General features: G+C 64.2%; 60 protein-coding genes and 1 pseudogene (2 of these 61 only partly in view). 36 read left to right on the plus strand and 25 right to left on the minus strand.

What is annotated here, in order from left to right:
- A protein-coding gene (locus AC1RUK_RS28605) for an argininosuccinate synthase (protein ID WP_481837952.1) crosses the window boundary here: on the minus strand, positions 1–709 show its 5' portion. Its footprint begins 515 nt before the window's first position; 709 of the gene's 1224 nt are visible here — the first part of the coding sequence; the start codon lies at positions 707–709; its stop codon lies beyond the left edge, outside the window.
- A gap of 165 nt (positions 710–874) precedes the next feature.
- On the opposite strand from AC1RUK_RS28605, the gene AC1RUK_RS28610 reads away from it, so the two are divergent.
- A complete protein-coding gene (locus AC1RUK_RS28610) occupies positions 875–1516 on the plus strand; it encodes a LysE family translocator (protein ID WP_481837951.1) in 642 nt (213 codons plus the stop codon).
- Here the strand turns inward: AC1RUK_RS28610 and AC1RUK_RS28615 are convergent.
- The 5 genes from AC1RUK_RS28615 to AC1RUK_RS28635 form a co-directional block, all read right to left on the minus strand.
- Positions 1488–1967: a hypothetical protein gene (locus AC1RUK_RS28615; RefSeq protein WP_481837950.1), complete on the minus strand. Its 480-nt coding sequence runs from the start codon at positions 1965–1967 to the stop codon at positions 1488–1490. The two genes, AC1RUK_RS28610 and AC1RUK_RS28615, sit on opposite strands and share 29 nt — an antisense overlap.
- Positions 1964–3199, minus strand: a complete 1236-nt coding sequence (gene rlmN / locus AC1RUK_RS28620) for a dual-specificity RNA methyltransferase RlmN (protein WP_481837949.1) — start codon at positions 3197–3199, stop codon at positions 1964–1966. Before rlmN ends, AC1RUK_RS28615 begins: the two co-directional genes overlap by 4 nt.
- Before the next feature lie 417 nt (positions 3200–3616).
- Positions 3617–4120, minus strand: a complete 504-nt coding sequence (locus tag AC1RUK_RS28625) for an invasion associated locus B family protein (protein ID WP_006202696.1) — start codon at positions 4118–4120, stop codon at positions 3617–3619.
- Positions 4121–4371: 251 nt separating this feature from the next.
- Complete coding sequence (locus AC1RUK_RS28630) at positions 4372–4734, minus strand: YkvA family protein (RefSeq protein WP_481837948.1); 363 nt, start codon at positions 4732–4734, stop codon at positions 4372–4374.
- Positions 4735–4862: 128 nt separating this feature from the next.
- A complete protein-coding gene (locus AC1RUK_RS28635; protein WP_436169884.1) occupies positions 4863–5159 on the minus strand; it encodes a 4a-hydroxytetrahydrobiopterin dehydratase in 297 nt (98 codons plus the stop codon).
- A gap of 106 nt (positions 5160–5265) precedes the next feature.
- On the opposite strand from AC1RUK_RS28635, the pseudogene AC1RUK_RS28640 reads away from it, so the two are divergent.
- Positions 5266–5782: pseudogene (locus AC1RUK_RS28640) on the plus strand (low molecular weight protein-tyrosine-phosphatase).
- On the opposite strand, the gene thpR reads toward AC1RUK_RS28640, so the two are convergent.
- Together thpR and AC1RUK_RS28650 are read right to left on the minus strand one after the other, a co-directional pair.
- Positions 5686–6282, minus strand: a complete 597-nt coding sequence (thpR, locus tag AC1RUK_RS28645) for an RNA 2',3'-cyclic phosphodiesterase (RefSeq protein WP_481837947.1) — start codon at positions 6280–6282, stop codon at positions 5686–5688. The pseudogene AC1RUK_RS28640 and the gene thpR sit on opposite strands and share 97 nt — an antisense overlap.
- A gap of 117 nt (positions 6283–6399) precedes the next feature.
- Positions 6400–7044 carry an arylesterase gene (locus AC1RUK_RS28650; protein WP_481837946.1) on the minus strand — a complete coding sequence of 215 codons (645 nt, stop codon included), beginning with the start codon at positions 7042–7044 and terminating at the stop codon, positions 6400–6402.
- A gap of 135 nt (positions 7045–7179) precedes the next feature.
- On the opposite strand from AC1RUK_RS28650, the gene AC1RUK_RS28655 reads away from it, so the two are divergent.
- The 4 genes from AC1RUK_RS28655 to AC1RUK_RS28670 all read left to right on the plus strand — a co-directional run bounded on the left by AC1RUK_RS28655 (position 7180) and on the right by AC1RUK_RS28670 (position 12162).
- On the plus strand, positions 7180–7878 hold the full coding sequence (locus AC1RUK_RS28655; RefSeq protein WP_481837945.1) for an ABC transporter ATP-binding protein: 699 nt from the start codon (positions 7180–7182) through the stop codon (positions 7876–7878).
- Positions 7878–10427 (plus strand): ABC transporter permease, encoded by a 2550-nt coding sequence (locus AC1RUK_RS28660; protein WP_481837944.1) that lies wholly within the window; start codon positions 7878–7880, stop codon positions 10425–10427. Before AC1RUK_RS28655 ends, AC1RUK_RS28660 begins: the two co-directional genes overlap by 1 nt.
- Positions 10428–10662: 235 nt before the next feature.
- Positions 10663–11436, plus strand: a complete 774-nt coding sequence (locus AC1RUK_RS28665) for a Bax inhibitor-1/YccA family protein (protein WP_436169880.1) — start codon at positions 10663–10665, stop codon at positions 11434–11436.
- A gap of 159 nt (positions 11437–11595) precedes the next feature.
- The gene (locus tag AC1RUK_RS28670) at positions 11596–12162 is read left to right on the plus strand and encodes a GNAT family N-acetyltransferase (protein ID WP_481837943.1); all 567 of its coding nucleotides are present in this window, start codon (positions 11596–11598) and stop codon (positions 12160–12162) included.
- A 102-nt stretch (positions 12163–12264) separates the two neighbouring features.
- Here the strand turns inward: AC1RUK_RS28670 and AC1RUK_RS28675 are convergent, their stop codons facing one another.
- Positions 12265–12654, minus strand: a complete 390-nt coding sequence (locus tag AC1RUK_RS28675) for a DUF2794 domain-containing protein (protein ID WP_481837942.1) — start codon at positions 12652–12654, stop codon at positions 12265–12267.
- A 600-nt stretch (positions 12655–13254) separates the two neighbouring features.
- On the minus strand, positions 13255–14004 hold the full coding sequence (locus AC1RUK_RS28680) for a DUF1223 domain-containing protein (RefSeq protein ID WP_481837941.1): 750 nt from the start codon (positions 14002–14004) through the stop codon (positions 13255–13257).
- Positions 14005–14189: 185 nt separating this feature from the next.
- On the opposite strand from AC1RUK_RS28680, the gene AC1RUK_RS28685 reads away from it, so the two are divergent.
- Positions 14190–14864: a ceramidase domain-containing protein gene (locus tag AC1RUK_RS28685; protein WP_481837940.1), complete on the plus strand. Its 675-nt coding sequence runs from the start codon at positions 14190–14192 to the stop codon at positions 14862–14864.
- Positions 14865–14973: 109 nt separating this feature from the next.
- Here AC1RUK_RS28685 and acnA read toward each other — a convergent pair whose 3' ends face one another.
- Complete coding sequence (acnA, locus tag AC1RUK_RS28690; protein WP_481837939.1) at positions 14974–17664, minus strand: aconitate hydratase AcnA; 2691 nt, start codon at positions 17662–17664, stop codon at positions 14974–14976.
- A 284-nt stretch (positions 17665–17948) separates the two neighbouring features.
- Between acnA and ccmA the strand changes: the two genes are divergently transcribed.
- The 4 genes from ccmA (at position 17949) to AC1RUK_RS28710 (ending at position 20119) form a co-directional block, all read left to right on the plus strand.
- Positions 17949–18557, plus strand: a complete 609-nt coding sequence (ccmA, locus tag AC1RUK_RS28695; RefSeq protein WP_481837938.1) for a heme ABC exporter ATP-binding protein CcmA — start codon at positions 17949–17951, stop codon at positions 18555–18557.
- Positions 18557–19222, plus strand: coding sequence for a heme exporter protein CcmB (gene ccmB / locus AC1RUK_RS28700; protein WP_436169873.1), 666 nt, complete (start codon positions 18557–18559; stop codon positions 19220–19222). The genes ccmA and ccmB overlap by 1 nt, the downstream gene beginning before the upstream one ends.
- Positions 19223–19346: 124 nt before the next feature.
- A complete protein-coding gene (ccmD, locus tag AC1RUK_RS28705) occupies positions 19347–19544 on the plus strand; it encodes a heme exporter protein CcmD (protein ID WP_481837937.1) in 198 nt (65 codons plus the stop codon).
- Positions 19541–20119, plus strand: coding sequence for a DsbE family thiol:disulfide interchange protein (locus tag AC1RUK_RS28710; RefSeq protein ID WP_481837936.1), 579 nt, complete (start codon positions 19541–19543; stop codon positions 20117–20119). The genes ccmD and AC1RUK_RS28710 overlap by 4 nt, the downstream gene beginning before the upstream one ends.
- A gap of 154 nt (positions 20120–20273) precedes the next feature.
- Here the strand turns inward: AC1RUK_RS28710 and AC1RUK_RS28715 are convergent, their stop codons facing one another.
- Complete coding sequence (locus AC1RUK_RS28715; RefSeq protein ID WP_006202677.1) at positions 20274–20441, minus strand: hypothetical protein; 168 nt, start codon at positions 20439–20441, stop codon at positions 20274–20276.
- Positions 20442–20726: 285 nt separating this feature from the next.
- Between AC1RUK_RS28715 and AC1RUK_RS28720 the strand changes: the two genes are divergently transcribed.
- Positions 20727–21647, plus strand: a complete 921-nt coding sequence (locus tag AC1RUK_RS28720; protein ID WP_481837935.1) for an SMP-30/gluconolactonase/LRE family protein — start codon at positions 20727–20729, stop codon at positions 21645–21647.
- A 12-nt stretch (positions 21648–21659) separates the two neighbouring features.
- On the opposite strand, the gene AC1RUK_RS28725 is transcribed toward AC1RUK_RS28720, so the two are convergent.
- The 8 genes from AC1RUK_RS28725 to AC1RUK_RS28760 form a co-directional block, all read right to left on the minus strand.
- Positions 21660–22193, minus strand: coding sequence for an NADPH-dependent FMN reductase (locus tag AC1RUK_RS28725; RefSeq protein WP_481837934.1), 534 nt, complete (start codon positions 22191–22193; stop codon positions 21660–21662).
- 36 nt (positions 22194–22229) lie between these two features.
- Positions 22230–22850 carry a pyridoxamine 5'-phosphate oxidase family protein gene (locus AC1RUK_RS28730; protein WP_481837933.1) on the minus strand — a complete coding sequence of 207 codons (621 nt, stop codon included), beginning with the start codon at positions 22848–22850 and terminating at the stop codon, positions 22230–22232.
- Positions 22851–22862: 12 nt separating this feature from the next.
- Positions 22863–23531: a septation protein A gene (locus AC1RUK_RS28735; protein ID WP_436246751.1), complete on the minus strand. Its 669-nt coding sequence runs from the start codon at positions 23529–23531 to the stop codon at positions 22863–22865.
- A 60-nt stretch (positions 23532–23591) separates the two neighbouring features.
- Positions 23592–25388 carry a signal recognition particle-docking protein FtsY gene (gene ftsY / locus AC1RUK_RS28740; protein WP_481837932.1) on the minus strand — a complete coding sequence of 599 codons (1797 nt, stop codon included), beginning with the start codon at positions 25386–25388 and terminating at the stop codon, positions 23592–23594.
- Positions 25389–25400: 12 nt separating this feature from the next.
- Entirely contained in the window at positions 25401–26696 is a 1296-nt protein-coding gene (gene mtaB / locus AC1RUK_RS28745) for a tRNA (N(6)-L-threonylcarbamoyladenosine(37)-C(2))-methylthiotransferase MtaB (RefSeq protein ID WP_481837931.1), read from the minus strand.
- Positions 26696–27580 carry a diaminopimelate epimerase gene (gene dapF / locus AC1RUK_RS28750; protein ID WP_481837930.1) on the minus strand — a complete coding sequence of 295 codons (885 nt, stop codon included), beginning with the start codon at positions 27578–27580 and terminating at the stop codon, positions 26696–26698. Before dapF ends, mtaB begins: the two co-directional genes overlap by 1 nt.
- A 156-nt stretch (positions 27581–27736) precedes the next feature.
- Positions 27737–27898, minus strand: coding sequence for a DUF1328 family protein (locus AC1RUK_RS28755; protein WP_120014473.1), 162 nt, complete (start codon positions 27896–27898; stop codon positions 27737–27739).
- 58 nt (positions 27899–27956) lie between these two features.
- Entirely contained in the window at positions 27957–28970 is a 1014-nt protein-coding gene (locus tag AC1RUK_RS28760; protein WP_481837929.1) for an MBL fold metallo-hydrolase, read from the minus strand.
- A gap of 140 nt (positions 28971–29110) precedes the next feature.
- On the opposite strand from AC1RUK_RS28760, the gene AC1RUK_RS28765 reads away from it, so the two are divergent.
- The 3 genes from AC1RUK_RS28765 (at position 29111) to zapE (ending at position 31643) form a co-directional block, all read left to right on the plus strand.
- Positions 29111–29554 (plus strand): VOC family protein, encoded by a 444-nt coding sequence (locus AC1RUK_RS28765; protein WP_481837928.1) that lies wholly within the window; start codon positions 29111–29113, stop codon positions 29552–29554.
- Positions 29555–29826: 272 nt separating this feature from the next.
- The gene (locus AC1RUK_RS28770) at positions 29827–30366 is read left to right on the plus strand and encodes a protease inhibitor Inh/omp19 family protein (RefSeq protein ID WP_481837927.1); all 540 of its coding nucleotides are present in this window, start codon (positions 29827–29829) and stop codon (positions 30364–30366) included.
- An 89-nt stretch (positions 30367–30455) separates the two neighbouring features.
- Complete coding sequence (gene zapE, locus AC1RUK_RS28775; RefSeq protein WP_481837926.1) at positions 30456–31643, plus strand: cell division protein ZapE; 1188 nt, start codon at positions 30456–30458, stop codon at positions 31641–31643.
- Positions 31644–31691: 48 nt separating this feature from the next.
- On the opposite strand, the gene AC1RUK_RS28780 is transcribed toward zapE, so the two are convergent.
- Together AC1RUK_RS28780 and AC1RUK_RS28785 are read right to left on the minus strand one after the other, a co-directional pair.
- Positions 31692–32411, minus strand: coding sequence for a cysteine hydrolase family protein (locus tag AC1RUK_RS28780; protein ID WP_481837925.1), 720 nt, complete (start codon positions 32409–32411; stop codon positions 31692–31694).
- A 93-nt stretch (positions 32412–32504) separates the two neighbouring features.
- Positions 32505–32933 (minus strand): GNAT family N-acetyltransferase, encoded by a 429-nt coding sequence (locus AC1RUK_RS28785; RefSeq protein WP_481837924.1) that lies wholly within the window; start codon positions 32931–32933, stop codon positions 32505–32507.
- Between the two features lie 214 nt (positions 32934–33147).
- Between AC1RUK_RS28785 and mdh the strand changes: the two genes are divergently transcribed.
- The 11 genes from mdh (at position 33148) to AC1RUK_RS28840 (ending at position 44735) form a co-directional block, all read left to right on the plus strand.
- Positions 33148–34116, plus strand: a complete 969-nt coding sequence (gene mdh / locus AC1RUK_RS28790) for a malate dehydrogenase (protein WP_436169858.1) — start codon at positions 33148–33150, stop codon at positions 34114–34116.
- Positions 34117–34148: 32 nt separating this feature from the next.
- Positions 34149–35342: an ADP-forming succinate--CoA ligase subunit beta gene (gene sucC, locus AC1RUK_RS28795; protein WP_481837923.1), complete on the plus strand. Its 1194-nt coding sequence runs from the start codon at positions 34149–34151 to the stop codon at positions 35340–35342.
- Between the two features lie 4 nt (positions 35343–35346).
- The gene (locus tag AC1RUK_RS28800) at positions 35347–35718 is read left to right on the plus strand and encodes a cupin domain-containing protein (RefSeq protein WP_481837922.1); all 372 of its coding nucleotides are present in this window, start codon (positions 35347–35349) and stop codon (positions 35716–35718) included.
- Positions 35719–35767: 49 nt separating this feature from the next.
- Positions 35768–36670, plus strand: coding sequence for a succinate--CoA ligase subunit alpha (gene sucD / locus AC1RUK_RS28805; protein WP_481837921.1), 903 nt, complete (start codon positions 35768–35770; stop codon positions 36668–36670).
- A 112-nt stretch (positions 36671–36782) separates the two neighbouring features.
- Positions 36783–39770 carry a 2-oxoglutarate dehydrogenase E1 component gene (locus tag AC1RUK_RS28810; RefSeq protein WP_481837920.1) on the plus strand — a complete coding sequence of 996 codons (2988 nt, stop codon included), beginning with the start codon at positions 36783–36785 and terminating at the stop codon, positions 39768–39770.
- 28 nt (positions 39771–39798) lie between these two features.
- Positions 39799–41073: a 2-oxoglutarate dehydrogenase complex dihydrolipoyllysine-residue succinyltransferase gene (gene odhB, locus AC1RUK_RS28815; protein WP_481837919.1), complete on the plus strand. Its 1275-nt coding sequence runs from the start codon at positions 39799–39801 to the stop codon at positions 41071–41073.
- Between the two features lie 42 nt (positions 41074–41115).
- On the plus strand, positions 41116–41634 hold the full coding sequence (locus AC1RUK_RS28820) for a hypothetical protein (protein WP_481837918.1): 519 nt from the start codon (positions 41116–41118) through the stop codon (positions 41632–41634).
- Positions 41631–42386, plus strand: a complete 756-nt coding sequence (locus tag AC1RUK_RS28825; RefSeq protein ID WP_481837917.1) for an SDR family oxidoreductase — start codon at positions 41631–41633, stop codon at positions 42384–42386. The genes AC1RUK_RS28820 and AC1RUK_RS28825 overlap by 4 nt, the downstream gene beginning before the upstream one ends.
- Positions 42387–42410: 24 nt before the next feature.
- Complete coding sequence (gene lpdA, locus AC1RUK_RS28830) at positions 42411–43814, plus strand: dihydrolipoyl dehydrogenase (protein ID WP_481837916.1); 1404 nt, start codon at positions 42411–42413, stop codon at positions 43812–43814.
- Positions 43815–43998: 184 nt separating this feature from the next.
- Positions 43999–44349, plus strand: coding sequence for a hypothetical protein (locus tag AC1RUK_RS28835; RefSeq protein WP_481837915.1), 351 nt, complete (start codon positions 43999–44001; stop codon positions 44347–44349).
- On the plus strand, positions 44349–44735 hold the full coding sequence (locus tag AC1RUK_RS28840) for a hypothetical protein (RefSeq protein WP_481837914.1): 387 nt from the start codon (positions 44349–44351) through the stop codon (positions 44733–44735). The genes AC1RUK_RS28835 and AC1RUK_RS28840 overlap by 1 nt, the downstream gene beginning before the upstream one ends.
- Here the strand turns inward: AC1RUK_RS28840 and AC1RUK_RS28845 are convergent.
- Complete coding sequence (locus AC1RUK_RS28845; RefSeq protein WP_481837913.1) at positions 44728–45795, minus strand: TraB/GumN family protein; 1068 nt, start codon at positions 45793–45795, stop codon at positions 44728–44730. The genes AC1RUK_RS28840 and AC1RUK_RS28845 overlap by 8 nt on opposite strands.
- Positions 45796–45857: 62 nt before the next feature.
- Positions 45858–46796, minus strand: a complete 939-nt coding sequence (locus AC1RUK_RS28850) for a tyrosine recombinase XerC (RefSeq protein WP_481837912.1) — start codon at positions 46794–46796, stop codon at positions 45858–45860.
- A gap of 113 nt (positions 46797–46909) precedes the next feature.
- Here AC1RUK_RS28850 and rimM point away from each other — a divergent pair, with 113 nt between their 5' ends.
- Genes rimM through AC1RUK_RS28865 form a run of 3 tightly spaced genes read left to right on the plus strand, consistent with a single transcriptional unit; the run spans position 46910 to position 48643 of the window.
- Positions 46910–47509, plus strand: coding sequence for a ribosome maturation factor RimM (gene rimM, locus AC1RUK_RS28855; RefSeq protein WP_481837911.1), 600 nt, complete (start codon positions 46910–46912; stop codon positions 47507–47509).
- Positions 47506–48207, plus strand: coding sequence for a tRNA (guanosine(37)-N1)-methyltransferase TrmD (trmD, locus tag AC1RUK_RS28860; RefSeq protein WP_481837910.1), 702 nt, complete (start codon positions 47506–47508; stop codon positions 48205–48207). Before rimM ends, trmD begins: the two co-directional genes overlap by 4 nt.
- Entirely contained in the window at positions 48200–48643 is a 444-nt protein-coding gene (locus AC1RUK_RS28865; protein ID WP_481837909.1) for a DUF4279 domain-containing protein, read from the plus strand. Before trmD ends, AC1RUK_RS28865 begins: the two co-directional genes overlap by 8 nt.
- Positions 48644–48649: 6 nt before the next feature.
- Here AC1RUK_RS28865 and AC1RUK_RS28870 read toward each other — a convergent pair whose 3' ends face one another.
- On the minus strand, positions 48650–49402 hold the full coding sequence (locus tag AC1RUK_RS28870; RefSeq protein ID WP_481837908.1) for a sulfite exporter TauE/SafE family protein: 753 nt from the start codon (positions 49400–49402) through the stop codon (positions 48650–48652).
- 320 nt (positions 49403–49722) lie between these two features.
- On the opposite strand from AC1RUK_RS28870, the gene rplS reads away from it, so the two are divergent.
- The 7 genes from rplS to leuC form a co-directional block, all read left to right on the plus strand.
- Complete coding sequence (rplS, locus tag AC1RUK_RS28875) at positions 49723–50262, plus strand: 50S ribosomal protein L19 (protein WP_481837907.1); 540 nt, start codon at positions 49723–49725, stop codon at positions 50260–50262.
- 179 nt (positions 50263–50441) lie between these two features.
- Positions 50442–50876: an organic hydroperoxide resistance protein gene (locus tag AC1RUK_RS28880; RefSeq protein ID WP_481837906.1), complete on the plus strand. Its 435-nt coding sequence runs from the start codon at positions 50442–50444 to the stop codon at positions 50874–50876.
- Positions 50873–51382, plus strand: coding sequence for a MarR family winged helix-turn-helix transcriptional regulator (locus tag AC1RUK_RS28885; RefSeq protein WP_481837905.1), 510 nt, complete (start codon positions 50873–50875; stop codon positions 51380–51382). Before AC1RUK_RS28880 ends, AC1RUK_RS28885 begins: the two co-directional genes overlap by 4 nt.
- A 176-nt stretch (positions 51383–51558) precedes the next feature.
- Positions 51559–52356, plus strand: a complete 798-nt coding sequence (locus AC1RUK_RS28890; RefSeq protein WP_481837904.1) for a transporter substrate-binding domain-containing protein — start codon at positions 51559–51561, stop codon at positions 52354–52356.
- 87 nt (positions 52357–52443) lie between these two features.
- Positions 52444–53259, plus strand: a complete 816-nt coding sequence (locus tag AC1RUK_RS28895) for an amino acid ABC transporter permease (protein WP_481837903.1) — start codon at positions 52444–52446, stop codon at positions 53257–53259.
- 56 nt (positions 53260–53315) lie between these two features.
- Positions 53316–53951, plus strand: a complete 636-nt coding sequence (locus AC1RUK_RS28900; protein ID WP_481837902.1) for a class I SAM-dependent DNA methyltransferase — start codon at positions 53316–53318, stop codon at positions 53949–53951.
- 302 nt (positions 53952–54253) lie between these two features.
- On the plus strand, positions 54254–54284 hold the beginning of the coding sequence (gene leuC, locus AC1RUK_RS28905) for a 3-isopropylmalate dehydratase large subunit (RefSeq protein WP_481837901.1). 1379 nt of this gene lie beyond the right edge of the window; only the first 31 of its 1410 coding nucleotides appear in the window; its start codon is at positions 54254–54256; its stop codon lies beyond the right edge, outside the window.

Here is a 54284-nt window from a genome sequence, read left to right on the forward strand (position 1 = left end):
GCGCAATCGGGTCGCCCTTGAGGAACTCGATCTCGATCTCGGTGACCTTATCCGGCGCGTCCATCGGCGAAACGGTGCGCTGGTGGACGAATTCCGGCGGCTCGGTCCACGGGTCTTCCAGCACCTTGCCTTCCGATGAGGAGTGCAGAAGGTTGGCGTCGACCGAGAACGGCGCGTCGCCCTTCTTGTCCTTCGGCACCGGGATCTGGTGTTGCTCGGCGAAGTTGATCAGGTCGGTGCGCGACTTGAACGACCAGTCGCGCCATGGCGCGATGACCTTGATGTCGGGGTTCAGCGCATAGGCCGACAGCTCGAAACGGACCTGGTCGTTGCCCTTGCCGGTGGCGCCGTGGGCAATCGCGTCGGCGCCGGTCTCGCTGGCGATCTCGACCAGGTGCTTGGAGATCAGCGGTCGGGCGATCGAGGTGCCGAGCAGATAGGTGCCCTCATAGACCGCATTGGCGCGGAACATCGGGAAGACGAAGTCGGAGACGAACTCCTCGCGCACGTCGACGACGCGGATGTCCTTGATGCCCATCATCTCGGCCTTGCGGCGCGCCGGCTCCAGCTCGCCGCCCTGGCCGAGGTCGGCGGTGAAGGTGACGACTTCGGCGCCGAGCTCGGTCTGCAGCCATTTCAGGATGATGGAGGTGTCGAGGCCGCCGGAATAGGCGAGCACGACCTTCTTGACGTCTTTTGCTTTTGACATTTGGCGGTTCCGCGACAGGAGTTCTCGGCGGGCGAGGTATCACGGCGTTTCCGGCCTGCGCAAGAGACGAACGGTGCTGGACCAGACGCTGCATCAGCCAGAAGCTGGCAAGGGCAGGACGCTTGCGTTATGGCTGCGCCGTCTTTTGCTGCCTTGAGACCGGCCATGTCCTTCATTCCCGACACAACGACACTGATCCAGTTCGCCATCGCCACCGTCATCCTGGCAATCACGCCGGGGCCCGACATGACGCTGTTCGTGTCGAGAACGCTGAGCCAGGGCCGGGCTACCGGCTTTGCCTCGATGGCGGGTGCGCTGTGCGGCACGCTGATCCACACCACGCTGGTGGTGGTCGGCATCTCGGCGCTGATCGTCGCTTCGCCGATGGCCTTCTTCGTGCTGAAGATTTTTGGCGCCGGCTATCTGGTGTTCCTGGCCTGGCAGGCGCTCGCCAAGGGCTCGGCGTTTTCGCCGGAGAAGAAGAACGGACCTGAGATCTCGCTGTTCCGCAGCTGGGCGGCCGGGCTGGGCGTCAATCTGCTCAACCCGAAGATCATCCTGTTCTTCATGACGTTTCTGCCGCAGTTCGTTTCCGCGCACGACCCGAATGCGCCGGGAAAACTGTTCTTCCTCGGGGGGATGTTCATCGTGCTGTCGATCCCGGTGACGGCGCCGATGGTGTTTGCGGCGGAAAAGTTCTCGGCGGCGATGAAGGCCAGCCCGCGGGTGACGCGGGTGGTCGATTATCTGTTCGCCGGCGTGTTCTCGGCCTTCGCGCTCAAGATCCTGACGGCCCAGGCGAAGTAGGCGCATCGCTCTTCCACCAGCTTCCGGCCCAGCGGCCGGCAGCGAGCCAGTAGAAGATGCCGCCGACCATGCCGCAGCCGATCACGGCAGCGATGGCACGCGGCTCGGTGACGTCGAAATTGGCATCGGCATTCTGGTGGACGAAGCCGAGGAACACTGCCGCCACGACGCCACCGGCCAGCGCGTAGAATAGCCAATCGCGCCGGCCGAGGATTTCGGCGATCAGGATGACGATGGCCGCCGGCATGAAGGCGAAATAGGCGACGAACAGCGCCACGAACGGAATAGAAAAATAGAGCGAAGCGGTCGCCGTCGGGTCGGCCTGGTCCGGTGCATAGCCGAGCGAGGCCAGGAATAGGATATTGAGGAAGGCGCTCGCCGCCAGCGCGGCGACGGCATAGCCGAACAGGATGACGGCGAAGCGGATGAGATAGGCGATGAGGCGGCTCAAGCCTCGCCGTGCCCCGCGATCATCATCGCTTCCAGCGCCAGCCGGTCGACTTTGCGCATGCGCTCCGATTCCGACTTCAGCTGACCGCAGGCCGCCAGGATGTCGCGGCCGCGCGGGGTGCGGATCGGCGAGGCGTAGCCGGCATTGTTGATGTAGTCGGCGAACTTCTCGATCGTCTCCCAGTCCGAGCACTGGTAGTTGGTGCCCGGCCACGGGTTGAACGGGATCAGATTGATCTTGGCCGGAATGCCCTTGAGCAACTTGATCAGGCCCTTGGCGTCCTCGATGGAATCGTTGACGTCCTTCAGCATCACATATTCGAAGGTGATGCGCTTGGCGTTGGACAGGCCAGGATAGGAGCGGCAGGCGGCGATCAGCTCTTTGAGCGGATACTTCTTGTTGATCGGCACCAGCAGGTCGCGCAGATCGTCATTGGTAGCGTGCAGCGAGATCGCCAGCATGACGCCGATCTCCTCGCCGGTGCGGAAGATTTCGGGCACGACGCCGGATGTCGAGAGCGTGATGCGTCTCTTCGACAGGGAAAGCCCGTCGCCGTCGGAGGCGATCAGCAGCGCCTTCTTCACCGCCTCGAAATTGTAGAGTGGCTCGCCCATGCCCATCATCACGATGTTGGACACTTTGCGACCCTCGGCCGGCACGATGGCGCCGTCCGGCGTGTCGCGGTCGGGGAAATCGCCGAGCCGGTCGCGCGCGGTGAGCAATTGCGCCAGGATTTCCTCGGCCGTCAGGTTGCGCACCAGCTTCTGCGTGCCGGTGTGGCAGAAGGAGCAGGTCAGCGTGCAGCCGACCTGCGAGGAGATGCAGAGCGTGCCGCGGCCTTCCTCGGGGATATAGACGGTCTCGATCTCGACCGGCCGGCCGGCGCCGCGCGGCGGAAAGCGGAACAGCCATTTGCGGGTGCCGTCGGCGGAAATCTGCTCCTCGACGATTTCGGGCCGCGCCACGGTGAAATGCTTGTCGAGCTCGGCGCGCAGATCCTTGGAGATGTTGAGCATGCCGGCAAAATCGGAGACGCCGCGTACATACATCCAGTGCCAGAGCTGCTGGGCGCGCATCTTGGCCTGGCGCTCGGGCACGATGCCGGCGGCGACGAGAGCCTCGCTCAGTTCGGCGCGCGTCCGGCCGATCAGCGACGGTTTTTCAGCCGACGCGGCACGGGCGCGCAACGCGTCGCGGGCGCCTTCGGCGGTAAGATCGAACGAAAGGGTCATGGTTGCGCCAATATAAGCGGTTTGCGGCCGATTTCAGCATCGTGCCCGAAATGAAGCGCGGCGCATAGCACAGGTTGCGGGCGGAGTCATGCGGGGGGGGGCCGCGAGCAAGGGCAAGGATTGGTGTCCAAATTTGCGCCGGAGACATATCTTCGATCTCGGCGCCGCCCCTCATCTGCCTGCCGGCATCTTCTCCCCGTATAGGGACGGGGAGAAGGGGGCTGGCCGCAACGCCGGTGCCATCCCGGCAACGCCGGCGATTGGCGAAAGCATCGATGCGGTTCCTTTCTCCCCGTCCCTATACGGGGAGAAATGCCCGGCAGGGCAATGAGGGGCAGCGTCAACGCCTCGAAGACTGGTTCTACCGAACCTCGCGATCCGGCCTTTCAAATTCCTGCTTAGCAGATCCCGTTCGGCCTATTTGCACTTGGCGATCGACGCCAGCGCGGCCGAAATGCCCTTCAGCGAGAAGACATAGGTGGTGGTGTTGCCGCGGCCGGACTTGGCCGACACCTTCATGTCGGTGCCGGTCTTCATGGCAGCGATCAGGACAGGCTCTTCCGCCGCGTTCTCGACCCAGGCCGATTTGCCGCGGGTGAACATCGAGAAGGACTTCTTGTCGATGGTGACGGTGGCCTTGGAGCCTTCCTGGAAATTGTAGCCTGCGATGAATTGCGGCTCGTAGGACACTTGCTGTCCGGGGCGCTGGCTGACGAAGAAGAACATGTCGCCATGGTCGAGCGTCGGCGGCTGCTTGTCAGTCGGCACGGTGAGCACGTAGCAGACCTTGCCGCCGGATGCCTGGTAGCTGTAGGTGCCCCAGGCATTGTGCTGGCCGATCTTGGTTGCCGACTGCGCCAGCGCCGGCGCGGCCAGGGCCACCAGGACCAGGCTGGAAACTGTAGCAATCAATCCGCGCATCGTTTTTCCCGTATTCCAACTGGTGCGGCGGCAGGCCGGTCTGGCGTCCTGCCCGTCGCTTCATTTTGATTTAATCTGGGTTACCAAACGGTGAATTTTCCTCAAGAAAAGGACCCACACCCCAGGAAACCGCCGCCATCACCGCACTGCTGCTCGAAAAGCAGCAGCACGACGTCCCTGTCTCGACTTGGAGGCCACGAAAGCGGCAAGAGTTTGTCGTTTCAAACCACCCCTGCGTGTGCTGTGCCGGCTCAGCTCTTGTCGGCGATCGCCTGCTTCGCGGCCTGCCGGTGCGCCGGGGTGATGTGGGCGCTGACGGCGGTGATCGCGGCCGTAAGCACGGCGATATCGTCGGTGAAGCCGAGGCCCAAGACGAAATCGGGGACGAAGTCTACCGGCAGAATGAAGTAGCCGAGCGCCGCCACCAGGATGCCCTTGGCGCGCAGCGGCGTGTTCTTGTCCATGGCACAGTAATAGGCTGCCACCACGTCCTCCATGAACGGGATGTGCCGGGCGGCCTTCTTGGCGGTGCGCCAGAATTTTTCGCGCACCTCGCGCTCGCCGGCCAGCCTGTCGCCAAAGCCGAAGAAATCAAAACCGGAATCTTGCGCCATCAATCTCTCCTTGCAGGCGGCCGCGCATCGTTCAACGCGCGGCTGCGAGCAAAAATGTGGTGAAAGCCGACCCCTGCTGCAAGATGCCGGCGCCGATTTGGCATGCTGGATCTGCCGCGGGGCGTCACTCAGCCGCCGAAATAGCGGTTCATCTTCTTCGCCAGTTCGATATCGAGTGCGGTCACGCCGCCGGCATCGTGCGTGTTCAGGGTGACGTCGACGGTCTTGTAGACATTCGACCAGTCCGGATGATGATCCATCTTCTCCGCCGCCAGCGCAACGCGTGTCATGAAGGCGAAGGCCTCGGAGAAGTTCTTGAAGGTGAAGGTGCGCCTGATCGAAGCACCGTCGGCGGCCAGCGACCAGCCGCCCAGTTCGGCCAGGGCCGCCACGATGGCGTCCTTGCCCAGTTTCTCTCTCGTCATGTCGGGTTCCTGTGCTATTCGAAAATGACCCTCACCATAATGCATGTCGCCCAAAAGTGCGTCGCGGTTTTGGGATAACGACATGCACAAAAATAGCGCCGGATCGATGAGCGCAAAGCCCATAAAATCCATTCTGTTCGTCTGCCTCGGCAATATCTGCCGGTCGCCGCTGGCCGAGGGCGTTTTTCGCGCCGTCTTGGCCGAGCGCAGGGGGCCTGGATATGGTGCTCGATTCAGCCGCAACCAGTGGCTGGGAGGTGGGCTCCGCCCCCGACCCGCGCTCGATCGCGATCGCCGCCCGCCACGCCATCGACATTTCCGGACAGACAGCGCGTAAGGTCAGGCCGGGGGATTTTCACCGCTTCGACCTGATCCTGGGGATGGACCGGCAGAATGTCCGCGACCTGAAGGCGCTGGCGCCTGCCGCCGTGCACGACCGCATCCATCTTTACCTGGAGTTTGCGAGCGGCAGCGGTCGCGATGTGCCGGACCCGTACTATGACGGGCCGGAGGCGTTCGCCACCGTCTACCGCATGATCCGCGAGGCGTCGGAAGCGCTGGCGGCGCGGCTGGAAGTGCGCGTGTCGGCGCCCGACAGCGGCCAGGCTTCCTCGACGATATAGGGGCCGCCGCCGACCGAATCGCGCGACGACATCAAGACGAAGCGGCCGACGCGGAAGGGCAGCGTCGAAAAATTGCCGCGCGCCGAAAGATACTGGGCGACGTCGAGCGGGCTCGAATTGCGCAAGCGCGCCAGCGTCACATGCGGCATGAATTTGCGTGGGTCGGCCGGCAGGCCGAGCCGCTGGCAGATGCGGTCGATTTCGGCTTGCAGGGCGGTAAGATCCGGCGAGGCGGATACGCCGGCCCATACCGCGTGCGGCTTTTTCTGGCCGAAGGCGCCGACGCCGGACAAGGCTATCGGGAAGGACGGGCGGTGGACGCGGTCGAGCGCGTTGGCGATCTCGTCGGCGACATGGCCCTCGACATCGCCGATGAAGCGCAGCGTCAGATGGTAGTTTTCGACGTCGATCCAGCGGGCCCCGGGCAGGCCGCCCCTGAGCAGGGACAGCGAAAGGGCAGCGTCACGCGGAATTTCGAGGGCGGTGAAAAGACGTGGCATGGAAAGCCTCCTGTCCTCGAATCGAACTCACGCTCCTAGCGAATCATCGATACTCGAACGGGGCAAGCGGTTTGTTGGCTCCGCGGTTTCCCCAGCGGCAACCGTGACTTTTCAGCCTCACGACGCACCGCCCGCCCCCGCGATGGCCTTTTCGGCCGTCGGCAGGATGCGCTCGACCATCACGCCGACACCCTTGGCGTTGGGATGCAGGCCGTCCTCCAGCCGCAGTCCGGGCTGGCCGGCGACGCCGTCGAGAAAGAACGGATAGAGCGGAACGCCGTATTTCGCGGCCAGCTTCGGATAGATCGCGTCGAAGGCGTTCTGGTAGTCGGCGCCGAGATTGGGGGCGGCGCGCATGCCGGCCAGAAGCACGGCGATCTTGCGCTGTTTGAGCTTGGCCAGCATCTCATCCAGGTTCTTTTCGGTGATGCCGGGCGAGACGCCGCGCAGCATGTCGTTGGCGCCGAGCTCGAGGATCACCAGCTGGGTGCCGTCGGGCACCGACCAGTCGAGCCGCGCCAGGCCGCCGCTTGTCGTATCGCCGGAAACGCCGGCATTGGCGACCGTCACGTCATGGCCCTTGGCGCGAAGTGCGGCCTGCAGCCTGTCGGTAAAGCCTTCGCCGGGGCCAAGGCCGAACCCCGCCATCAGGCTGTCGCCGAAACCGACGATGGTGAAGGTCTCGGCGCGTGCCGACGAAATCGAACTGTTGATCGCGGCGAAAAGAACGAGAGCTGCGGCAAGAGTGTGTTTGAAAGCCATGCGGCAGGCCCCATATGAGCGGAACAGTTTTTTGGCGAAGGCGGATTCCTTGTTGAGCATCGGATTTTCCCAAAACCGGTCTCCACTTTTGGGTCCGATGCTCTGCCCCCACCCTCCATATAGGACGCTTTCATTGTGACAGAAGCCGTCATCGTGCTGAAAGACGTATCGCTGACGCTCGGCGAAGGCGCGTCATCTGTCCATGTGCTGAAAGGCGTCAGCCTCGATGTTGCTGCCGCCGAGGCAACCGGCATCGTCGGCCCTTCAGGGTCCGGAAAGTCGACGCTGCTGATGGTCCTGGCCGGGCTGGAAAGGGTCGATTCGGGTACGGTTCGAATCGCCGGCGAGTTGCTCAACGGCAAAAGCGAGGACCAGATCGCATCGTTTCGTGGGCGAAACATTGGCATCGTCTTCCAATCCTTCCATCTCATCCCCAACATGACGGCACTGGAAAATGTCGCGGTGCCGCTCGAACTCGCCGGCCATGCCGATCCGTTCGGGGTGGCGGCGCGCGAACTCGCGGCAGTCGGCCTCAGCGACCGCGTCACCCACTATCCCGGCGAATTGTCTGGCGGCGAGCAGCAGCGCGTGGCGATCGCCCGGGCGCTGGCGCCTTCGCCGCGCATCCTGGTCGCCGACGAGCCGACCGGCAATCTCGACCAGGCGACGGGGCGGCAGGTCGCCGACCTTTTGTTCGCTAAGGCCGCCGAGCGCGGCATGACGCTGGTGCTGGTCACGCATGATCCGGCGCTCGCGGCGCGCTGCTCGCGCCAGGTCTCGATGCGTTCGGGACGGATCGAGGACGCACTGATGCCGCTGAAGGTGACGGCCTGATGCCGCTGTCGCAGACCATGAAGCTCGCCGTCCGCTTCTCGCTGCGCGAGATGCGCGGCGGGCTGTCCGGCTTCCTGATCTTCCTTGCCTGCATCGCGCTCGGCGTCGCGGCAATCGGCGGCGTCAATTCGGTGGCGCAGGCAATCACCGCCGGCGTTGCCAATCAGGGCCAGACGCTGCTTGGCGGCGATCTGCGCTTCCAGCTCAACCAGCGCGACGCAACGCCGGACGAACGTGATTTCCTCGATCGGCTCGGCGCCGTTTCGCACAGCGCCAGCATGCGCTCGATGGCGCGGCTCGAGGACGGCTCCGACCAGTCGCTGGTCGAGGCCAAGGCGGTCGACGACGCCTATCCGCTCTATGGCGCGCTGGAGACCGAGCCGCAGCTATCGAGGCAGGACCTGTTCGGCGAGAAATCCGGCGTCTTCGGCGCCGCGGCACCCGACCTGCTGTTCGACCGGCTGAACCTCAAGGTCGGCGACCGGCTGAAGCTCGGCAGCGCCACATTCGAGCTGCGCGCCAGGCTCACCAGCGAGCCGGATGCGGTGTCCGACGGTTTCGGTTTCGCGCCGCGGCTGCTGGTGTCAACCGAAGGGCTCACGGCATCCGGCTTGATCCAGCCGGGCAGCCTGGTCGAGCACGCCTACAAGATTCGCCTACCCGCCGGCGCCAGCGAGGCTGATATCAAGGCGATCCAGAATCAGGCCGCAGCGGACTTTCCGCAGTCCGGCTGGTCGATCCGCACGCGCTCCAACGCAGCGCCGGCGCTCTCCTCCAACATCGAGCGCTTCTCGCAATTCCTGACCCTGGTCGGGCTGACGGCGCTGGTGGTCGGGGGCGTCGGCGTGGCGAATGCGGTGCGCGCCTATCTCGACGCCAAGCGCGGCGTCATCGCCACTTTCAAGAGCCTGGGTGCCTCGGGCGGCTTCGTCTTTGCCGTCTACCTGGTGCAGATCCTGCTGATCGCCGGCCTCGGCATCGTGCTTGGTCTCATCCTCGGCGCGCTGATGCCGTTCGCGGCGAGTGCGGCCCTTCAGTCGGTGATCCCGGTGCCGGCGGAGGGCGGCTTCTATCCTGGCGCGCTTGCCATGGCGGCGCTGTTTGGCCTGCTGGTGACGCTGGCCTTCGCGCTGCTGCCGCTCGGCCGCGCCCGCGACGTGCCGGCGACGGCATTGTTTCGCGAGATGGGGTTCGAGAGCCGCGGCTTTCCGCGCCTGCCCTATGTGGTGGCAGCGGTTGGCATCGCGCTCGCTTTGGCGGCCTTGGCCATCCTGTTTTCCGGCGACCGCCGCATCGCCTCGATCTTCGTCGGCGCCACCGTCGTGTCATTCCTGGTGCTGCGCCTCGTCGGCGCGTTAGTGCAATGGATCGCCAAGAGAAGCCCGAGGGTCCGCTCCGTCGCGCTCAGGCTCGCCATCGGCAACATCCATCGGCCAGGGGCGCTCACGCCGTCGGTGGTGCTGTCGCTCGGCCTCGGGCTGACGCTGCTGGTGACGCTGGCGCTGATCGACGGCAATCTCAGGCGGCAGATTTCCGGCAGCCTGCCGGAACGGGCGCCGAACTTCTTCTTCGTCGACATCCAGAGCAGCGACGTCGACGCCTTCTCGGCGCTGGTCGGCGGGCAGGCGCCGCAGGGAATGCTGGTCAAGGTGCCGATGCTGCGCGGCCGGGTGATGGCGCTGAACGGCGTCGATGTCGAAAAAGTGAAGGTGCCGGCGGAGGGCGCCTGGGTGCTGCGCGGCGATCGCGGGCTGACCTATGACGACCGCCAGCCGTCGAACGCGACGCTGACGGAAGGTTCATGGTGGCCGCAAAACTATGCCGGCGAGCCGCTGGTGTCGTTCTCGGCCGAGGAAGGCAAGGAGATCGGGCTGAAGCTCGGCGACACCGTCACCGTCAATGTGCTGGGACGCAACGTCACCGCCAGGATCGCCAATTTTCGCCAGGTCGAGTGGGAAACCATGGGCATCAATTTCGTCATGGTGTTTTCGCCCAACACATTCGCCGGTGCGCCGCATGGCTGGCTGGCGACGCTGACCGAGAAGGACGCGTCGGCCGCAGACGATGCCCGCCTGCTCAATGCCGTCACCCGCGCCTTCCCGGCGGTGACGACGGTGCGGGTCAAGGACGCGCTCGACATCGTCAACCGGCTGGTGGCGCAGCTCGGCACGGCGATCCGGGCCGCGGCCGGCGTGGCGTTGATTGCGTCCGTGCTGGTGCTGGCCGGCGCGCTTGCCGCCGGCAACCGGGCGCGCATCCACGACGCTGTGGTGCTGAAGACACTGGGTGCTACGAGGCGAACGCTGATCGCGGCCTTCTCGCTTGAATATATGCTGATCGGCCTTGCCACTGCCGTCTTCGCGCTGGCAGCTGGTGGGGTCGCGGCGTGGTTTGTCGTTGCGCGCATCATGACCCTGCCCTCGCATTTCATGCCGGAAGTGGCGGTGGCCACCATCGCCTTTGCGCTGGTCATCACGGTCGGCATCGGCCTTGCCGGAACCTGGCGGGTGCTGGGGCACAAGGCGGCGCCGGTATTGCGAAATCTCTGATCCGCAACGCCTGAATCGGCCCACTATCGATTAAATCTCGTTAATGTTGCGGCTGGGACGGCTGATAATGCGCGATTTGGCTGCTTCACGAAGCATTACGCTCGGTTACGGTCTTGTTCTTGACGCCAAGAACCATCATATTCCGCCGCAGGCATGCTGGAGCCCCGCCAGCGGCGCCTGGGCTCGAGTGAGCCTGACACCGGACCGGACGGGGCAGAAGCAAAAGAGGATTCCAATGGCTGATCCCATTCGCAATTACCAGACGCGTGCCGTACCCGGCGCCGCCGTCGATATCGATCAGGGCCTGCGCGCCTATATGATCAAAGTCTACAATCTGATGGGGCTTGGCTTGCTCATCACGGGCCTTGCCGCTGTTGGCACCATCATGCTGGCCACCACCACCGATCCGGCCTCGGCGGTGGCAACGCTGCCGAGCGGCGAGATGCTGACCTCCTTCGGCTACGCGATCTTCGGGTCGCCGCTGCGCTGGGTGGTCATCCTGGCCCCGCTGGCCGCGGTGTTGTTCCTGTCGTTCCGTGTCCAGTCGATGAGCGTGTCGGCCGCGCAGACGACATTCTGGGTCTATGCCGGCCTCGTCGGTCTGTCGCTGTCGTCGATCTTCCTTGTCTACACGACGGCCAGCATCTCACAGACCTTCTTCGCCACCGCTGCTGCCTTCGGCGCGCTGTCGCTCTACGGCTACACGACCAAGCGCGACCTGACCGCGATCGGCTCGTTCCTGATCATGGGCCTGTTCGGCCTGATCATCGCGATGGTGATCAACATCTTCCTGCAGTCGTCGGCTCTGTCCTTCGCCGTTTCGGCGATCGGCGTGCTGATCTTTTCGGGCCTGACCGCCTATGACACGCAGAAGATCAAGGAGATGTATTTCGAGGGCGACGCCGCCGATGTCGCCGGCCGCAAGGCTATCATGGGCGCGCTGACGCTCTATCTCGACTTCATCAACCTGTTCATGTTCCTGCTGCAGTTCATGGGCGACCGTCGCTAATGCATTCGTTTGGACCATGATCTTTTCCGAAAACCGGTTTCCACTTTTCGGGATCATGGTGACTGGACCAGCGAGTTCGGAAGGGCGGCCCAACGGCCGCCCTTTTCTTTTGTCCTGGCCTTTGCTTAAAAGAAGGCACATGAACGATTTGCATAAATTATGAGCAGCATCACCTCACGGGGCGCAGCCGCGGCCGACCTCGATCGAATCACGGAAATCTACGCCGACGCGGTGACCCACGGCACCGCGAGCTACGAGTTGGAGCCGCCCAGCCGCGCCGAGATGGGCAGCCGGTTCGACAGCCTGATGGCGGGCGGTTTTCCCTATCTGGTGGCGGAAAAGGACGACGCCGTGCTCGGCTATGCCTATGCAGGCCCGTTCCGGCCGCGCCCGGCCTATCGTTTCGTCGTCGAGGATTCCGTCTATGTCGCTCCGGAGGCCAAGGGCCAGGGCGTCGGGCGGCTTCTGATGCAGGGGCTGATCGAGGCGGCACGGGCGGCGGGCTTTCGCCAGATCATCGCGGTCATCGGCGACGGCCATGCCGACAGCGCCTCGGTGCGGCTGCATGAGAAACTCGGCTTTCGCCATTCGGGCCGCCTGGAAGGCTCCGGCTACAAGCACGGACGCTGGCTGGACACGGTGTTCATGCAGCTGTCGATGAATGGCGGAGCGCAACTCCCGCCCGATCCGGCCTCGCTGCCGGAACGGAAATTCCGCCAGCAATAATAAGCACATAAACCTGGGAACCGATCTCGGTTTCCAGAAAGTATCATGTGCAGATTCAAAGTGTTAGAGCGTCCTTTGCGCGTCCGACGCGCGGCGCTCCAATTAGGCTTCCACCAGCTTCAGCCTGCTGTCGAAGACGCCAAGCACGCGGCCGAGTTCCTGGCCGCGCTTGAGGATGCGGCCGCCGGCGGCGATGACGGCGAAAGCGCCCTGCCGGCGCGCCAGCTTCGGGTCCTTGACGATCTGGAACAACGGCACCTCGCTGGCGCGGCGGAAGACGGAAAAGACGGCGCGGTCGGAGAGGTGATCGATGGCGTAGTCGCGCCATTCATTGGCGGCGACCATGCGCCCGTAGAGCCTCAGGATCTGGTCAATTTCGCGCCGGTCGAAGCGCACCGGCTGGTCGAGGCGTTCGCGTCTTGCCTCATGCAGCGGGATCAATATTGCGGATGCGTCCCCATCCTCCGTCCCACTGCCGCCGCGATCGGTCATGCCTCGATCCTTCGAATGAATCCTCGCTTGCAGAAATTGGCGTGTTCGCTGGCGAATTGCAAGGCCCCGGCTAAGCAAGCCGGAGCCAAGCCGTTTTCGTCACGTCCAGTCACATTTGTCAAACGCCTGTTGGAATTGGTGATGCTTTGCCACATTCCTGCCTTATTTTATCCGCGCTGATGCCCCAATCTCCGACGAGTTTACCGGCGTTGCCTGAGACGGTTCGGTCCGGCACCGGCTCGTAAACCCCAAGCCCCCCGCCCACGGGTCTGCGTCGGATCGAACCAACCTCGGTTTTTCCCTCGGAAAAATCGGGTGCGACGATCCCAAAACCTAAATGACCGGCGTCAGAAGCAAGCTGACGCCGGTTTTTTATTGGCTGGTTGGTGCGGTGCTAAAGCGCGTTGCGTTTGAATAGCCCCGTGCGAGCGATTCAATTACTGATATCGTCGGTCCGCGCTGCCCCTCATTGCCGCCAGCTATGGTTTCGCCACTTACCAGCGCTTGCGGAATGCGCGCCGACGTCGGGTCAGCGGGCTTCTCCCCGTTTACGGGGGGAAGGTGCCAGCAGGCGGATCAGGGGCGGCGCCGACGGTCCAGTTACGGCTTGCGGATGAAGGCGGCGCCCAGGATAGGCCCGGGCGTGCCGTCCTTGCCGACCGACTGCAGCAGCACCGCGCAGCCGCCTTTCTTGGAGATCTCGGTCATCGGCAATTCGTAGCGCTGCGCCTTGCCGTGCCACATGCCGGCGGTCTGGATGCCGGAGACGGCGTTCCAGTAGGTCATGCTGCGACCGCTGTTTTCGCCCTTGGCGATGTCGATCGTCTGCGGCGCATTGAAATAGACGATGACGACATGGGCATCGGTCGGGCCGCTGCCGGCGTCGCCGGTGTCGATCATGACGCGGTCGCTGGTCCGGCTGACCTTGATGCCGACCCGCATGCCCTCGCCGGTCTTCTGCAGGCGGGCAAGTGTGCCGTCGACTTCCTTGCGGCTGGCGCCGTTGACATGGCTGCGGCCGTTGATGACGGCTTGCGGCGTATAGACCGAACGGCTGCCGAACGCGCGCATATAGTCATACTGCCGCTCGGTGTTCTCCTTGCGGCTCAGCGTGTCCTGCCAGCCGAGATAGTCCCAGTAGTCGACATGATAGGCGAGCGCGATGATATTTTCCTTGGCGGCGAGCTCGGCGAAAAATTCGTCGGCTGGCGGACAGGAGTTGCAGCCCTGGCTGGTGAAAAGCTCGACCACGCCGAGCGGCTTGTCCGACTCTTCCGCAAGCCCGTTGCCGGCAAACGCCGACAGGGCCAGCGCAACTGCCGCAAGCCGCAATGGTCCTTGAAATGCCATGGCCGTTCCAATTTCCCGCCGGTGACGCCGGCCTTGTCGTGGTTGCTAAAATATGTGGCAGAAGCGACAGTCAACGGGAAGTCACGTTGCGGTGAAATTTTTATGGTTGCAACCGAAGGCAAGCCCGCAATAGGAGAGGCGTCTGCACTACGCGGTGCGGTTCGATTGGAGGCGGCATCGTCAGCATGTGGCAAACTCTCCTGACGCCGGTCGATCTTTATTGTGAACGGACAGGGCCGGAACTTTGGGCCGAACCGGTCAATGCTCTGACAAATCTTGCGTTTCTTGCCGCCGGTCTGTGGGGTGTGCGGGAAGTGCGCCGGCGCGGCACCGGCACTTTCGCCGAAGTGCTGGCCTGGTGGGTGGTGGCGATCGGCATCGGCTCGATGCTGTTCCATACCTTCGCCATCCGAGCCACGATCTGGGCCGACGTGCTGCCGATCGCCGGTTTCACGCTCGCCTACACGTTGTTCACGTTGCGTCGCTTCCTCGGCATGGGATGGGGCAAGGCGATCGCCATCTTCGTCGCCTTCTACGCCGTCGCCGGACTGCTGACATGGGCGGTGCCGGACTGGCTGCGGCAGGCCTCGAACGGCACAACCGGCTATCTGGCGCCCTTCCTGGCGCTCGCCTTCCTCGGCGCATGGACGGCGCTAAGCGGCAGCGGTGCCGGCCGCTACAATCTGGCGGCCTTGGCGATCTTCGTCGTCTCGGTCATCTGCCGGATGGCCGATCCGCTGGTCTGCGGCAGCTTCCCGCTCGGCACGCATTTCCTGTGGCACATCCTGAACGGCCTGATGCTCGGCGTGCTTCTGGCCGCGACGGCGCGCTTTGGCGCGCCGAGGGCAGTAGGGCAGTAGGGCAGTAGGGCAGTAGGGCAGTAGGGCAGTAGGGCAGTAGGGCAGTAGGGCAGTAGGGCAGTAGGGAGCTCTATTCCCTACTCGCTTGCTGCCCTACTCCCTTATTCCCCTATGCAGCGAGATCGCGCAGCACGTACTGCAGGATGCCGCCGTTCTTGAAGTAGTCGAGCTCATCCAGCGTATCGATGCGGCAGATGATCGTGACGTTCTTCACCGTGCCGTCGCCGTAAGTGACCTTGGCGGTCATCTTCTGGCGCGGCTTGATGGCGTCCAGCCCGTCGATCTCGACCAACTCGTCGCCCTTGAGGTTGAGCGAGGCCCATGAGGTGCCGTCCTCGAAGACGAAGGGGATGACGCCCATGCCGACCAGGTTCGAGCGATGGATGCGCTCGAAGGATTGGGCGATGACCGCGCGGACACCAAGGAGATTCGTTCCTTTGGCCGCCCAATCGCGCGACGAGCCGTTGCCGTATTCGACGCCGGCGAAGATGACCAGCGGCACGCCGTCCTTCTTGTACTCCATCGCAGCGTCGTAGATCGACGTCTCTTCTTTCGACGGATAGTGGATCGTGTAGCCGCCCTCGCGGCCGTTCTCGCCCAGCATGTGGTTGCGGATGCGGATGTTGGCGAAGGTGCCGCGCATCATCACCTCATGGTTGCCGCGGCGCGTGCCGTACTGGTTGAAGTCGGCAACGCCGACGCCATGGTCGGTGAGGTATTTTCCCGCCGGCGAGGCCGCTTTGATGGAGCCTGCCGGCGAAATGTGGTCGGTGGTGATCTTGTCGCCGAACAGGCCAAGCACGCGCGCGCCCTTGATGTCGCCGATCTTGCCGAAGCCCGAGGTCATGCCGGCGAAATAGGGCGGGTTCTGCACATAGGTCGAATTGTCGTCCCAGGCATAGGTCTGGCCTTCCGGCGCCTTGACCTTCTGCCAGTGTTCGTCGCCCTTGAAGACGTCGGCATATTTGCGGGCGAACAGTTCGCGCGTGACGTTCTTCTCGATGAACTCCTGGATCTCGGCCGAACTCGGCCAGATGTCCTTGAGATAGACCGGCTCGCCGTTCTTGTCCTCGCCGAGCGGCTCGGTGGTCAGGTCCTTGGTCACGGTGCCGGCCAGCGCGTGGGCGACGACCAGCGGCGGTGAGGCGAGGTAGTTCGCCTGCACGTCGGGCGAGACGCGGCCTTCGAAATTGCGGTTGCCGGAGAGCACCGCGGCTGCAATCAAACCTTTATCGTTGATGGTCTTGGAGATCGGCGCCGGCAGCGGGCCGGAATTGCCGATGCAGGTGGTGCAGCCGAAACCGACCAGGTTGAAGCCGATCTGGTCGAGCTCCTTCTGCAGGCCCGACTTCTCCAGATATTCGGCGACCACCTGGCTGCCAGGCGCCAGCGAGGTCTTGACCCAGGGCTTCTGCTTGAGGCCGAGCCGATTGGCGTTGCGGGCGAGCAGGCCCGCACCGATCAGCACGCTCGGGTTCGAGGTGTTGGTGCAGGAGGTGATGGCGGCGATGACGACATCGCCATGGCCGAGATCGTGCGACGTGCCTTCGACAGCATAGCGCTTGGAGATTTCGGCGGCCTTCTTGTATTCGGTCTCCATCGCCTTGGCGAAGCCGGCCGGAATGCCTTCGAGTGCCACGCGGCCTTCCGGACGCTTGGGGCCGGCCATCGACGGCACGACATCGCCGAGTTCGAGCTCGAGCAGGTCGGTGAAGACCGGGTCGGCCGAGCCGGCATCACGCCACATGCCTTGCGCCTTGGAATAGGCCTCGACCAGCGCGATGCGGTTTTCCTCGCGGCCAGACATGGTCAGGTAGCGGATGGTCTCGCTGTCGACCGGGAAGAAGCCGCAGGTGGCGCCATATTCCGGCGCCATGTTGCCGATGGTGGCGCGGTCGGCCAGCGTCATGTTGGAGAGGCCCGGACCGAAGAACTCGACGAACTTGCCGACGACGCCTTTCTTGCGCAGCATCTGGGTGACGGTGAGCACGAGGTCGGTGGCGGTGACGCCTTCCTTCAGTCTGCCGGTGAGACGGAAGCCGATGACTTCGGGCAGAAGCATGGAGACGGGCTGGCCGAGCATGGCCGCCTCGGCCTCGATGCCGCCGACGCCCCAGCCGAGCACGCCAAGACCGTTGATCATGGTGGTGTGCGAATCGGTGCCGACGCAGGTGTCGGGATAGGCGGTGGTTTCGCCGTCCTCGGCGTTGGTCCAGACGACCTGGCCGAGATATTCAAGATTGACCTGGTGGCAGATGCCGGTGCCGGGCGGCACGACGCGGAAATTGCGGAACGCCTGCTGGCCCCATTTCAGGAACTTGTAGCGCTCCTCGTTGCGCTCATATTCGAGCTCGACATTGCGGGCAAAAGCCATCGGCGTGCCGAATTCGTCGACGATGACCGAATGGTCGATAACAAGATCGACCGGCACCAGCGGGTTGATCTTCTGCGGGTCGCCGCCGAGCGAGGCCATGGCGTCGCGCATGGCGGCAAGGTCGACCACCGCCGGAACGCCGGTGAAATCCTGCATCAGCACGCGGGCCGGGCGATAGGCGATCTCGACGCCGGCGGTGCCCTTGTCGGTCAGCCAGCCGGCGACCGCCTGGATGCTTTCCTTGGTGACGGAGCGGCCGTCCTCGTTGCGAAGCAAGTTCTCCAGCAGCACTTTCATCGAATAGGGTAGCCGGGCGATGCCGGTAAGGCCGTTCTTTTCGGCCTCGATGAGGTCGAAATAGACATAATCCGCGCCACCCGCGGTCAGCGTGCGGCGGCAATTGAAACTGTCGAGGGATTTTGACACGTGCGATCCGTCCTTGTCTGTTCAGCCTGAAAGGGAACGGACGCCGATGGCATGCAATCACGCGCAAAGGTGCGGGTACGGCCATTTCCGCTATCCGTTCCCAGCCAACCCGAGCCGTTCAAGGCGGCGCGTGCGCTGGTTCGGCGCTAATTCTGTTCCCGTGCCGACCGCTGGCACGGATGACCCGGATATAGAGAATTTCCTGGAATAGTTCTAGACACGGAATCGCCATTTTTGTTGCGGCGCACCGAAGCCGCGCTTGGACTTTCGGCGAAGGGGAACGAATGCGGCTGATCGCCGAAGATCTGAGCGGCGAACGCGGCGGCGAGACGGTCTTTTCCGGCATCGGCTTCGTCCTGGAAAAAGGCGAAGCGCTGGTCGTCACCGGGCCGAACGGCGCTGGCAAGTCGACGCTGCTCCGGGTTGTCGCCGGGCTGCTGCCGGTGGCGGGAGGCCGGGTACGAATCGAGGGCGGTGGCGAGGATTTTCCGTCGATTGCCTCTGCCTGCCACTATCTTGGCCATCAGAACGCGATGAAGACGGTGCTCAGCGTGACGGAGAATTTGCGCTTCTGGCGGGAATTTTCTGGCGAGCCACTGCTTTCGGTTGAAGAGGCACTGGAGACCGCCGGGCTCGGGGGGATCGGCCATTTGCCGTTCGGGTATCTGTCGACGGGGCAAAGGCGGCGCGCGTCGATCGCCAAATTGCTGGTGAGCCGCCGGCCGCTGTGGCTGCTGGATGAGCCGACTGCGGGGTTGGACAAGGCTTCGGAGTCGCGGTTTGGCGGAGTGATGGCCAAGCATTGCTCGGATGGGGGGATAGTCGTCGCGGCAACGCATCTGCCGCTGGGGCTGGAAGGGGCGAAGGGGCTTGTGATGGGGATGGCCGGGTGATGCTGGCCCTCTTCCTGCGCGACATCCGCCTCTCCATCCGCGCCGGCGGTGGTGCATTGACCGGCGTGATCTTCTTCCTTGCCGTCATCGCCACGATCCCCTTCGGCGTCGGCCCGGATCTCAATCTGCTTGCCCGCATCGGTCCGGCGATCCTGTGGATCGCGGCCCTGCTCGCTTGCCTGCTCGGGCTCGACCGGCTGTTCCAGGCCGATCGCGAGGACGGCTCGCTCGATCTTCTGGTGCTGGGCCACGACCGGCACATGCTGGCGCTGACGGTGCTGGTGAAATGCCTGGCGCACTGGGCTGGCAGCGTGCTGCCGCTGGTGGTCGCGGCACCCCTGCTCGGCCTGTTCATGAACATGGCGCCGATCGGTATCGGCGCAACCGCGCTGACGCTGCTGGTCGGCACGCCGGCGATTACTTTCATCGGGGCGGCGGGTGCCGCCGTGGCGGTGGCACTGCCGCGCGGCGGGTTGCTGATCTCGGTGCTGGTGTTGCCGCTGACCATTCCGGTACTGATCTTCGGCGTCTCGGCAAGCTATGGCGCGGTGGCGGATCCCGATCCGTTCCTGCAGCCTTTCCTCATTCTCGCCGCGTTGACCCTGTTTCTTGCCGTGCTGGGACCGGTGGCGGCGGCACTGGCGCTGCGCCACGGGACCGACTGAAGCATCGGGCCGTGGGCGGCTGCGGCGCAGCGGCCGATTGCGAAGCCGGGACGGCAAGGCTAAGGGAAGGCATGATCGAACACGGCGACATGGCTGGGCTGGACGCCCGCGCGGAGCAGCTGGCATGAGCGCGCATGCGCTCTATGTGACTGCCGCCTATGCCATCACGGCGATCGTGCTGGCCGGGCTGATCGGCTGGATACTGATCGACCAGCGCGGGCGCAAGCGCGACCTGGCAGAGCTGGAGGCCGCCGGCGTGCGCCGCCGCTCCGACACGGGCGCCGGCGACAAAAGTGCCCGGGAAAAAGGCGCCAAGTCATGAGCAGCGAAACCGAAACGCCGTCGCCGGCCCGTCGCCGCCTGATCGTGCTGTTGCCGCTGGTGATTTTCCTCGGCCTGGCGGGGCTGTTCCTGTTGCAGCTTCTGTCCGGCCGCGATGTTTCGGAAGTGCCGTCGGCGCTGATCGGCCTGCCGGCGCCGCAGACCAATCTGCCGGCGCTCGAGGGCACCAACCTGCCTGGGCTCGACTCAAAACAGTTCGCCGGCAAGGTGACGCTGGTCAATGTCTTTGCGTCGTGGTGCGCGCCGTGCCGCGAGGAGCATCCGGTGCTGCTGGCGCTGTCACAGGACAAGCGCTTCGTTACCGCGGCACTGAACTACAAGGACGAACCGGAAAACGCCCGCCGCTTCCTTGGCGAGCTTGGCAATCCGTTCCAGGCGATCGGCGTCGACGAAGCCGGACGCGCGGCGATCGACTGGGGCGTCTATGGCGTGCCGGAAACCTTCGTCGTCGGCAAGGACGGCAAGATCGCCTACAAGCATGTCGGTCCGCTGACGGCCGAGTCGGCTGAGACATTGCTTTTGCCGCAGATCGAGAAGGCCCTGGCGGCACGTTGATATTCAGGTGATGCCGGCCTGCGAACGGCGGCTTCCTGCGCTTCCGGTGCTCACGTACTTAAAGTACGCTCCGCTCCGGTTCTCGGAATCCACCATTCTCGACTCGGCCTGACCTGAATCTCAAAGTGCCGGACCGAGTCTTTCGACCAAAAGTTCAGCCGTAGATCTGCTTGTGGATCTGGTAGAGCATTTCCGAGCGGTCGGCGCGCATGTCGGCCAGATCGCGGGCGGTGAAGCTGTCGATTTCGGCGACGAGGCGGTTGTAGTGCTTGCGCTTGGCAATGCTCTGGCGAGCGCGAGTCATGAGGCTGTCGATGATCATAGCAAGGTTCCTTTCGTGCCGCGTTCTGGCGGCGAATTGTTCCTCCCTTGATCGATACGAAGCATGACATAGTAATGGTGCGTTGCAAAAAGAAGATGTTGCAATGCACCATTGCGCCCAGTGCATAGCCGGTTAACCGGCCCTTACCCGCAATTCCCGCAAGGCGGCCTAGCTCCAGCCTTGCTACGAGACCTCAAGATGCGGTGAAGCACCGATCATCGATCTTGCCAGATCGGTCGCCGGCTGGCTTGATCGCGCCCGATCTCAAGTGCCGGGAGGAAAAGCATGGCCGCCGCAGACTATTATGAAATTCTCGATCCGCGTTTCGCGCGGCTGTTCAACTCCAACGCGCAGGTGGAAAAGCTGTTCACCGGCTGCCAGTGGGCGGAAGGGCCGGCCTGGTTCGCCGCTGGCCGCTATGTGGTCTGGTCCGACATCCCCAACAACCGCATGCTGCGCTACGACGAAACCGACGGCAATGTCAGCGTCTTCCGCCAGCCCTCCGGCAATTCCAACGGCAACACTGTCGACCGGCAGGGCCGACTGGTGACCTGCGAGCATTCGGGCCGCCGCGTCAGCCGCACCGAACATGACGGCTCCATCACGACCATCGCCGACAAATGGCGCGGCAAGCGGCTGAACTCGCCCAATGATGCAGTGGTGAAGTCCGACGGCTCGATCTGGTTCACCGATCCGACCTACGGCATCGACACCGATTATGAGGGCGACAAGGCCGAGAGCGAGATCGGCGCCTGCAATGTCTACCGGGTCGATCCCGGCAGTGGCGAGATCGAAGCCGTGATCACCGACATGGTCAGGCCCAACGGGCTGGCCTTCTCGCTCGACGAGAGCAAGCTCTATGTCGTCGACACCGGCCGTACGCATGGCGCGAAGAACCCTGCGCATATGCGCGTGTTCAATGTCGGCAAGGGCGGCAAGAAGGTTTCCGGCGACAAGGTGTTCGCCGACTGCACCTCCGGCATGTTCGACGGCTTCCGGCTCGACGAGGACGGGCGCATCTGGACGAGTGCGGCCGACGGCATCCATTGCTACGATCCGGACGGGACGCTGATCGGCAAGGTCAAGGTGCCCGAAGTCACCGCCAATTGCGTGTTCGGCGGCAACAAGCGCAACTGCCTCTACATCGCCGGCACCACCTCGCTCTACATGGTCCGGCTGATGGTCAACGGCGCCAAGACCGTTTGAACCTCATGTCGTTCAGCGGGCGCGGATGAAGCCGGCGAAGGCCGAAACCACCTCGCGCATGGCCAGCCGGCTCGCCGGCTCGGCCAGGATTCTGTCCATCTCCGGTGGCTTCTTGCCGATCAGGACGATTTCGAGTGCCGTATCCTCATAGAGCGCGAACGACATCGTGCGCATGATCTCGGCGAGTGCCGCGCGGGCAAACAGCGAGCGCGGCGAGGCGTGCACCAGCATGGCCGGCTTGCCGACCGCGGCATCGCGCGACACCAGCCAATCGAGCCCGTTCTTCAGCCCACCCGGCACGCCATGGGCATATTCGGGGCAGGAGACGATGACGCCGTCGGCGCGGGTGACGGCGTCGATCAGCCTTGATGCCTCCGGCGGCGTGCGTTCGCCCTCGTCGTCCGGGTTGAAGATCGGCAGCCGGCCAAGCCCATCATAGACGGTGACGCGGCAATCGGCAGGCGCGTTCGCGGCCAGCGTCGCGACGAGGGCCGAATTGGTCGAGGCGGCGCGCAGGCTGCCGGAGATGGCGAGGATTTCGATCAAGGGGATGGGATCTGAACGGTGAGTCGTTCCGAAATGCTACCACAGCGTCTTGCGGTAATCCTCGTCCAGCTCGCGGTCGATATCACCCGCGGTGTCGGCCAGCGCCAGCTGGTCGCGCATGATCTGGCCGAGCGTGGGCAGCGTCGCGCGGTCGTACCAGGTCTCGGGTTTCCACAAATCGGAGCGCATGAAGGCCTTGGCGCAATGCATGTAGGCGGCCTTGACCGTCACCACGACGACGCTTTGCGGCGCCTTGCCGTCGATCGCGAGGCGTTCGCGTAGGCCGGCATCGACGGTGATGCGGGCATCGCCATTGACGCGCAGCGTCTCGTTCATGCAGGGGATGAGAAAGAGCAGGCCGACCGAGGGATTGCGGATGATGTTTTCCAGCGTGTCCAGCCGGTTGTTGCCGGGCCGGTCGGGGATGGCGATGGTCCTGTCGTCGAGCACGGCCGTAAAGCCCGGTCTGTCGCCCTTCGGCGTCACATCGGCATTGCCGGCGCCGTCGGAGGAACCGATCAGCACGAAAGGGCTCTTGCCTGTGAAGGAGCGGCAGTGGCCGTCGAGCGCTCTGAGTTCCTTGCGGATCGAACCGTCGGTCGGCCGGGGCGTCTTGTAGATCGTCCTCAGCTCGTCGCGCGAGGTGACAAACTCCATGGCCGCGTCTCCCTACTTGCCGGCCTTCTCTTCGGTCTTGTCCTCGAGCGAATGACGCAGGATCAGCGGCATCTGGCTGAAGGTGAACAGAAGCGTGATCGGCATGATGCCCCAGACCTTGAAGGTAACCCAGGCATCGGTCGAAAAATTCCGCCACACAACTTCGTTGACGAGGGCCAGGAACAGGAAGAACAGCCCCCAGCGGAAGGTGAGCTTTTTCCAGCCTTCGGCATCGAGGCTGAAGGCGGAATCGAAGACGTAGCCGAGCAGCGACCGGCCGAAGAACAGGCCGCCGAGCAGCACGCCGCCGAACAGCGTGTTGACGATGGTCGGCTTCATCTTGATGAAGACGTCATCCTGCAGATAGAGCGTCAGCGCGCCGAAAATGAAGACGACGACGCCCGACACCATCGGCATGATCGGCAGAGTGCGGGTAAGCAGCCAGGAGGCGATCAGCGCGATCGCTGTCGCGGCCATGAACAGGCCGGTGGCGACGAAGATCGGGCCGCCGAATTCGGCCAGCACGGGAAATTTCTGCACCAGCCATCCGCTGCGTGCATTGGCGAAGAAGAACACCAGCAACGGGCCGAGCTCGAGCGCCAGCTTGAGCACCGGGTTGACGCCTTCTTTCTTTTGTTTCTGCGGATCCGACGGGTCGCGCTCGAGGATGGGCGGGTTCATAGGCTTCCTTCTTGCGCGTGATCCAATCCAAAAAGCTTGCGCCTTTCGAGATCACGCTTGTTAGGCCACTCCAGCGATCGCCCTCGCGAATTCGCTTGCCGAGAAAGGTTCGAGGTCGTCGACCTGTTCGCCGACGCCAATGAAATAGACCGGCAATTTGTGCTTTGCCGCGATCGCCACCAGAATACCGCCACGCGCCGTGCCGTCCAGCTTGGTCATGACCAGGCCGTTGACGCCAGCGACATTGCGGAAGATCTCGACCTGGTTGAGCGCGTTCTGGCCGGTGGTGGCGTCGACTGTCTGCAGCACGGTGTGCGGCGCTTCCGGATCGAGCTTGCCCAGCACGCGGACGATCTTTTCAAGTTCCGCCATCAGCTCGGTCTTGTTCTGCAGCCGTCCGGCGGTGTCGATGATTAGCACATCGGAGCCGGCCTCCTTGGCCTTCTCGAAGGCGTCGTAGGCGAGGCCTGCGGCGTCGGCGCCGAGTTTAGAGGCGATCACCGGCGACTTCGTCCGCTCGCCCCAGATCTTGAGCTGCTCGATCGCCGCAGCGCGGAAAGTGTCGCCGGCGGCGAGCATCACCGACAGGCCGCCATCGGTCAGCTTGGCCGCCAGCTTGCCAATGGTCGTGGTCTTGCCGGTGCCGTTGACGCCGACGACCAGGATAACATGCGGCTTATGGGAGAGGTCGAGTTCCAGCGGCATGGCGACATGGGTCAGCACCTTCTCCACCTCGGCCGCCATCACCGTGCGCACTTCGGTGTCGGAGACATCCTTGCCGTAGCGGCTGGAAGCCAGCGCGTCGGTGACGCGCAAGGCCGTCTCCAGGCCGAGGTCGGCGCGGATCAGCACGTCCTCCAGATCCTGTAGCGTGTCGTCGTCCAGCTTGCGCTTGGTGAAGACGCCGGCGATGTTGCCGGAGAGTTCGCGGGACGAACGGGCAAGCCCGTCCTTCATGCGCTGGAACCATGAGCGCCTCGGCGCCGGCTCCGGCGCTTTCTGCGGCTCGGCCTTCTGCTCGACCTTCTTGGTGACGGTTACCTTGCCAGGAGCGGGCTTTGGTTGTGGGATGGGCGCGGACTGTATCTCCCCCTCGATAGGGGAGGTCCCGAGCGCAGCTGAGGGGTGATCGGCGCCGGCGCTGTCACCCCACCCCGCCGCTTCGTGGCGACCCTCCTCATCGAGGGGAGGGTGGGGCGTTGGCGCGGCTTCGATCTCCGGCGCAATCTCGGCACGCACCGGCTGTGGCTCGACGGGTGAGGGCTGGCGAATGGGCGGCAAGACTTCAGCCGGAGGAATTTCAGGCGCCGGCGTTTCGGCCGGAACCTCCACAGGAGGCGTCGGCACTTCGACCGGCGCGGGCTCCGGTTGTGTCTCCGGCGGCGGCGTGATCTCCGGCTCGGCCGGCGCGGGTGGCGGGACTTCCTGAGGCTGCGGTTCGGGGGCGGGCTCCGGAACGACGGGTGGCGCCGGAACTTCCTTAGGCGCTGGCGGCTCGACAGGTTTCTCGGGCTCCGGCTCCTCGACAGGCTCGGGTTCCGGCAGAGGTTCCGGCTCGGACGGAACAACCGGCTCCGGCGTTGATGGAATGGTCGGGGTCGGCTCGATCGGTTGCGGCGGCGGCGGCGCTTCTGGCTCAACAGCGGGAGGCGGCGTCGGTTCAGCCTGCGGCGCGACCTCTGCCGCAGGCTGCGGCTCGTCGCGCTTCAAAAACTCCGGCAACGCCTGCTCGGCCGCCGGCTTCAGCGCGTCCAGCGCGTCCCATTTGATCGGCGGCAGCGGTGCGGTCTCGTCGATCCGCTCCTCGACCACTTCCTTCTTGCCGAACGAAAATATCTTCTTGAAAAAACCAGCCATGCTTTACGTTTCTCAGGCGGCGCGGGTAGCGGGCGCGGCGATCAGGCGGGCATCGTCATGGCCGGTGATATCGGCCTCGACGATCTCGCCCGGCGAACCTGCAGCGATCGCGGCAAGCGTGAACCCTTCGGTGCGGCCGAGCCCATCGCGCTCGACCAGGATCGACTGACGTGTGCCGGCGAGCGAGGAGAGGTGGCGGCGGTAGGCGGCCTCGCCGGCGGCGCGCAGCCGGGAGGCGCGCTGCTTGACCACCTCGCGGCGGACCTGCGGCATGCGCGCGGCGGGCGTGCCTTCGCGTGGGCTGAACGGGAAGACATGGAGATGCGTCAGGCCGCATTCCTCGACGATCTTTTCCGAGTTCTCGAACATCGCCTCGGTCTCGGTCGGGAAGCCGGCGATGATGTCGGCGCCGAAGACGATGCCGGGGCGCAGCTTGCGCACATCCTCGCAAAAGCGGATCGACTGATCGCGCAGATGCCGGCGCTTCATGCGCTTCAGGATCATGTCGTCGCCCGACTGAAGCGACAGATGAAGATGCGGCATCAGCCGCGGCTCGGTGGCAATGGCGTCGAGTAATTCGTCATCGGCCTCGATCGAATCGATGGAGGACAGCCGCAGGCGCTTCACGTCGGGCACCTGCTTCAGGATGGTCTTCACCAGCTTGCCCAACTTCGGTGCGCCCGGCAGGTCGGCGCCAAAACTGGTCATGTCGACGCCGGTCAGCACGATCTCGGCATAGCCGTTTCCGGCGAGACGCTTGACCTGCTCGACCACGGCGCCCATCGGCACCGAACGCGAATTGCCGCGGCCGTAGGGGATGATGCAGAAGGTGCAGCGGTGGTCGCAGCCGTTCTGCACCTGGACGAAGGCGCGCGCCCGGCCCTCGATGGCGTCTACCATGTGGCCGGCCGTCTCACGCACCGAGAAGATGTCGTTGACGCGCGCTTTCTCGGTGTCGTTGACGCCGAAATCCGGCAGCGCGCGATAGGAGTGCGCCTTCAATTTCTCTTCATTGCCGAGAACGAGATCGACCTCGCCCATGGCGACGAAATTTTCCGGCTCGGTCTGCGCAGCGCAGCCGGTGACGATGATACGGGCGGCCGGGTTCTCGCGGCGGGCTTTTCTGATCGACTGCTTGGCCTGGCGCACCGCCTCGCCGGTGACGGCGCAGGTGTTGAAGATGATGGCGCCGCCTTGCAACTCGCCGAGGCCGGCGCTTTCGGCTTCGCGGCGCATCACCTCGGATTCATAGGTGTTCAGCCGGCAGCCGAAGGTGACGACGTCGACACCTTTTTGAAGAGCGGGCATCAGGCCGCGCTTTCGGTGTCGCGGGCCCAGGCGCCGGTCGACGGGTCGAAGCTGCCGGAAAATTCCCATTCGGCGGCACCGGTCAGGATGACGTGGTCGTCGTCGCGCCATTCGACATGCAGCGAGCCGCCACCCGGGGTCATCAGCGACACGCTGCGTCCCGTGCGCCTGGTGCGGGCGGCTGCGACCACCGCGGCGCAAGCGGCCGAGCCGCAGGCCTTGGTCAGGCCGGCGCCGCGCTCCCAGGTGCGAATGATCATGGTATCCGGTGAGGTCACTTGCGCGATGGTGATGTTGGCGCGCTCGGGGAAGATCGGATGGTTTTCGAGCAGCGGACCGAAGCGGTCGAGCTCATAGGACCAGACATCGCTGTCGACCCAGAAGATGGCGTGCGGATTGCCCATCGAGACGACCGAAGGGGAATGCAGCACCGGCGCGTCGATCGGGCCGATCTGCAATTCGATCATGCGGGTATCGCGGAATTCCTCGGCCAGCGGAATATCCTGCCAGCCGAAGCGCGGCGTGCCCATGTCGACCGAGATCGTGCCGTCGGCGTGCTCCCTGGCGTTGAGGATGCCGGCGACGGTCTCGAAGGTGAATATCTTCTGGCCGGTCTCGGCTGCCAGCGCCTGGACGACGCAGCGCATGCCATTGCCGCAGGCCTGCGCGCCGGAACCGTCGGAATTCAAAATATCGATGAAGAAGGCGGTGCCCGGCGTCCTCGCGTCATGGATCGCCATGATCTGGTCGAACTTGGTCGCGGCATCGGCATTCAGCGCGATAGCGGCGGCCGGCGTCACCCGATCGGCACGGCTGCGCATGTCGGCAACGATGATCTCGTTGCCGATGCCGTTCATCTTGGCGAAGGGGGCCGTGCCTGCCATTGCTCCGATGGTTCCATGTCCTTTTGCCGCTATATGGCGGAAACGGGCAGGAATTACCAGTGTGCCACACTTCAAGACGACGGGCTCAGCTACGGCGAAGATGCCGAGCTGGGCCACGGCGAAGACGCCGGGCTGGCGACGGCGAAGACGCCGCGCCTATGTCACCGCGAAGACGCCCAGCACGAGCAGCAGGAAGATGATGAGGACTATGCCGATGAGGATGCGCGCGCCGGTGGCGGCGGCACCTGCCAGTGCCGGCATGCCGAGCAGGCTCGCGGCGGCGGCGACAATCAGAAGGATGATGATCCACTTGATCATGGAAAGCCTCCCAGCCGAATGCGTTGTGGAACCAACGCGTTTTCAAAGGTTGGGTTCCTCAGCCGATTTCCGGCACGTCCCAGACCTCGCCCGGCCGCAAGGCGCGGAACCGCTCTTGCGGCACCCCCTCCGCGTTCAGCGCATCGGCCAGTTTCCGGGCCGGCTCGTCGATCGGCTCGTTGGTGAGCTGGAACGTGCCCCAGTGACAGCCGGCGGCATGGGCGGCGTTGCACAGCTTCATGCCTTGCACCGCCTCTTCCGGGTTCTGGTGTTGCGGCGCCATGAACCAGCGCGGCTCATAGGCGCCGATCGGCAGGATGGCGAGGCGGAAGCCGCCATGTTTTTCGGCCATCAGCCGGTAATTGGTGCCGCCATGGAAACCGGTGTCGCCGGCGAAGTAGACCTTTGCGGCCGGGGTTTCGACGACGAAACCCGCCCACAGCGCCATGCGCCGATCACGCGCGCCGCGCGCCGACCAGTGATGCACCGGCTCGACATGGACGGCGACATCGTCGCCGATCTCGACCCTGTCGCCCCAGTCATGCGCCGTGAGCCGCATGCCGGGCACCACATCGTCGATGATGGCGTCGTTGCCGAGCGGCGTCAGCACCTGCGGGTCATGCTTGGCCTTCAATCGCTTCAGCGTGGCGAGATCGAGATGGTCGTAATGGTTGTGGCTGACCAGAACGAGGTCGACCGGCGGCAGCTGCGAAAAGGCGATGCCGGGCGCGTTGACCCGTTTCGGCCCGGCAAAGGAGAGCGGCGAGACGCGCGGCGACCAGACCGGATCGGTCAGGATGTTGAGACCGGCCGTCTGGACCAGCAGCGAGGAATGGCCGACCATGGTCAGCCGCAGCCCCGATCCGTCGATCCGTTCGTCCGGCCTTGCCTGATGAAACGGGCTCGGACTGGCCGCCGGCCATTTCGAGCGCTCACCGCTCAATTGCCATTTCAGCAGGTCGGCAAAGCGGCCCGGCGGCTGGCCGTCGGGATTGAAGAACAAGGTGCCGTCGAAATGATCGCTGGGCGGGCCGCCATAGTAGCGGTTGGCGGCTCTTTTTCTCGCAGCCATTTTTTCTTCCGCTCCCGCTGCGTCCCTTTCGTCTGAGATAGGGCCTTGGCTGTCTGGCGCAAGCATTTGGCCGGCGAATGCCAAGGGTAGGCGATCTGCATCGGCTAGAATCGTGGGAACCGGCAAGGCAGGGGACCACCATGGCGAAGAAGCGAACCAAAACACCGTGGATGAAGGCCGAGGATTTCGGCCGCTCGCTGGCGCGGGGCATCGGCGTCAATCTTCTGGTCACCGACATGCCGGCCATGGAAGCTTTTTGCCGCGACGTGCTCGGCGCACGGATCATCTATGCCGATGAGGATTTCGCGGCGATCAAACTCCTGGGGTCGGTGTTCATGCTGCATGCCGACCACAGCTACCTCGACAACCCGATGACCGGCGTCATCGCGGGCGCCGAAACGCGCGGTACGGGCATCGAGCTTCGCCTCTACGGCGCCGATCCGGATGCGGTTGAAGCCAAAGCGCGCGACCTCGGGCACATCGTGCTCGCCGGCGCGATCGACAAGCCGCACGGCTTGCGCGAATGCCATGTCGTCGGCCCGGACGGCTACGTCTTCGTGCCGAGCGCGCGGCTCCCTTCGTAGAGCAATTCCAGGAAAAGTGCGTAGCTGTCTTCCGTCCGGAATTGCGCAAAAAACAAATAGCTCTAGCTTTCACGCCCAAAACGCCGCGCATTCGCGGGCCAGACGGCAACAGGCGCCTGAGCGGTCACACGGCTGTTGCGATAAAATTGCAACAATCGCGCCGAAAACCCTATTTTAACCATATCGGGTTGAAATTCTGCCACCTTCTCCATCTTGGTGAGGGAGAGATTGCGCGGACGGCGTCCCCCCAGCCGTATCCGACGGAGGTTGGAATGATTTTTTCGAAGACTGCTCTGGTGGCCGTATCGCTTGCCGCGCTTGTTGCAAGCGGCTGTTCGACCTCGCGGTTCTCCTCGATGGACGACCAGCAGCCGGCGCCGCTGACGCCGGCGCCATCCGGAACGGTCACGGGAAACCAGCTGCCGCCGCCGGCCGCGCCCGGCACCACCGACCCGTCGCAGTTCCCGACAGCGCCGGGGAACAGCCAGGTCGCCTCGCTGCCGCCGGACGGCACGGCGCCCGCCGGCGCACCGGATCTGACCGCGGCCAGCGTTGCCGGCGTCTGGAACGCCAGCGTGTCAGGCCAGAGCTGCAAGGTGGCGACGCCACAAACCAAATTCGGCGCCGGCTACCGCGCCGGCCCGCTGCACTGCCCAGCGCCGATCGACGGCATCAAGTCCTGGAACGTCGCCGGCAAGCAGCTGACGCTTTACGACGAGAATGGTGGCACGTTGGCGCGCCTCTATTCCTCGGGCGGCGAGAAATTCGACGGCCAGACTTCCACCGGCCTGCCGATCTCGCTTACAAGATAGGCCGATCCGCCCCTTATTTGTTTTTACGCAATTCCGGACGGAAAACCGCTACACACTTTTCCTGGAATTGCTCGAGAACGACGTGACCGATGCATCTGCGTGACGGCCTCCAGACCCATGCGACCGTCAGGCAGCGCTACGACCATCTGGTCGAGACCGGCGCCATCGAGCGCGATCCGGCGCAGGAGCGCATCGCCGCGGCACTCGACCGGCTGACCGACGAGATCTCGGTCAAGCGGCTGGCGCAGAAGTCGAGCGCGCTCGGCTGGCTGTTTGCCCGCAAGCAGCCGCCCGCGCCGGTCAAGGGTCTCTACATCCATGGCGGCGTCGGCCGCGGCAAGACAATGCTGATGGACATGTTCTTCGAGCTGCTGCCGGTTCGGCGCAAGCGCCGCGCGCATTTCAACGACTTCATGGCCGATGTGCAGGACCGCATCCAGAAGCACCGGCAGGCGCGCAAGAATGGCGACGTCAAGGAGGACGATCCGATCCCGCCAGTGGCGCGCGCGCTGGCCGAGCAGGCCTGGGTGCTGTGCTTCGACGAGTTCTCGGTCACCGACATCGCCGACGCGATGATCCTGTCCCGTCTGTTTTCGGCGCTGTTTGCCAATGGCGTCGTGCTGGTCGCCACCTCCAATGTCACAGCCGACGATCTCTACCGCGACGGGCTGAACCGTCAGCTTTTCCTGCCCTTTGTCGGCATACTGGGGCGGCATGCCGAGGTGCTTGCTCTCGACGCCGACAAGGACTACCGGCTCGAAAAGCTCAGCCGCATGCCGGTCTATGTCACGCCGGACGATGCAGGCGCCGACCAGATGCTCGACCAGGCCTGGGAAGCGATGACGCATGGTCGGCCGACGGCAGAGACGGCGCTGACCGTGAAGGGACGGCAGGTGGCGGTACCCCGCGCCGCCGGCGAAGCGGCGCGCTTCTCCTTCGCCGATCTTTGCGAAAAGCCGCTCGGCGCGCGTGACTATCTGGCGATCGCCGGCCGCTTCTCGACCCTCTTCATCGACCATGTGCCGGTGCTCGGCGAAGGCAAGCGCAACGAGGCCAAACGCTTCATCCTGCTGATCGACACGCTCTACGACCATCATGTGCGGCTGGTGGTCAGCGCCGAAGCCTTGCCGCCCGGGCTCTATACGGCCAAGCGCGGCAACGAGGTGTTCGAATTCGAGCGCACCGCCTCGCGGCTGATCGAGATGCAGAGTCGCGACTGGCTGGAGGATTGGGCGCAGAAGGCGACGCCACCGGAGGCGCAACAGGCGCAGGCGTAGAAGGCTTCGCTCACTGCAACTCGGCGTTTAGGCCGGCGGGCCGATCCTTCATTCGGCCGCTGCGCGTTGCTCGGCCAGGGCGCCGATCACGGCATCAGACTCGGCCGTCCAGCCGAAAAGGACCTCGATGGCGAGCAGCGATGCCTCGTGGTTGCTGCGCGGGGCGTTTGCGCCAATCAGCTCCGTCGTGCAATCCCTGAGCACGATGCAGCGATAATCGCGGAATGTCGCGTCGCGGACCGTCGATTCGACGCATATGCTTGTCGTCGCCCCGGTGAAGATCAACGTGTCGATGCCTCTGGCGCGCAGTACAGAGTCGAGCGAGGTTTCGAAGAAAGCGCTGAAGCGATGCTTCGAAATCACGGCGTCTCCAGGGTGGGGCGAGAGGTCCGGAACGATCGCCGTATTCCAGGTGCCGCGCACCAGGACCCGGCTTTCGCTGCCGTCCGGGGCCGCGACGGTGCGCCCGACATTCATGCGCTTGTGCTTGATCCGGTGCGGGGCGTCCTCGCTTCCGGCATCGGAGAGGTCGGCATTGTGCTCCTGTCTTGTGTAGATGATGAACAGTCCGGCATTGCGCGCCGCCTCGAGCAAGCGCGAGATGGGCTGGACGAGACGGCCGATCGGCGCAATGTCAAGGCCGGCAAAGTCGAACATGCCGCCGCGACTGCCGAAATCGTTCTGCATGTCGATGACCATGACCGCAGCCCGGCCGGTATCGAAGCTGACTGGTTCAGGTCTCGCCTCGATGGAATGTCGCGCTCCCATGAGCATCCCTCCATTCGTATTCGTGCGCTGACGGCTGCACTATTGTGCGCATCATACCATGGTTGCCGGCAGGAAGTACTCGTCAGGTGAAGCCTAAAGCTCATACACATACATGACGAACTCTTCCGCTGGCCCATGCCGCCCGGTGCGCGACTCATAGAGTGCCCGCGCCGCAGCATTGTCCGGTTCGGTTCCTACCCAAGCCTCCCCGCAGCCATGCTCACGTCCAATCGCGAACATGGCGTCGAGCATTTTTCGGGCGATGCCCTGGCGCAGGAAGGCCGGCGTCACGCCGACCTCGTCGATGTAGAGTTCGCTCACCTTGTCGGGATGGCGGTGGATGACGGCGGCGCATTGGCCGACCACCACGCCGTCGGCCAATGCCACGATCATGAAATGTCCCGGCGAGGCGAGGTAGGCGGCAAGCCGGTCAGGCCGCACCGGCTCGTCGAACACGTCCTCGGCGACGTGCATCACAAGGGCGTCATCGCCCGCTTCAAGCCTTCTGATTTCGATCGTCATTGTGTAAATTCCCCAAAGTCGGCTCACAAATTTTGACGTTTACGTAAGTCCCAAACCATCTAACCGATTGAAATTCCTACGCCCAAAATAATCGTTTGAATTTCATCTCCACCGGGGCTATTGGGTGCGGCGAAAATCCGCGGTTCCCCGCAGCATTCCGGCCTCTTCCTCGACGCCGTTTGGCGCCGTCACCGACAAGGGAAAACATCCTGACATGGCACGCAACAAGATAGCGCTCATCGGCTCTGGCATGATCGGCGGCACGCTCGCCCATATGATCGGCCTCAAGGATCTCGGCGATGTGGTGCTGTTCGATATCGCCGAGGGCATTCCGCAAGGCAAGGGGCTGGATATCGCGCAATCGTCGCCGGTCGACGGCTTCGACTCCAGGCTGACCGGCGTCAACGACTATGCCGGGATCGAGGGCGCCGATGTCTGCATCGTCACCGCCGGCGTGCCGCGCAAGCCGGGCATGAGCCGCGACGACCTCCTCGGCATCAACCTCAAGGTCATGGAACAGGTCGGCGCCGGGCTGAAGAAATACGCGCCGAAGGCCTTCGTCATCTGCATCACCAACCCGCTCGACGCCATGGTCTGGGCGCTGCAGAAGTTTTCCGGCCTGCCCAAGACCCATGTCGTCGGCATGGCCGGCGTGCTCGACAGTTCACGTTTCCGCTATTTCCTGGCCGAGGAGTTCAAGGTCTCGGTCGAGGATGTCACCGCCTTCGTGCTCGGCGGCCATGGTGACTCCATGGTGCCGATGATCCGCTACTCGACGGTCGCCGGCATTCCGCTGCCCGATCTCGTCAAGATGGGCTGGACCTCGAAGGACAAGCTCGACCAGATCGTCCAGCGCACCCGCGATGGCGGTGCCGAGATCGTCGGCCTCTTGAAGACCGGCTCGGCCTACTACGCCCCGGCCGCTTCGGCGATCTCGATGGCCGAGGCCTACCTCAAGGACAAGAAGCGCGTGCTGCCGTGTGCGGCGCACCTCTCGGGCCAGTATGGCGTCAAGAACACCTATGTCGGCGTTCCCGTGGTGATCGGCGCCGGCGGTGTCGAGCGCATCATCGAGATCGACCTCTCGAAGAGCGAGCAGAAGATGTTCGACAGCTCGGTGGCAGCGGTGCAGGGCCTCACCGAAGCCTGCGTCAAGATCGCCCCGCACCTCGCCTCGAAGTGATCCCCCAGCAATCGATCTGGAGATATTGAGCCATGAACATCCATGAATATCAGGGCAAGGCGCTGCTGAAGAGTTTTGGCGCGCCGGTTGCCGAGGGCGTGCCGGTGTTCGAGGCGAGCGAGGCGGAAGCCGCCGCCAAGGCGCTGCCCGGCCCGCTCTATGTGGTGAAGAGCCAGATCCATGCCGGCGGCCGCGGCAAGGGCAAGTTCAAGGAACTTTCGCCCGACGCCAAGGGCGGGGTGCGGCTGGCGAAGTCGGTGGCCGATGTGGTCACCAACGCCAACGAGATGCTCGGCAACACGCTGGTCACCAAGCAGACCGGCCCGGCCGGCAAGCAGGTCAACCGGCTTTATATCGAGGACGGCGCCGACATCGAGCGCGAGCTTTATCTGTCGATCCTGGTCGACCGTTCGGTCGGCCGTATCGCCTTCGTCGTCTCGACCGAGGGCGGCATGGACATCGAGGCGGTCGCCCACGACACGCCGGAAAAGATCATCACCGTCGCCGTCGATCCGGAAAAGGGCGTGACGGCGGATGACGTGCAGACGCTCAACGGCGCGCTGAAGCTCGACGGCGACGCGGCCAAGGACGGCGGCACGCTGTTCCCGCTGCTCTACAAGGCCTTCGTCGAGAAGGACATGAGCCTGCTCGAAGTCAACCCGCTGATCGTCATGAAGAACGGCCGGCTGCGCGTGCTCGACGCGAAAGTGTCGTTCGACAACAACGCGCTGTTCCGCCACCCCGACGTGATGGAGCTGCGCGACACCACCGAAGAGGACGAGAAGGAGATCGAGGCGTCGAAATACGACCTCGCCTATGTCGCGCTCGACGGCAATATCGGCTGCATGGTCAACGGCGCCGGGCTTGCCATGGCGACGATGGACATCATCAAGCTCTATGGTGCCGAGCCCGCCAACTTCCTCGACGTCGGCGGTGGCGCTTCCAAGGAGAAGGTGACGGCGGCGTTCAAGATCATCACCCGGGACCCGGCGGTCGAAGGCATTTTGATCAACATCTTCGGCGGCATCATGAAGTGCGACGTCATTGCCGAGGGCGTGATCGCCGCGGTCAAGGAAGTCGGGCTGAAGGTGCCGCTGGTGGTGCGGCTCGAAGGCACCAATGCCGAGCTTGGCAAGAAGATCATCAACGACAGCGGCCTCAACGTCGTCTCCGCCGACGACCTCGATGATGCTGCCAAGAAGATCGTTGCGGCGGTGAAGGGCTGAGCCTGTGCCTCCGCGCAAGATAAACCTCGTCGAGGCGGCGGACCGGACGATCACCAAGGTGTTCGATCCGCACATCGCTGGCGACGTCAATGACAGCCAGGCGAAGGTCGCCAAGTTCGGCGAGGTCTTCGACTGGCACGCGCATGACAATGAGGACGAAGCCTTCCTCGTGCTGCGCGGGCGTATCGCCATCGATTTCCGCGACGGTCCGGTCGAGCTCGGCGAAGGCGACTTCATCGTCGTGCCGCGCGGCGTCGAGCACCGGCCGCGCTCGCTCACCGATGAGCCGGTGGTGCTGATGTTCGAGCCGGCGACGACGTTAAACACCGGCAATGCCAAGAGCGACCTCACCGTCGCCGATCTCAAGCGGCTCTGACCATGACCGCGCAGCCTTCCTCGATCAACGGTTTTTAAAAAGGGCTCCAATGTCCATTCTCGTCGACAAGAACACCAAGGTGCTCGTGCAAGGCCTGACCGGCAAGACCGGCACGTTCCACACCGAGCAGGCTTTGGCCTATCACGGCACCAAAATGGTCGGTGGTATCCACCCCAAGAAGGGCGGCGAGACCTGGACCGGCGCGACGGGCGAAAGCCTGCCGATCTTCGCCAGCGTCGCCGAAGGCAAGGAAAAGACCGGCGCCAACGCTTCCGTCGTCTATGTGCCGCCGGCGGGTGCGGCCGAAGCGATCATCGAGGCGATCGAGGCGGAGATCCCGCTGATCGTCTGCATCACCGAAGGCATACCGGTGATGGACATGGTCAAGGTCAAGGCGCGGCTCGACCGCTCGACCTCGCGGCTGATCGGCCCGAACTGCCCCGGCGTGCTCACCCCCGACGAATGCAAGATCGGCATCATGCCCGGCAACATCTTCCGCAAGGGTTCGGTCGGCGTTGTTTCCCGCTCGGGAACGCTTACCTATGAGGCGGTGTTCCAGACCACCAATGTCGGCCTCGGCCAGACCACCGCCGTCGGTATCGGCGGCGATCCCGTGAAAGGCACCGAGTTCATCGACATGCTGGAGATGTTCCTCGCCGACGACGAGACCAAGTCGATCATCATGATCGGCGAGATCGGCGGCTCGGCCGAGGAAGACGCCGCGCAGTTCCTCAAGGACGAAGCCAAGCGTGGCCGCAGGAAGCCGATGGCCGGCTTCATCGCCGGGCGCACGGCGCCGGCCGGCCGCACGATGGGCCATGCGGGCGCGGTCATCTCCGGCGGCAAGGGCGGCGCCGAGGACAAGATCGCGGCAATGGAATCGGCAGGGATCAAGGTTTCGCCCTCGCCGGCAAGGCTGGGCACCACCTTGGTCGAGGCGATCAAGGGTTAAGTGAGTAGTGAATAGCGAATAGGGAAGAACAGAGTAACGACGGCGACCCAGGCTAATCGCTACTCACTATTCGCTTTTGAAAAGGAGACGGAGCAGGCGCTCCGCTGAGAAAATGGCAAGACAAGATCAGGCCAACGACCAATTCTCGCTCACCTCTTTCCTCTATGGCGGCAATGCCGACTATATCGACGCGCTCTACGCCGCCTATGAGGACGATCCGGAATCGGTCAACCCCGAATGGCAGGACTTCTTCGCGGCGCTGCAGGACGACGCCGCCGATGTCCGCAAGAACGCCAAGGGCGCCTCATGGGCCAGGCCGTCCTGGCCGCTGCAGGCCAATGGCGAGCTGGTGTCGGCGCTCGACGGCAATTGGGGCATCGTCGAAAAGCATCTGGAAAAGAAGGTCAAGGACAGAGCTGTCACCAACGGTATCGTCCTTTCCGACGCCGACGTGCACCAGGCGACGCGCGATTCGGTGCGCGCCATCATGATGATCCGCGCCTACCGCATGCGCGGCCATCTGCACGCCAATCTCGACCCGCTCGGCATCGCCAAGCCGCTCGAGGACTATAACGAGCTGTCGCCGGAGAATTACGGCTTCGTCGCCGCCGACTACGACCGGCCGATCTTCCTCGACAATGTGCTCGGGCTTGAATTCGGCACGATCCGGCAGATGCTGGAGATTCTCACCCGCACCTATTGCTCGACGCTCGGCGTCGAGTTCATGCACATTTCCGATCCCGAGGAGAAGGCCTGGATCCAGGCGCGCATCGAGGGCGCCGACAAGGAGATCACCTTCACCGCTCCCGGCAAGAAGGCGATCCTGCAAAAGCTGATCGAGGCGGAAGGCTTCGAGCAGTTCATCGACGTCAAGTACAAGGGCACCAAGCGCTTCGGCCTCGACGGAGGCGAGTCGCTGATCCCGGCGCTGGAGCAGATCCTCAAGCGCGGCGGCCAGCTCGGCCTCAAGGAGGTCGTGCTCGGCATGGCGCATCGCGGCCGCCTCAACGTGCTCTCCCAGGTGATGGCCAAGCCGCACCGCGCCATCTTCCACGAGTTCAAGGGCGGCTCGGCGGCTCCCGACGAGGTCGAGGGCTCGGGCGACGTCAAGTACCATCTCGGCGCCTCTTCGGACCGCGAGTTCGACGGCAACAAGGTGCATCTGTCGCTGACCGCCAACCCCTCGCATCTGGAAATCGTCGATCCGGTGGTGATGGGCAAGGCGCGCGCCAAGCAGGACCAGTTCGCCGGGCGCGAGCGCGGCGAGATCGTGCCGCTGTCGGAACGCGCCAAGGTGATGCCGCTGCTGCTCCACGGCGACGCCGCCTTCGCCGGCCAGGGCGTGATTGCCGAGATCCTCGGCCTGTCGGGCCTGCGCGGTCACCGCGTCGCCGGCACGCTGCATTTCATCATCAACAACCAGATCGGCTTCACCACCAATCCGCGTTTCTCGCGCTCGTCGCCCTATCCGTCGGATGTGGCCAAGATGATCGAGGCGCCGATCTTCCACGTCAATGGCGACGACCCGGAAGCCGTGGTCCATGGCGCCAAGGTGGCGACCGAATTCCGCATGAAGTTCCACAAGCCGGTCGTGGTCGACATGTTCTGCTATCGCCGCTTCGGCCACAATGAGGGCGACGAGCCGGCCTTCACCCAGCCGATCATGTATCGCAGCATCCGCAACCACAAGACGACTGTGCAGATCTATGCCGACCGCCTGATCGCCGAAGGCCACATCACCCAGGCTGAGTATGACAAGATGAAGGCCGACTGGCGGGCGCATCTCGAATCGGAATGGGAGGTCGGCCAGAGCTACAAGCCGAACAAGGCCGACTGGCTGGACGGCGCCTGGTCGGGCCTGCGCACGGCCGACAACCAGGACGAACAGCGGCGCGGCAAGACCGCCGTGCCGGTCAAGACGCTGAAGGAAATCGGCAAGAAGCTGACCGAAGTGCCGAAGGATTTCGAGGCGCACAAGACGATCCTGCGCTTCCTCGAGAACCGCCGCCAGGCGATCGAGTCCGGCGAAGGCATCGACTGGTCGACCGCCGAGGTGCTGGCCTTCGGCGCCATCCTGCTCGACGGCAATCCGATCCGGCTGTCGGGCCAGGATTCCGAGCGCGGCACCTTCTCGCAGCGCCATTCCGTGCTCTACGACCAGCGCGACGAAACCCGCTACATCCCGCTCAACAATCTTTCGGCGGCGCAGGCCGGCTACGAGGTCATCAACTCGATGCTGTCGGAAGAAGCGGTGCTCGGCTTCGAGTATGGCTACAGCCTCGCCGAACCGAAGGCTTTGACGCTGTGGGAAGCGCAGTTCGGCGACTTCGCCAACGGCGCCCAGGTGGTGTTCGACCAGTTCATCTCGTCGGGCGAGCGCAAGTGGCTCAGAATGTCGGGCCTCGTCTGCCTGTTACCGCATGGCTATGAGGGCCAGGGTCCCGAACACTCCTCGGCCCGGCTTGAACGCTTCCTGCAGCTTTGCGCCGAAGACAACATGCAGGTCGCCAACGTCACCACGCCGGCTAACTACTTCCACATTCTGCGCCGGCAGCTGAAGCGCGACTTCCGCAAGCCGCTGATCCTGATGACGCCGAAGTCGCTGCTGCGCCACAAGCGGGCGGTGTCGACGCTGCCGGAGATCTCCGGCGAAAGCTCCTTCCACCGGCTGCTGTGGGACGATGCCCAGCTGCTTTCCGGCCAGGCGATCAAGCTGGTCAAGGATTCCAAGATCCGCCGTGTCGTGCTGTGCTCGGGCAAGGTCTATTACGACCTCTACGAAGAGCGCGAGAAGCGCGGCATCAACGACATCTACCTGCTGCGCGTCGAACAGCTCTATCCGTTCCCGGCCAAGGCGCTGATCACCGAACTGTCGCGCTTCCGCAGCGCGGAGATGGTGTGGTGCCAGGAGGAGCCGAAGAACATGGGCGCCTGGTCGTTCATCGACCCGTATCTCGAATGGGTGCTGGCGCATATCGACGCCAAGCATCAGCGGGTGCGCTACACCGGCCGGCCGGCTTCTGCCTCGCCGGCGACCGGACTGATGTCGAAGCATCTCAGCCAGCTCGCCGCCTTGCTCGACGACGCGCTCGGCGAATAGAACCCATTCAAGAGAACGGACAGGCACAATGGCTACCGAAATCCGCGTCCCCACACTCGGCGAATCCGTCACCGAGGCGACCATCGGCAAATGGTTCAAGAAGGTCGGCGACGCGATCGCCGCCGACGAGCCGCTGGTCGAGCTCGAGACCGACAAGGTGACGGTGGAGGTGCCGGCGGCGAGCGCGGGCACGCTCTCGGAGATCACCGCCAAGGAAGGCGAGACCGTTGGGGTCGGCGCGCTTCTGGGGACGATTTCGGCCGGGGCCGGCGCTGCCGCTCCCGCAACCAAGCCGCAAGCCGTGTCACAGGCGTCGAGCCCCGAGGCGGCGTCCACCGTCAAGCAGGCCGCGGCCGAGAGCGCCAAGATCGCCGGCGACGCCGGCGCGATCGAACAGCGCTCGATGCCGCCGGCGCCGGCCGCGGCAAAGCTGCTCGCCGAGGCCAATCTCGCGGTCGACCAGATCGCGGGTTCAGGCAAGCGCGGCCAGGTGCTGAAGGGCGACGTGCTCGATGCCATCGCCAAGGGCGCACCGTCGCAGCCGGCCGAGACGCCGAAGGCAGCACCGGTTGTCGTGCGCGCGTCGTCATCGGCCGACGATGCCTCGCGCGAGGAGCGCGTGCGCATGACCAAGCTGCGTCAGACCATCGCGCGTCGGCTGAAGGAAGCGCAGTCGACCGCCGCCATGCTGACCACCTTCAACGAGGTCGACATGAGCGCGGTGATGGCGCTGCGGACCAAATACAAGGACGTGTTCGAGAAGAAGCACGGCGTGAAGCTCGGCTTCATGGGCTTCTTCACTAAGGCAGTGACGCATGCCCTGAAGGAAATCCCCGCGGTCAACGCCGAGATCGACGGCACCGACATCATCTACAAGAACTTCGCCCATGTCGGCGTCGCCGTCGGCACCGAAAAAGGCCTCGTCGTGCCGGTCGTGCGCAACGCCGACCAGATGTCGATCGCCGAGATCGAGAAGGAAATTGGCAGGCTCGGCCTCGCGGCGCGCGACGGCAAGCTCTCCGTCGCCGACATGCAGGGCGGCACGTTTACGATTTCCAACGGTGGCGTTTACGGGTCGTTGATGTCGACGCCGATCCTCAATGCGCCGCAATCGGGCATTCTGGGCATGCACAAGATCCAGGACCGGCCGGTGGTGGTCGGCGGCCAGATCGTCATCCGGCCGATGATGTACCTGGCGCTGAGCTACGATCACCGCATCGTCGACGGCAAGGAAGCGGTGACCTTCCTCGTCCGCGTCAAGGAAAGCCTGGAAGATCCGGAACGGCTGGTGCTCGACCTCTAGAACGGGTTCAAGGCGAGCCCGGAGAAAGGATCGCACCACCGGATGACGACCCGTTCCTTTCGTCTGCCCAGGGGATTACCGGTCGCATCGCTTGCGGCCGGTATGGCCTTGGTCGCTGCAAATGCCTATGCCGCTTGCCCGCTGGCGCTTGCCGTCTATGGCGATGCCGAAAGCGAGGCCGGGATCGATTTCAGGCCGACCATGGACTCGGCCACCGTCACCAACAGCTTCAAGATGGTGCTCGACAAGGGCGTCGTGCTGGACGGCATCGTCATGTGGACGGACGGCGTGGCGCGGCCGCATGGTTCGCTGATGTACAAATGCCCAACCGGCGATGTCACCGGCGACGAGCTTGCCGCCTGCACGGTCTGGGAAGGCGTCGTCTACAGTGCCGATGACAAGGGCAACATCGCCCTGCTGCCGGCCGAAGGCGTCGATGCGCCGAAGACGCTGATCTTTCCCGACCTTGGGCCGTCGCTGCAGATGTCGGCGGCCTATGGCGCCGATGGCTTTTCCAAGGTGCCGTGGGATGCGTTTCTGCTGAAGGGCTGCCAGGAATGAGCGCGGCGCAAAAGGTTCTTCTGGTCACCGGCGGCAGCCGCGGCATCGGTGCGGCGGTGTGCCGGCTCGGCGCCGAAGCCGGCTACCGCGTCGCGGTCAACTACGCCTCCAATGAAGGCGCCGCCAGAGCGCTGGTCGCCGAGATCGAGGCTGGCGGCGGCGAAGCGATCGCGGTGAGAGGCGATGTCGGCAACGAGGCCGATGTCGTCGGCATGTTCGAGGCGGTCGACCGTGCCTGGGAGCGGCTCGATGCCTTCGTCAACAATGCCGGCATCGTCGACGCCAAGGCGCGCCTCGACGAGATGAGCGGCGCGCGGCTGGAACGCATGATGCGCATCAATGTCGTCGGCTCCTTTCTCTGCGCGCGCGAGGCTGTCAGGCGTATGTCGACGCTGCACGGCGGCAAGGGTGGCGCCATCGTCAACGTTTCGTCGGCCGCCTCGGCGCATGGCTCGCCGGGTGAGTATGTCGACTACGCCGCGTCCAAGGGCGCGATCGATACTTTCACCCTCGGGCTTGCCCGCGAAGTGGCGACCGAGGGCATTCGCGTCAATGCGGTGCGCCCGGGCATCATCGACACCGAAATCCATGCCTCTGGCGGCCAGCCCGACCGGGTGGCGCGCATCCAGGACACGCTGCCGATGAAAAGGGCGGGCACATCGGATGAAGTCGCGCGCGCAATCCTCTATCTGTTGTCGGACGCGGCGTCCTATTCGACGGGCGCGATCCTGAATGTAAGCGGCGGCCGCTGAGGCTAGACCAAGAAGGACACCATCATGGCTTATGACGTCGTTATCATCGGATCGGGACCGGGCGGCTATGTCTGCGCCATCAAGGCGGCGCAGCTCGGGCTGAAGACGGCTGTGGTCGAGAAGAACGCGACCTTCGGCGGCACCTGCCTCAACATTGGCTGCATCCCGTCCAAGGCGTTGCTCCATGCTTCCGAGATGTTTGCCGAGGCCGGCCATTCCTTCGATACGCTGGGCATCGAGGTGACGCCGAAGCTCAATCTGAAGAAGATGATGGCGCACAAGGACGCCACGGTGGCGGCAAACGTCAACGGCGTCGCCTTCCTGTTCAAGAAGAACAAGATCGACAGTTTTCGCGGCACCGGCAAGGTGGTCGCGGCGGGCAAGGTGTCGGTGACTGGCGAGGACGGCAAGGTCGAGGAGATCGAGACCAAGAACATCGTCATCGCCACCGGTTCCGACGTCGCCGGCATTCCCGGCGTCAAGGTCGATATCGACGAGAAGGTGATCATCTCATCTACCGGCGCGCTGTCGCTGGCCAAAATGCCGGCCCATCTGGTGGTGGTCGGCGGCGGTGTCATCGGGCTGGAACTCGGCTCGGTGTGGGCCAGGCTCGGTGCCAAGGTCACCGTGGTCGAATTTCTCGACACCATTTTGGGCGGCATGGACGGCGAGGTCTCCAAGCAGTTCCAGCGCATGCTTTCCAAGCAAGGTTTCGAGTTCAAGCTCGGAGCCAAGGTCACCGGCGTCGCCAAGGCGAAGAAAGGTGCGACCGTCACCTTCGAGCCGGTCAAGGGTGGTGCGGCCGAGACGATCGAGGCCGATACGGTGCTGATCTCGACCGGGCGCCGGGCCTATTCCGACAGTCTCGGGCTGAAGGAAGCGGGCGTCGAGGTCGACGAGCGCGGGCGGGTCAAGACCGACGGCCATCTGAGGACCAACATGCCGGGCATCTACGCCATCGGCGATGTCATTGCCGGACCGATGCTCGCCCACAAGGCCGAGGACGAGGGTGTGGCGGTTGCCGAGACCATTGCCGGCCAGGCCGGCCATGTGAACTATGACGTGATCCCAAGTGTCGTCTACACCAGCCCGGAAATCGCCTCGGTCGGCAAGACCGAGGAGGAATTGAAGAAGGCGGGCATCGACTACAAGGCCGGTAAATTCCCGTTCACCGCCAACGGCCGGGCGCGCGCCATGCTGCACACCGACGGTTTCGTCAAGATCCTGGCCGACAAGGCAAGCGACCGCGTGCTGGGCGTCCACATCGTCGGCTTCGGCGCCGGCGAGATGATCCACGAGGCGGCGGTGGTGATGGAGTTCGGCGGCTCGTCGGAAGACCTCGCCCGCACCTGCCATGCCCATCCGACGATGTCGGAAGCGGTGAAGGAAGCGGCGCTGGCCACGTTCTTCAAGCCGATCCACATCTAGAGCCGACGGGCCGAACGCTTCCGATTTCGTCATCCCTGGGCGAGGCAGCCGCGAAGCGGCGTCGCGCAGACCCTGGGATCCATGCCGTGACATCTGAGCGTTGCGGCAGTGCAGGTTCTGCTCCGCGGCATTCTGCGGCAACGGTCGGGGCATGGATCCTCGGTCAAGCTCGAGGGGACGAAGGGTGTGGCAGCTTCTGGCCAATCGCACTCATCGCCCCAAACAAAACGGCCCGCCTTTCGGCGGGCCGTTCGTCGTTGAACTCAGCAGCCTGATCAGTTGGCCGGTGCGGGCGCCGGGGCTGGCGCAGGAGCCGGTGCGGGTTCAGGCGCAGGCGCAGGCGCTGGTGCGGGAGCCGGCGCGGGTTCTGGCGCAGGCGCAGGTGCCGGAGCGGGCGCAGGGGCCGGTTCGGCGGGCTTCATCGGCTCCGGTGCGGGAGCAGGCGCCGGTGTGCTGGCGGCCGGCGGTTCGGCGGGCGCCGTGGGGTGTTCGCCGCTTCTTCCGAAAACGTAGTAGGCGACAATGGCCAGGATAATGACAACCAGGGCAATGAGCCAGCCGCTACCGCCGCCGCCCGATTTGGGCGCCGGGCCAGGAGAGGTGAAGGGGTCGTTGGGGTTCGCCATAAAAGTGTCCTCCGTGGATGAAAAGTATCAATCAACACCCATCAACGCGCAACCGTTGAACGGGTTTCATACTACGCCTGGAAAATGCCGAAAGCAGGGCAATTTTAACCCGGATTCGCTGGTTGGCATGTGTTTCCCCCGCAAATTTGGCCGCGAGCGAGCGGAAGCCAACCGTTTTGGCCTTTTTCGCTGGAAACAGGACCGATGCGTGACCGGACCGCGAATCAGGGCGAATCTCGACAAGCACCAGGCCGCGTGTGATTCGGCGTACAACCCGACCGTGCAGGTCAGTTGACGGCGGTGACGGTGTAGCCGGCCTTGCGGAAATCCTCGACCAGGCCTTGCGCGCCCGGAAGGTGCATGGCGCCGACCGCCATGAAGGCGTTGCCGCGGGCGAGGATCGGTCCGGCATGCTCAGCCATCACCTGGTTGCGGCTGGTGATCATGGTTTGATCGAAGGCCGCGTAGCCCGCCGCGTCATCGCCATCGCCTGGCAGGATCGCGCGGAACAGCGGCCAGAACATGCCGGTGTCGCCGCGCTGGTAGAGCACGATCATGGTTTCGTTGACGTCGTTTATCTTGTCGCCGAGCTTCAGGGTGTCGACCAGCCCTTTCATGTGAAAGGCGAGCGGCAGCGAAGCCATGGCGCGCAACTGGTCGGCGACCGTTTCCAGACCTTCGACGGTCTTGCCTGAAGCCATGGCATCCTGCGCGAGCTTGACGTCGAGCACTGGCGTGCCGCCGGCCTGGCGGGCGACCTCGCAGACCGGGAGCGCCACCATGGCTGACAGCAGCCACGGCTTCATCTTGGCGACGCTGCCCGGCGGGATGCCGCGCGCGTCGAGCGCCTTGTTCACCGCCGCGGCGTCATCCGGCGACAGCAGCGACGACAGCGTCGTGTGGTCGGTGAACATCATCAGGTCCGGCTCTTTGAGCATGGCCGCCATCATCTTCTGCTTGTCGAGCACTTCCGTGGTCTCGATGATGATGGTGTCGGCGGCGTCATAGGCCGTTTGCGCGGCGGGCGGCAGCGTGGTGACGCGCGGGTCGGTCATATGCATGGTGCCGAACAGGAAGGATGGCTTCTCGCCAGCCTTTTCCAGTTTCCACAACAGGCCCTTGCCGTTCGGGGTCGCGGCCGCCTCCGTCTCGATCTTGCGGTAGCTGTCCGGGTTGTCCTTCTGCAAGGCCGACAGCATGTCGGCGCCGCTGCAGGCTAGCGTCTGCGCATGCGCCCTGCCGGCGGCGAGCAGCGCGACGATCAGGAAAGACAGGAAAAACAAGACGTTGAGCGCAACAAGCAGCTTGAGCGACACAATGGCCGCGCGGTCAGCGATGGCGATGACGCGTTTCATGGCCTGCGTCTTAAGGGAAAAAAGCGGCAAAACCGTTAATCGGCGCCGCAAATTTGAAGGGTTCACGCCCGCGGATGCGCGGAGTCGTAGATTTCGAGCAGCCTTGCCGTGTCGACGCCGGTGTAGATCTGGGTGGTCGACAGGCTGGCATGACCGAGCAGTTCCTGGATGGTTCGGAGGTCGCCGCCGCGTCCCAGCAGATGCGTGGCGAAGGAATGGCGCAGCGCGTGCGGCGTCGCCGTATCGGGCAGGTTGAGCGCCGAGCGCAGTTTTGCCATCTCGCGCTGGACGATGGCCGGGTTGAGCGGGCCGCCGCGGGCACCGCGAAACAGCAGGCCCTTCGGATCGATATGATAGGGGCAGAGCTTGCGGTATTCGGCAACTGCCCTCAATGCCACCGGCAGCACTGGCACCAGCCGCGTCTTGCCGCCCTTGCCGGTGATGCGCAGCACGGTGTCGCCCTCCGACGACAGGTCGGCGCCGCTGAGGCCGAGCGCCTCGGAAATGCGCAGACCCGAGCCATAGAGCAGCGTCAGCACGGCGGCGTTGCGGGCGGCAATCCATGGCTCTTCGGCCAACTGGCCCTCCACCGACACGACATGTTTTGCGTCGCTGGCGGTCAGTGGCTTGGGCAGCGACTTTGGCTGGCGCGGTGCGCGCAGCGCTGCGGCACCCGCTGCATTGGCGAGACCGCGCCGCTCGAGGAAGCGCAACAGCGAGCGGATGCCGGCCAGCCCCCGGCCGAGCGTGCGGGCACCGGCGCCGGCGTTGCGGCGGGCGGCGAGAAAGCCGCGCAGATCTGCCGGGCGCAGATCGGCGATATCCGAAATGCCGGGCGGGCCGCCGCAATGTCCGGTCAGGAAATGCAGGAACTGGCGCGTGTCGCGCTCATAGGCTTCGACTGTCTCAGGCGACAGCCGGCGCTCGCGCGCCAGCATCTTCAGCCAGCTTTCGCGCGCCGCTTGAAGGTCGGGTTTCGCCGGGATGAGGAATTCCTGCATGGCGTTCTTCCAGTTCCCGGGCATTTTCGGCCAGCCGGGTTAGGAAGCGGTGAAGAGCGCGTCATTGAAATGACAACTGGCTAGGGCTAGAGCAAGGCAAAGGACCTTTCGCCATGAGCAAGCCCCAGAACCCCGTCCAGATGGCCGTGATCGGCGCCGCACATGGCATCAAGGGCGAACTGCGCGTGAAGACGTTTACCGGTGAGCCGCTGGCGCTGGCCGACTACGGGCCGCTCTATGCCAGGGACGGCCGCGCCTTCCAGATCATCGACATCAGGCCGGCCAACACCGTGGTCGTGGTGCGGTTCAAGGGCATCAGCGACCGCAATGCCGCCGAGGCGCTCGCCGGCACCGAACTGTTCGTCGACCGCTCGATGCTGCCCGACGATGGCGAGGAGGATGAGTTCTACCATGCCGACCTCGTCGGGCTGGCGGTCAGGGACGACACCGGCGCCGAGATCGGCAAGGTCGTCGCCGTGCACAATTTCGGCGGCGGCGACATCCTCGACGTGACGCTTGGCGGCCGCAAGGGCGTGCTGATCCCCTTCACCCAAGCCGCCGTTCCGCAAGTGTCGATCGCCGAAGGGTTTGTTCGCGTCGATCCGGCAGCCGCCGGCTTGGTCGAAGACGAAGAGGGCGAGGCGCTCGGCCGCGACGGTTTCGACCCGAAGGGCCGGCCGCGCGGACCGAGGGACGCCGGGGGCAACCGGTGAGCTTTGCCGCTTCGGTATTGACGCTCTATCCCGAGATGTTTCCGGGTGCGCTCGGTCTGTCGCTGGCCGGACGGGCGCTGGAGGCCGGCACGTGGTCGCTGGAAGCGATCCAGATTCGCGACTTCGCCACCGACCGCCACCGCACGGTCGACGATACGCCGGCCGGCGGCGGCGCCGGCATGGTGATGCGCGCCGACGTGCTGGCCAAGGCGATCGACCACGCCTCGCCGCCGGGCGATGCGCGTACAAGACTGCTGATGAGCCCGCGTGGAAAACCGCTGACGCAGGCCCGCGTGCGCGAACTGGCGGCGGGGCCGGGCGCGGTCATCCTGTGCGGCCGTTTCGAAGGCGTCGACCAGCGGCTGATCGAGGCGCGCGGGCTGGAGGAAGTCTCCATCGGCGACTTTATCCTCTCCGGTGGCGAGCCGGCAGCACTCGTGCTGCTCGACGCCGTGGTGCGGCTTTTGCCCGGCGTCATGGGCAATGCCGTGTCGGGCGAGGAAGAAAGTTTTGAGAACGGCCTACTCGAACATCCACACTACACGCGGCCGCAGGAATTCGAGGGCCGACAGATCCCCGAGGTGCTGATTTCGGGCAACCACAAGAAGATCGCCGCCTGGCGGCGCGCCGAGTCAGAGAAGCTGACAAAGGAGCGGCGGCCGGATCTGCTGGAAAATGAGCGCGTCAAGAATGGCTGAGATTACCCAGAGTTCAGCGTCGCTAAGATTCTTCGGTGATGATCTGGATCCCGCCCAACTCACGAAGCTTTTGGCTGGACAACCGACCTATGCGGTTCGGAAAGGGGATCTTCATACCTATCCCCCAAACCAACCACCTCGTGTAGCGCTGAATGGACTCTGGAGGCTGTCGTCGGGATACGACAAAGGCGATCAACTCGATCACCAGATCCCAAGTATCTTGAAGACACTTACATCAGACCATGCGATCTGGGCCGATCTCGTCCGGCGGTACAAAGTGGACATGTTCTGCGGCGTCTGGCTCGACGAGACAAATCAAGGTCTGTCGTTGACCCCGCAGACGCTGCAAATGCTGGGTGAGCGCGGCATAAAGCTCAATCTCGACATCTACTATCGACCTGAAGACGGTGCCAACGACGTTTCGGAATCGGACTGATCCGGCTCAGCCTTTGGCAAAATAGTAAAAGGCGAGAAACAGGCCGACGGCGACGACGAAGCCGCGCACGACATTCTGCGGCACGCGCTTGGCGATCCAGACGCCGGCATAGCCGCCCAGCGCGCCGCCGGGGATCATGACGATCGCCTGCGGCCAGGCGACGACGCCACCCGAGACGAAGACCAGGATGGCGATGGCGGCGATGACCACGGCCAGCATGTTTTTCAGCGCGTTCAGCCGATGGTAGTCGCCGCTCTGGGTGAGCCCCAGTGTCGCCAGCATCATCACGCCCATGCCGGCGCCGAAGAAGCCGCCATAGATTGCGGTGGCAAACTGCGCCAGCGAGCCGACCAGAGTGCCAACCGAGGCTTCATGCCCAGGCTTTGGCGCCGGCTTCAGCCACGGCCCGGCGGCAAACAAGGCGGTTGCCGCCAAAAGCAGCCACGGCACCAGGGCGCGGAACGAGGGATTGTCGAGCGCCAGAAGGATGAGCGCGCCGACCAGCGCGCCGGCCGCCGAGATGAGGCAGAGCAGCAGTGCCCCGCGCCAGAAGGTCTTGATGTCCGCCTGGTAGGCGAGCGTCGAGGTGATGTAGCCAGGAAACTGCGTCACCGATGACGTGGCGTTGGCGACGATCGGCGGCAGGCCGACCAGCGTCATGGCGCCGAAGGTGATGAATGTGCCGCCGCCGGCGACCGCGTTGGCGGCGCCGGACAGAAAACCCGCCGCAAAGAGCAGGACAGCGTCGAAAACAGACATGAGGATGGCGCCGGGACTTGTGTTTTGCCCGGATTAGGAAGCTTGAGCAGTGGGCGCAACCCCGCCCGGGACAATTGCGTGATGGCATGCGCGCAAAAAAGACAGGGCCAAGGCGTGACAAAGCGTCGAAATAGCTGTATGTGCCCGCCCGAACCGGAAGAACAATCTGCCAAGCGCGATCTTCTGGCCCGTCAACAATGACGGTGTAGTCGCCCCTGCCCGATGTTTCCAACAAAGGGCATAGCCGAGCGGTCAATGGAACTGCAAGGCGAGTGTCGGACGCTCTGACTGTCGGAAGAACAAGAAGTGGATTTTTACAGATGGATATTCTCCGTCAGCTCGAGGCCGAACAGGCCGCCAAGATCGAAGCCAAGCGCAAGCTTCCCGAATTCCAGCCCGGCGACACCGTGCGCGTCCAGGTCCGCGTGACCGAAGGCACCCGTACCCGCGTCCAGGCCTATGAGGGCGTCGTCATCGCCCGCTCCGGCGCCGGCTTCCAGGAAAACTTCACCGTTCGCAAGATCTCCTACGGCGAAGGCGTGGAGCGCGTGTTCCCGGTCTATTCGCCGATGGTCGAGGGCGTCGAGATCGTGCGCCGCGGCAAGGTGCGTCGCGCCAAGCTCTATTACCTGCGCGACCGTCGCGGCAAGTCGGCCCGTATTTCGGAAAACACCGGCGTGCGCGCCCGCAAGCTGAACGACGAAGAGCGCGACGCACTGAACGCCGAGAAGGCGCGCATCGAGGCCGAGAAGGTGGCCGCCGCGCAGGCGCTGGCCGCCGAGAAGGCCGCCCAGGAGGCGGCTGAGAAGAAGGCCGCCGAAGAGGCCGCCAAGGCCGCGGAAGCGGCTACCGCCGAATAAGTTTTCGAGACGCATGCTTCGGAAAGGCGGCTTCGGCCGCCTTTTTTCGTTTTGCGGGCAGGCAGAGCCCATCCCGATGGGACCGGCTTGCTCCAGGCGGAAAATCTGCCCCCGGCCTTGGTTGACTCCAATTATCTTGTACACTAAACACTCGTGCACAAAATAATTGGAGAAACGAAATGCCCGCACTCTACTCCACCGAAGCCCGCGCCGTCGGCGGCCGCGCTGGCCATGTCCGGACCAATGATGGCCTGCTCAGCGTCGACCTTGCCATGCCGAAGGAACTGGGCGGCAAGGGTGGCGCCACCAATCCGGAGCAGCTGTTTGCAGCCGGCTATGCGGCTTGTTTCGAAAGTGCCATGCGCTTCATCGCCGGCAAGCAGAAGCTGCCGCTCGAGGATGCTGCGGTGACGGCCAATGTCAGCCTGCACCCCAATGGCCAGGGCGGTTTCGCGCTTGGCGTTTCGCTGTCGGCGGAGACGAAAGGTCTTGATCAGGCGGCCACGGAAGCGCTTGTATCGGCGGCGCACCAGATCTGCCCCTATTCCAACGCCATCAAGGGCAATGTCGAGGTGGCGCTTTCGGCAGTGGCGCTTCCGGCGAAGGCAGCATGACGACAAAGACCATAGAGAGTGCCAGCGACTTCCCGGCGGCTGCCGCCGGGACTTTTCCCGTTCCGCGACTCGACCAGCAGCTATGCTTCGCGCTCTATTCGGCGAGCGGGCTGATGACGAAGCTCTATCGGCCGCTGCTCGATCCGCTCGGGCTGACCTATCCGCAATATCTGGCGATGCTGGCACTGTGGGAGCACGCGCCGAGCACGGTGGGCGCGCTTGGCACGGCGCTGGGCCTGGATTCCGCGACGCTGACCCCGCTGCTCAAGCGACTGGAAGCAGGTGGTCTCGTCACGCGCCGGCGCGACGCCGCGGACGAGCGCCGCGTGCTGGTCGAGCCGACCGCCAAGGGCCAGGCGCTGCGTGGGCGGATGAAGGAGGTGTCCTCCGGGCTTGCCTGCAGCATGCCGCTGGAACCTGGCGAGCTGAAAGCCTTGCACCAGACGGTCACCCGTTTGGTCGCTCGGTTGCGGAACGCTACCGAGAATGCGGCGGATCGCGACTGATCCCCACCGCGACACGATCGTTCCGGAATCCGCCGATTGAAAGCATGGGAATCCGCTATCGCGCCAAGCGGTGCAGCGGATCGGCTTGCAAGGCGCTTGCGGAAAGCTAAAGTCGGCGCCGGATTTTCCTGCAGGCCCCAAACGGATCGGGGCGCTTCACGTTCCGGGAGTGTGTCATGACCAAATCGAAACTGCTGCTCGCCGGCCTGCTGGCCTGCCTTCTCGCGCCAGTCGCCGCATGGGCGCAAGCGCTGCCCGACCTCGGCGGCAAGAAGGTGGTGGTGGTAACCGAAAACGCCTATCCGCCGCTGCAGTTCATCGATTCCAAAACCGGCAAGCAAATCGGCTGGGAATATGACGCGATGGACGAGATCGCCAAGCGGCTGAACTTCAAGGTCGAGTATCAGAACACTTCCTGGGACGCGATGATCCAGGCGGTTTCCGACAACCAGTACAACATCGGCATGACCGGCATTACCATCAAGGACGACCGCAAGCAGAAGGTCGACTTCTCCGACCCCTATATGCGCTCGGAACAGTTCATGCTGGTGCGCGGCGATGAAAGCCGCTTCACCGACGCCAAGACCTTCGGCGCTTTCAAGGACGGGCTGATCGGCGCGCAGGCCGGCACGACGCCGTTCTACACCGCCGTCTACAGCGTGCTCGACGGCAATGAGCAGAACCCAAGGATAAAACTGTTCGAGACGTTCGGCGCCACGGTACAGGCGCTGAAGTCCGGCGACGTCGACGTCGTGCTCACTGACGGCACCGCCGGCAAGGGCTATGTCGATGCCTCCGAAGGTAAGCTGAAGCTGATCGGCGGGCCGCTCGGCACCGAGGACTTTGGCTTCATCTTCCCGAAGGGGTCGGATCTGGTGAAGCCGGTCAACGCGGCGATTGCCGCGCTGAAGGCGGATGGCACACTGGATGCGCTGAACAAGAAGTGGTTTCTTGATTACAAGATGGGGCAGTGAGCTCGTCTTGCCGCGTGTGATGTCCGGTAGGACAGAGGGAGGTGTGACACAACGCAGCCTTCGTGACTCTGTCGCCGGCATCGCCTGATGGCAACGCCCGCATCTTCCTCCCCCAAATCCGAGTTCCCCTGGTGGCTGGCCGTAGCCGCGGCGCTCGCGCTTGCGGCCGCCATCTTCATCGCCGCGAGCGACCTCTACGCCCAGGTCTTTGCCACCGTCTCAAAGGGCATCGGCATCACCGTCTTCGTCACCGTGGTCGCCTTCGCGCTGGCCTCGGCGATCGGGCTCGGCATCGCGCTGATGGGATTGTCCGGCTCGCGTGTGCTGCGCCAGGTCGCGCGCTTCTATGTCGAGATCATCCGCGGCGTGCCGATCCTGGTGCTGCTGTTCTGGATCGCCTTCGCCGGCGCGCCGGCCTTCGTCGCGGCGTGGAACGCTGTGACCGCACCGTTGCAGAATGCCGGTCTCCTCGGCGAGCTTTTGGTGCGCGACGTGTCGCTGCTCTGGCGCGCCATCATGGCGCTGACCATCGGCTATTCGGCCTTCATCTCCGAGGTTTTCCGCGCCGGCATCCAGGCGGTCGAGAAGGGCCAGATCGAGGCGGCCAAGGCGCTCGGGCTGACGCGTGCGCAGCGCTTCCGGCTGATCGTCTTCCCGCAGGCGATCCGCACCATCCTGCCGCCGCTCGGCAACGACTTCGTCGCGATGGTCAAGGATTCCTCGCTGGTCTCGGTGCTCGGCGTCGCCGACATCACCCAGATGGGCAAGGTCTATGCCGCCGGCTCGTTCCGCTTCTTCGAGACCTACTCGATCGTCGCCTACATCTATCTCATCCTGACGGTCGGCCTGTCGCTGGCCTTGCGGGCGCTGGAGAAGCGGCTGCGAAAACAGCACGGGGAATAGAAGTCCGGCAAAGACGGCGCTACGATTGCAAAATGCGAGCCGTTCCGGAGAACCCCATGATCGTCGACAAGGCCAATGCGGCGCTGGATTCCGTCTATGCGGCCGATACGCCGGAAGCGCTCGCCAAGGCCTATGCGGCATGGGCCGCGAACTATGACAGCGAGACCGCCTCGCTCGGCTATCTGCTGCCGTTCCTGATCACCGCCTGGGTGGCGCGTCATGTGCCATTGGGCGAAGGGCCACTCCTCGACGCCGGCTGCGGCACCGGCCTGTCCGGGCCTTCGCTGAAGGCGCTGGGCTATCATGACATTGCCGGGCTCGACCTGTCCGACGACATGCTCAAGATCGCCGGCAGCCGCAATGCTTACAGCGAGTTGAAGAAGGCTATGCTCGGCGGTCCGCTGCCCTGGCCGGACGGGCATTTCCGCGTCTTCTTCTCGACTGGCGTGTTCACCATCGGCCACGCGCCGGCCTCCGGCCTGCATGAACTGGTGCGCATCACGAAAAAGGGCGGCCACGCCATCTTCACCGTCCGCGACCAGGTTTTTGCGAGCGGCGGGTTCCAGGCGGTGTTTGATGAGTTGGAACAGGCGAAGAAATGGCGGCCGGTCGAGGAAAGTCCGTGGTTCCGCTGTTATGCGATCGGTGATCCGGAGGCGCTGGTGAAGACGTTCGTGTTCGAGGTGGTTTGAGCGGGGCGCATCTTTCCTTCTCCCACAACAAGGAGAAGGCAGAGCCGCGCCAGGCAACCGCAATTGCCGAAAAGCCAAAACGTTGATATGAGCAGCGCCATGGAAGAGCTTTTTGGCGATCCGGCCTACAAGGGTTTCGTGCTGCAGGACAGAAAACGCCTGCCGTCGCGATTTTCCGCGCGCGTCTGCGGCGCGCTGACCAGCCGACTTAGCTAGGCCGAACTCACCAAGCCGATTTCGCCGGGCCGGATGGCTTCCGGCGCTTACCTCTTCCCCATTTTCATATCGACGGATTTACGCACATGAGCGCACCGCGCACCCTCTACGACAAGA

It is taken from the genome of Mesorhizobium monacense (assembly GCF_056781675.1).

Coding starts and splice junctions, on each gene's coding strand:
- AC1RUK_RS28890 (WP_481837904.1), top strand. CDS start 51,559: ATGACCAAATCGAAACTGCTGCTCGCCGGCCTGCTGGCCTGCCTTCTC.
- AC1RUK_RS28755 (WP_120014473.1), bottom strand. CDS start 27,898: ATGATCAAGTGGATCATCATCCTTCTGATTGTCGCCGCCGCCGCGAGC.
- sucC (WP_481837923.1), top strand. CDS start 34,149: ATGAACATCCATGAATATCAGGGCAAGGCGCTGCTGAAGAGTTTTGGC.
- AC1RUK_RS28810 (WP_481837920.1), top strand. CDS start 36,783: ATGGCAAGACAAGATCAGGCCAACGACCAATTCTCGCTCACCTCTTTC.
- dapF (WP_481837930.1), bottom strand. CDS start 27,580: ATGGCAGGCACGGCCCCCTTCGCCAAGATGAACGGCATCGGCAACGAG.
- AC1RUK_RS28610 (WP_481837951.1), top strand. CDS start 875: ATGTCCTTCATTCCCGACACAACGACACTGATCCAGTTCGCCATCGCC.
- rlmN (WP_481837949.1), bottom strand. CDS start 3,199: ATGACCCTTTCGTTCGATCTTACCGCCGAAGGCGCCCGCGACGCGTTG.
- AC1RUK_RS28680 (WP_481837941.1), bottom strand. CDS start 14,004: ATGGCATTTCAAGGACCATTGCGGCTTGCGGCAGTTGCGCTGGCCCTG.
- AC1RUK_RS28840 (WP_481837914.1), top strand. CDS start 44,349: ATGACAACCAGGGCAATGAGCCAGCCGCTACCGCCGCCGCCCGATTTG.
- AC1RUK_RS28880 (WP_481837906.1), top strand. CDS start 50,442: ATGCCCGCACTCTACTCCACCGAAGCCCGCGCCGTCGGCGGCCGCGCT.
- AC1RUK_RS28885 (WP_481837905.1), top strand. CDS start 50,873: ATGACGACAAAGACCATAGAGAGTGCCAGCGACTTCCCGGCGGCTGCC.
- AC1RUK_RS28820 (WP_481837918.1), top strand. CDS start 41,116: ATGACGACCCGTTCCTTTCGTCTGCCCAGGGGATTACCGGTCGCATCG.
- AC1RUK_RS28675 (WP_481837942.1), bottom strand. CDS start 12,654: ATGACCGATCGCGGCGGCAGTGGGACGGAGGATGGGGACGCATCCGCA.
- odhB (WP_481837919.1), top strand. CDS start 39,799: ATGGCTACCGAAATCCGCGTCCCCACACTCGGCGAATCCGTCACCGAG.
- AC1RUK_RS28715 (WP_006202677.1), bottom strand. CDS start 20,441: ATGATCATCGACAGCCTCATGACTCGCGCTCGCCAGAGCATTGCCAAG.
- AC1RUK_RS28630 (WP_481837948.1), bottom strand. CDS start 4,734: ATGGCGCAAGATTCCGGTTTTGATTTCTTCGGCTTTGGCGACAGGCTG.
- AC1RUK_RS28735 (WP_436246751.1), bottom strand. CDS start 23,531: ATGAACCCGCCCATCCTCGAGCGCGACCCGTCGGATCCGCAGAAACAA.
- AC1RUK_RS28765 (WP_481837928.1), top strand. CDS start 29,111: ATGGCGAAGAAGCGAACCAAAACACCGTGGATGAAGGCCGAGGATTTC.
- AC1RUK_RS28670 (WP_481837943.1), top strand. CDS start 11,596: ATGAGCAGCATCACCTCACGGGGCGCAGCCGCGGCCGACCTCGATCGA.
- AC1RUK_RS28665 (WP_436169880.1), top strand. CDS start 10,663: ATGGCTGATCCCATTCGCAATTACCAGACGCGTGCCGTACCCGGCGCC.
- AC1RUK_RS28780 (WP_481837925.1), bottom strand. CDS start 32,411: ATGGGAGCGCGACATTCCATCGAGGCGAGACCTGAACCAGTCAGCTTC.
- AC1RUK_RS28865 (WP_481837909.1), top strand. CDS start 48,200: ATGGCTGAGATTACCCAGAGTTCAGCGTCGCTAAGATTCTTCGGTGAT.
- ccmB (WP_436169873.1), top strand. CDS start 18,557: ATGCTGGCCCTCTTCCTGCGCGACATCCGCCTCTCCATCCGCGCCGGC.
- AC1RUK_RS28770 (WP_481837927.1), top strand. CDS start 29,827: ATGATTTTTTCGAAGACTGCTCTGGTGGCCGTATCGCTTGCCGCGCTT.
- lpdA (WP_481837916.1), top strand. CDS start 42,411: ATGGCTTATGACGTCGTTATCATCGGATCGGGACCGGGCGGCTATGTC.
- mtaB (WP_481837931.1), bottom strand. CDS start 26,696: ATGCCCGCTCTTCAAAAAGGTGTCGACGTCGTCACCTTCGGCTGCCGG.
- AC1RUK_RS28760 (WP_481837929.1), bottom strand. CDS start 28,970: ATGGCTGCGAGAAAAAGAGCCGCCAACCGCTACTATGGCGGCCCGCCC.
- AC1RUK_RS28870 (WP_481837908.1), bottom strand. CDS start 49,402: ATGTCTGTTTTCGACGCTGTCCTGCTCTTTGCGGCGGGTTTTCTGTCC.
- ccmD (WP_481837937.1), top strand. CDS start 19,347: ATGAGCGCGCATGCGCTCTATGTGACTGCCGCCTATGCCATCACGGCG.
- AC1RUK_RS28625 (WP_006202696.1), bottom strand. CDS start 4,120: ATGCGCGGATTGATTGCTACAGTTTCCAGCCTGGTCCTGGTGGCCCTG.
- rimM (WP_481837911.1), top strand. CDS start 46,910: ATGAGCAAGCCCCAGAACCCCGTCCAGATGGCCGTGATCGGCGCCGCA.
- AC1RUK_RS28785 (WP_481837924.1), bottom strand. CDS start 32,933: ATGACGATCGAAATCAGAAGGCTTGAAGCGGGCGATGACGCCCTTGTG.
- AC1RUK_RS28685 (WP_481837940.1), top strand. CDS start 14,190: ATGTGGCAAACTCTCCTGACGCCGGTCGATCTTTATTGTGAACGGACA.
- AC1RUK_RS28845 (WP_481837913.1), bottom strand. CDS start 45,795: ATGAAACGCGTCATCGCCATCGCTGACCGCGCGGCCATTGTGTCGCTC.
- AC1RUK_RS28650 (WP_481837946.1), bottom strand. CDS start 7,044: ATGGCTTTCAAACACACTCTTGCCGCAGCTCTCGTTCTTTTCGCCGCG.
- AC1RUK_RS28850 (WP_481837912.1), bottom strand. CDS start 46,796: ATGCAGGAATTCCTCATCCCGGCGAAACCCGACCTTCAAGCGGCGCGC.
- ftsY (WP_481837932.1), bottom strand. CDS start 25,388: ATGGCTGGTTTTTTCAAGAAGATATTTTCGTTCGGCAAGAAGGAAGTG.
- AC1RUK_RS28635 (WP_436169884.1), bottom strand. CDS start 5,159: ATGACGAGAGAGAAACTGGGCAAGGACGCCATCGTGGCGGCCCTGGCC.
- zapE (WP_481837926.1), top strand. CDS start 30,456: ATGCATCTGCGTGACGGCCTCCAGACCCATGCGACCGTCAGGCAGCGC.
- AC1RUK_RS28730 (WP_481837933.1), bottom strand. CDS start 22,850: ATGGAGTTTGTCACCTCGCGCGACGAGCTGAGGACGATCTACAAGACG.
- AC1RUK_RS28900 (WP_481837902.1), top strand. CDS start 53,316: ATGATCGTCGACAAGGCCAATGCGGCGCTGGATTCCGTCTATGCGGCC.
- AC1RUK_RS28825 (WP_481837917.1), top strand. CDS start 41,631: ATGAGCGCGGCGCAAAAGGTTCTTCTGGTCACCGGCGGCAGCCGCGGC.
- rplS (WP_481837907.1), top strand. CDS start 49,723: ATGGATATTCTCCGTCAGCTCGAGGCCGAACAGGCCGCCAAGATCGAA.
- sucD (WP_481837921.1), top strand. CDS start 35,768: ATGTCCATTCTCGTCGACAAGAACACCAAGGTGCTCGTGCAAGGCCTG.
- AC1RUK_RS28720 (WP_481837935.1), top strand. CDS start 20,727: ATGGCCGCCGCAGACTATTATGAAATTCTCGATCCGCGTTTCGCGCGG.
- AC1RUK_RS28660 (WP_481837944.1), top strand. CDS start 7,878: ATGCCGCTGTCGCAGACCATGAAGCTCGCCGTCCGCTTCTCGCTGCGC.
- ccmA (WP_481837938.1), top strand. CDS start 17,949: ATGCGGCTGATCGCCGAAGATCTGAGCGGCGAACGCGGCGGCGAGACG.
- thpR (WP_481837947.1), bottom strand. CDS start 6,282: ATGCCACGTCTTTTCACCGCCCTCGAAATTCCGCGTGACGCTGCCCTT.
- AC1RUK_RS28895 (WP_481837903.1), top strand. CDS start 52,444: ATGGCAACGCCCGCATCTTCCTCCCCCAAATCCGAGTTCCCCTGGTGG.
- AC1RUK_RS28710 (WP_481837936.1), top strand. CDS start 19,541: ATGAGCAGCGAAACCGAAACGCCGTCGCCGGCCCGTCGCCGCCTGATC.
- mdh (WP_436169858.1), top strand. CDS start 33,148: ATGGCACGCAACAAGATAGCGCTCATCGGCTCTGGCATGATCGGCGGC.